35 protein-coding genes, 2 tRNA genes and 1 pseudogene (1 of these 38 only partly in view) are annotated in these 45,749 nt (G+C 65.5%); 14 read left to right on the top strand and 24 right to left on the bottom strand.

Annotation, left to right across the window (positions count from 1 at the left end):
- Nucleotides 1–282: 282 nt before the first annotated feature.
- The 11 genes from AC3FNH_RS21985 to AC3FNH_RS21935 all read right to left on the bottom strand — a co-directional run bounded on the left by AC3FNH_RS21985 (nt 283) and on the right by AC3FNH_RS21935 (nt 12,533).
- A complete protein-coding gene (locus AC3FNH_RS21985; RefSeq protein WP_488721550.1) occupies nt 283–1,221 on the bottom strand; it encodes an alpha/beta fold hydrolase in 939 nt (312 codons plus the stop codon).
- Nucleotides 1,222–1,252: 31 nt separating this feature from the next.
- Nucleotides 1,253–2,155, bottom strand: a complete 903-nt coding sequence (locus tag AC3FNH_RS21980) for an SDR family oxidoreductase (RefSeq protein ID WP_488721549.1) — start codon at nt 2,153–2,155, stop codon at nt 1,253–1,255.
- Nucleotides 2,156–2,214: 59 nt separating this feature from the next.
- On the bottom strand, nt 2,215–3,027 hold the full coding sequence (locus AC3FNH_RS21975; protein WP_276097533.1) for an SDR family oxidoreductase: 813 nt from the start codon (nt 3,025–3,027) through the stop codon (nt 2,215–2,217).
- Between the two features lie 4 nt (nt 3,028–3,031).
- Nucleotides 3,032–3,877 carry a class II aldolase/adducin family protein gene (locus AC3FNH_RS21970; protein WP_488721548.1) on the bottom strand — a complete coding sequence of 282 codons (846 nt, stop codon included), beginning with the start codon at nt 3,875–3,877 and terminating at the stop codon, nt 3,032–3,034.
- A gap of 69 nt (nt 3,878–3,946) precedes the next feature.
- Nucleotides 3,947–4,957 (bottom strand): NADP-dependent oxidoreductase, encoded by a 1,011-nt coding sequence (locus tag AC3FNH_RS21965; RefSeq protein ID WP_488721547.1) that lies wholly within the window; start codon nt 4,955–4,957, stop codon nt 3,947–3,949.
- Between the two features lie 100 nt (nt 4,958–5,057).
- Nucleotides 5,058–5,495, bottom strand: a complete 438-nt coding sequence (locus AC3FNH_RS21960; RefSeq protein WP_276097536.1) for a PaaI family thioesterase — start codon at nt 5,493–5,495, stop codon at nt 5,058–5,060.
- Nucleotides 5,496–5,613: 118 nt separating this feature from the next.
- The gene (locus AC3FNH_RS21955; RefSeq protein ID WP_488721546.1) at nt 5,614–6,396 is read right to left on the bottom strand and encodes an SDR family oxidoreductase; all 783 of its coding nucleotides are present in this window, start codon (nt 6,394–6,396) and stop codon (nt 5,614–5,616) included.
- A 49-nt stretch (nt 6,397–6,445) separates the two neighbouring features.
- On the bottom strand, nt 6,446–8,308 hold the full coding sequence (locus tag AC3FNH_RS21950; RefSeq protein ID WP_488721545.1) for an acyl-CoA dehydrogenase: 1,863 nt from the start codon (nt 8,306–8,308) through the stop codon (nt 6,446–6,448).
- Between the two features lie 244 nt (nt 8,309–8,552).
- The gene (locus AC3FNH_RS21945; RefSeq protein WP_276097539.1) at nt 8,553–9,731 is read right to left on the bottom strand and encodes an acetyl-CoA C-acyltransferase; all 1,179 of its coding nucleotides are present in this window, start codon (nt 9,729–9,731) and stop codon (nt 8,553–8,555) included.
- Nucleotides 9,732–9,778: 47 nt separating this feature from the next.
- Nucleotides 9,779–10,417: a bifunctional nicotinamidase/pyrazinamidase gene (pncA, locus tag AC3FNH_RS21940; RefSeq protein WP_276097540.1), complete on the bottom strand. Its 639-nt coding sequence runs from the start codon at nt 10,415–10,417 to the stop codon at nt 9,779–9,781.
- A 34-nt stretch (nt 10,418–10,451) separates the two neighbouring features.
- A complete protein-coding gene (locus AC3FNH_RS21935; RefSeq protein WP_488721544.1) occupies nt 10,452–12,533 on the bottom strand; it encodes a 3-hydroxyacyl-CoA dehydrogenase NAD-binding domain-containing protein in 2,082 nt (693 codons plus the stop codon).
- A gap of 501 nt (nt 12,534–13,034) precedes the next feature.
- Between AC3FNH_RS21935 and AC3FNH_RS21930 the strand changes: the two genes are divergently transcribed.
- Nucleotides 13,035–14,555, top strand: coding sequence for an amino acid permease (locus tag AC3FNH_RS21930; protein ID WP_488721543.1), 1,521 nt, complete (start codon nt 13,035–13,037; stop codon nt 14,553–14,555).
- Nucleotides 14,556–14,592: 37 nt separating this feature from the next.
- On the opposite strand, the gene AC3FNH_RS21925 is transcribed toward AC3FNH_RS21930, so the two are convergent.
- From AC3FNH_RS21925 to AC3FNH_RS21900, 6 genes are all read right to left on the bottom strand, one after another.
- Complete coding sequence (locus AC3FNH_RS21925; RefSeq protein ID WP_488721542.1) at nt 14,593–15,306, bottom strand: ABC transporter ATP-binding protein; 714 nt, start codon at nt 15,304–15,306, stop codon at nt 14,593–14,595.
- Complete coding sequence (locus AC3FNH_RS21920; protein ID WP_276097544.1) at nt 15,306–16,091, bottom strand: ABC transporter ATP-binding protein; 786 nt, start codon at nt 16,089–16,091, stop codon at nt 15,306–15,308. The genes AC3FNH_RS21925 and AC3FNH_RS21920 overlap by 1 nt, the downstream gene beginning before the upstream one ends.
- Nucleotides 16,088–17,407 carry a branched-chain amino acid ABC transporter permease gene (locus AC3FNH_RS21915; RefSeq protein WP_488721541.1) on the bottom strand — a complete coding sequence of 440 codons (1,320 nt, stop codon included), beginning with the start codon at nt 17,405–17,407 and terminating at the stop codon, nt 16,088–16,090. The genes AC3FNH_RS21920 and AC3FNH_RS21915 overlap by 4 nt, the downstream gene beginning before the upstream one ends.
- A 3-nt stretch (nt 17,408–17,410) precedes the next feature.
- Entirely contained in the window at nt 17,411–18,358 is a 948-nt protein-coding gene (locus AC3FNH_RS21910) for a branched-chain amino acid ABC transporter permease (protein WP_276097546.1), read from the bottom strand.
- A gap of 170 nt (nt 18,359–18,528) precedes the next feature.
- On the bottom strand, nt 18,529–19,779 hold the full coding sequence (locus AC3FNH_RS21905; RefSeq protein WP_276097547.1) for a branched-chain amino acid ABC transporter substrate-binding protein: 1,251 nt from the start codon (nt 19,777–19,779) through the stop codon (nt 18,529–18,531).
- Nucleotides 19,780–19,924: 145 nt separating this feature from the next.
- Nucleotides 19,925–21,550, bottom strand: a complete 1,626-nt coding sequence (locus AC3FNH_RS21900; RefSeq protein ID WP_488721540.1) for a 3-(methylthio)propionyl-CoA ligase — start codon at nt 21,548–21,550, stop codon at nt 19,925–19,927.
- Nucleotides 21,551–21,906: 356 nt separating this feature from the next.
- Here AC3FNH_RS21900 and AC3FNH_RS21895 point away from each other — a divergent pair, with 356 nt between their 5' ends.
- From AC3FNH_RS21895 to AC3FNH_RS21875, 5 genes are all read left to right on the top strand, one after another.
- Nucleotides 21,907–23,469, top strand: a complete 1,563-nt coding sequence (locus AC3FNH_RS21895) for a protein adenylyltransferase SelO (protein ID WP_488721539.1) — start codon at nt 21,907–21,909, stop codon at nt 23,467–23,469.
- 116 nt (nt 23,470–23,585) lie between these two features.
- Nucleotides 23,586–23,996 (top strand): peptide-methionine (R)-S-oxide reductase MsrB, encoded by a 411-nt coding sequence (gene msrB / locus AC3FNH_RS21890; RefSeq protein WP_488721538.1) that lies wholly within the window; start codon nt 23,586–23,588, stop codon nt 23,994–23,996.
- 74 nt (nt 23,997–24,070) lie between these two features.
- Entirely contained in the window at nt 24,071–24,610 is a 540-nt protein-coding gene (locus AC3FNH_RS21885) for a septation protein A (RefSeq protein WP_276097551.1), read from the top strand.
- A gap of 67 nt (nt 24,611–24,677) precedes the next feature.
- Complete coding sequence (locus AC3FNH_RS21880; RefSeq protein WP_276097552.1) at nt 24,678–24,992, top strand: BolA family protein; 315 nt, start codon at nt 24,678–24,680, stop codon at nt 24,990–24,992.
- Nucleotides 24,993–24,996: 4 nt separating this feature from the next.
- Nucleotides 24,997–25,791, top strand: a complete 795-nt coding sequence (locus tag AC3FNH_RS21875) for a peptidylprolyl isomerase (RefSeq protein WP_276097553.1) — start codon at nt 24,997–24,999, stop codon at nt 25,789–25,791.
- A 427-nt stretch (nt 25,792–26,218) separates the two neighbouring features.
- On the opposite strand, the gene AC3FNH_RS21870 is transcribed toward AC3FNH_RS21875, so the two are convergent.
- Nucleotides 26,219–26,650: an ACT domain-containing protein gene (locus tag AC3FNH_RS21870; RefSeq protein WP_488721537.1), complete on the bottom strand. Its 432-nt coding sequence runs from the start codon at nt 26,648–26,650 to the stop codon at nt 26,219–26,221.
- Between the two features lie 284 nt (nt 26,651–26,934).
- On the opposite strand from AC3FNH_RS21870, the gene acs reads away from it, so the two are divergent.
- A complete protein-coding gene (gene acs, locus AC3FNH_RS21865; protein ID WP_488721536.1) occupies nt 26,935–29,001 on the top strand; it encodes an acetate--CoA ligase in 2,067 nt (688 codons plus the stop codon).
- A 66-nt stretch (nt 29,002–29,067) separates the two neighbouring features.
- On the opposite strand, the gene purL is transcribed toward acs, so the two are convergent.
- Both purL and AC3FNH_RS21855 read right to left on the bottom strand, forming a co-directional pair.
- The gene (gene purL / locus AC3FNH_RS21860; protein ID WP_488721535.1) at nt 29,068–33,114 is read right to left on the bottom strand and encodes a phosphoribosylformylglycinamidine synthase; all 4,047 of its coding nucleotides are present in this window, start codon (nt 33,112–33,114) and stop codon (nt 29,068–29,070) included.
- A gap of 200 nt (nt 33,115–33,314) precedes the next feature.
- Complete coding sequence (locus AC3FNH_RS21855; RefSeq protein WP_488721534.1) at nt 33,315–33,920, bottom strand: winged helix DNA-binding protein; 606 nt, start codon at nt 33,918–33,920, stop codon at nt 33,315–33,317.
- Between the two features lie 215 nt (nt 33,921–34,135).
- Between AC3FNH_RS21855 and AC3FNH_RS21850 the strand changes: the two genes are divergently transcribed.
- The 6 genes and pseudogenes from AC3FNH_RS21850 (at nt 34,136) to pgi (ending at nt 42,039) form a co-directional block, all read left to right on the top strand.
- Nucleotides 34,136–35,491 (top strand): amidase, encoded by a 1,356-nt coding sequence (locus tag AC3FNH_RS21850; protein WP_488721554.1) that lies wholly within the window; start codon nt 34,136–34,138, stop codon nt 35,489–35,491.
- Between the two features lie 139 nt (nt 35,492–35,630).
- A complete protein-coding gene (locus AC3FNH_RS21845; RefSeq protein ID WP_488721533.1) occupies nt 35,631–36,596 on the top strand; it encodes a TRAP transporter substrate-binding protein in 966 nt (321 codons plus the stop codon).
- A 69-nt stretch (nt 36,597–36,665) separates the two neighbouring features.
- On the top strand, nt 36,666–37,217 hold the full coding sequence (locus tag AC3FNH_RS21840) for a TRAP transporter small permease subunit (RefSeq protein WP_488721532.1): 552 nt from the start codon (nt 36,666–36,668) through the stop codon (nt 37,215–37,217).
- Nucleotides 37,217–38,528, top strand: a pseudogene (locus AC3FNH_RS21835) (TRAP transporter large permease). Before AC3FNH_RS21840 ends, AC3FNH_RS21835 begins: the two are co-directional and overlap by 1 nt.
- A gap of 81 nt (nt 38,529–38,609) precedes the next feature.
- Nucleotides 38,610–40,190 carry an NAD(P)H-hydrate dehydratase gene (locus AC3FNH_RS21830; RefSeq protein WP_488721531.1) on the top strand — a complete coding sequence of 527 codons (1,581 nt, stop codon included), beginning with the start codon at nt 38,610–38,612 and terminating at the stop codon, nt 40,188–40,190.
- 214 nt (nt 40,191–40,404) lie between these two features.
- Complete coding sequence (gene pgi, locus AC3FNH_RS21825) at nt 40,405–42,039, top strand: glucose-6-phosphate isomerase (RefSeq protein WP_488721530.1); 1,635 nt, start codon at nt 40,405–40,407, stop codon at nt 42,037–42,039.
- On the opposite strand, the gene AC3FNH_RS21820 is transcribed toward pgi, so the two are convergent.
- On the bottom strand, nt 42,036–42,734 hold the full coding sequence (locus AC3FNH_RS21820; protein ID WP_276097565.1) for an ABC transporter ATP-binding protein: 699 nt from the start codon (nt 42,732–42,734) through the stop codon (nt 42,036–42,038). The two genes, pgi and AC3FNH_RS21820, sit on opposite strands and share 4 nt — an antisense overlap.
- Here AC3FNH_RS21820 and AC3FNH_RS21815 point away from each other — a divergent pair.
- The gene (locus AC3FNH_RS21815) at nt 42,733–43,389 is read left to right on the top strand and encodes an arylesterase (protein WP_488721529.1); all 657 of its coding nucleotides are present in this window, start codon (nt 42,733–42,735) and stop codon (nt 43,387–43,389) included. The two genes, AC3FNH_RS21820 and AC3FNH_RS21815, sit on opposite strands and share 2 nt — an antisense overlap.
- A 71-nt stretch (nt 43,390–43,460) precedes the next feature.
- Here AC3FNH_RS21815 and AC3FNH_RS21810 read toward each other — a convergent pair whose 3' ends face one another.
- The 3 genes from AC3FNH_RS21810 to AC3FNH_RS21800 all read right to left on the bottom strand — a co-directional run.
- Nucleotides 43,461–45,410: a SurA N-terminal domain-containing protein gene (locus AC3FNH_RS21810; protein ID WP_488721528.1), complete on the bottom strand. Its 1,950-nt coding sequence runs from the start codon at nt 45,408–45,410 to the stop codon at nt 43,461–43,463.
- Between the two features lie 195 nt (nt 45,411–45,605).
- Nucleotides 45,606–45,682 (bottom strand) — tRNA-Asp (locus tag AC3FNH_RS21805).
- Between the two features lie 45 nt (nt 45,683–45,727).
- Nucleotides 45,728–45,749 (bottom strand) — tRNA-Val (locus AC3FNH_RS21800) (it continues 54 nt past the right edge of the window).

The following is a 45,749-nucleotide window of genomic DNA, read 5'->3' as shown; positions in this document are numbered from 1 at the left end:
ATGGGGATCGTACAAGAGCCGGTTATCGCAGGCACTGGTTCTGAATCACTATGCGTAGCAGGTGGTTCGCACGGGCAACCACGTCTCACGAAACCAAAGCCGCTTGAAAACAAGGAGCGCATCGTTGATGGCCAGCCGCCAGGCGACGCGCTTCTTGCCTACTTCTTGTCGCCCGGACAAAAAGTGACTCGCCGGCTACGCCGGCGAAACAGCAGCGCCTGCCAAGCACGACGAGCCAGCCACAGCCACACCCCCCAATCGGCCACGCCGTTGCCAGACGTCTTAAATAACCGACAGCGCGCTCCGGATCAACCCATTAACCCGCTCCGGCTGTTCATGAATCACCCAATGACTGCCCTCCGGAATCCGCTCCACGCGCAAGTCCCGCACGAACTCGCCCAGCCCGTCAAGCAATGAGACCAGCAGCGCGCGGTCGCTCTCGCCCCAGATCACCAGCGTGGGCACGTCGATGACGAAGGTGGCAGGGTCCAGCCGCGCAATGTCGGGCGGCGGCTCGCCCTCGCCTGGCGGATGCATCGGCGAGGCGCGATAGAAATTGACGCTGCCGGCAAGCGGATGGGCGCCGTCCTCACCAGGCTGGGACCATGCAGCGTGATACCTCGCCCGCGTCTCGTCGGTGAACCACGCGGCAGGTTTGCCGTTGGCATCGCCCAGCATCCGGTCCAGCAGCGCGAAGTCGTTGGCCGCCAGCGCCTTTTCCGCGCCCGGCTTGCGCAGCCAGTTCATGTAGGCCGAAGCGGCCTGCTGTTCCGGATCGGTGGCCAGCGCCTTGGCGAACAGGTACGGATGCGGCGAATTGATGATGACAAGCTGCCGTACCAGTTGCGGGAACTGGATCGCCAGGTTCCAGCAGATCGCGCCGCCCCAGTCGTGCGCCACCACCACTGCCTGGTCATAGCCTAGCGCGCTGACGAACTGCACCAGGTCTTCGACGATATGGCGCGGCTTGTAGGCCTCGACCGCGGCAGGCTTGCTGGACTGGTTATAGCCGCGCAAGTCAGGGGCCACGGCAAAATGCGTGCGCCCGAATTCGGCGAGCTGGGCTTCCCATTCGAACCAGAACTCCGGGAATCCATGCACGAACAGCATCAGCGGTTTGCCGCGCTCCCCGGCGCTGGCATAGTGCAGGCGCGTGCCGTTGGGCAGGCTGGCAAACTGCAGATGGCGGATCACGGCGGGGGCAGTCATGGCGTTCTCCATGCGCGGGCCTCGTCTGGATTGTTGCGTTGCGTCAGCCGCGCAGCGCGGCAACCAGGCCGGCGCGCACCTCGGGCTTGTCCGCGAACGGATCGCCCGGATTGCGCTGGCCGATGATGTCCTCAAAGCGTTGCTGCACGGGTGCGAGGGCCTGCGGGTGCGAATAAATATAGAAGCTTTCCTCGCGGATGGCATCGAAGGTTTTTCGCGCCACGTCTTCGGCCGTGACCTTGCCGGAACTGACCGCCTTGTCCGTCAGCGCCTGCGACACCATCTGCGAACGCGTCGGCGGCGCATCGTTGGCGAGGTCTGCGGGACGGTTGCGCTGCGACTGGTTGATCCCCGTCGGCACGAAGTACGGACACAGCACCGAGCAGCGCACCTGTTCCGTGACCAGCCCGAGGTCCTGGTAAAGCGTTTCGGTCAGCGTCACCACGGCGTGCTTGGAAACGTTGTACACGCCCATGGCCGGCGGGCTGAGCAGGCCAGCCATCGACGCGGTATTGACGATGTGCGCCTGGTAGTCCGGACCCTTTTCGGCAGCGGCCAGCATCAGCGGCGTGAAGATGCGCACGCCATGGATCACGCCGTACAGGTTCACGCCAAGCACCCACTCCCAGTCCTTCAGCGAGTTCTCCCACAACAGGCCGCCCGCGCCGACGCCCGCGTTGTTGAACAGCACGTTGACCTGCCCGAAGCGTTCCATCGCCGCATCGGCGAGCGCCTGCACCTGCTCGCCGCGCGATACGTCGGTGCGCACGCCGATCACATCGGCACCCTGCGCCCTGAGTTCCGCCACGACGGCGTCCAGCGCATCCTGCTGCACATCCGCAAGCACCAGCTTCATGCCGAGCGCCGCGCCTGTGCGCGCAAATTCCTTGCCAAAACCCGAAGCGCCACCCGTGATGACAGCTACCCTGCCTTCGAATTGCTTCATGTCCTTGTCCCCTCTCGTTGTGTACTGCTTACTGTTCTGGTCGGCCGCTGCCGAACGGCTCAGCGGCCTGCCTGCTTCAACGCCTTCAGCGCCATGCGATCCACCATCGCAGGGGCCAGCAGCTTCATCCACTGCCCCAGCTTGCCCTTCGCCGTCATCACCAGTTCGCGCTTGCGCGCAGTCATGGCGGACAGCATCTGGCGCGCGCACTCCTGTGCGGTCATGGCACCGTCCTCGCGCAAACGGCTTTCGCCAAGCGCCCGGCCGTCGGGACCGAAGCCGTTGATGCGCGTATCCGTCGCCACCACACCGGGAAATACCACGCAAACATCCACGCCGCTGCCGTACAGCTCGCAACGCAGCGCCTCGCAGAAGCCCGCCAGCGCAAACTTGCTGGCCGAATAGGCCGTGCGCCCGGGCACGCCAACCTTGCCGGCGAGGCTCGACACCGCCACCATCAGGCCGCGGCGCGCGCGCAGGTGCGGCAGCGCCGCGCGCGTGCACCACATTGCGCCGAAGTAGTTCACGCGCATGACGGTCTCGTAGTAGCCGTAGTCGGACACCTGCTCAAAATAGCCGTGCGCGGAGACGCCGGCGTTATTGACCAGTGCGTCCAGCCCGCCGTAATGCGCGACCACGTCCGCGATCAGCCGTGTGCAGGCCGACTCGTCGGACACATCGGTACGCCACACCGCGACCTCGGCGTGCGGGTGCATGGCCTTGATGCGGCCCGCCAGCGCATGCAGCAACTCCAGCCGGCGCGCTGCCAGCGCGAGCCTGGCGCCCTGCTGTGCCAGCAGCATTGCCAGCTCTGCGCCGATGCCGTCCGATGCACCCGTGATCAGCACTACCCTGCCGGTATACGGGGTCATGGTGTCAGTCCAGCAGGTCAGGCTGTTCTTTGACGATGCGGGCATACAGCGGCTGGAACTGGAACCAGCCTGCCTGCGCGGTGCCAACGATCGAATAGGCCTGGCGCGCGGCCGACTCGGAGATGACCTTGAGCGGCGCACTGGTGCGCGCGGCGGCGGCCTCGGCCAGCAGTTGCACCTGGCACGAACGCTCCATCGTGATGAACCACCATGCGGCCTCGTCGACGGTCTTGCCCACCGTCAGCAGCCCGTGGTTCTGCAGGATGGCTGCCTTGTTCGGCCCCAGCGCGTTGGCGATGCGCTGGCCCTCGTCCAACTCCACCACCACGCCGCCGAAGTCGTCATAGACCGCGTGATCGTCGTAGAACGCGCAGACGTCCTGCGTGAGCGGATCGAGCGGACGGCCCAGCGTGGACCAGGCGCGGCCATAGGTACTGTGCGAATGCGCCGCGGCCACGGCGTCGGGCCTAGTCTGGTGCACGCGCGAATGAATCGCGAACGCCGCCGCGTTGACCGGGTAGTCGCCTTCGACCACATTGCCGTGATGGTCGCAACGGATCAGGTTGGATACCTTCACCTGGCTGAAATGCACGCCGAACGGGTTGACCCAGAAGGTGTCAGTGAACTCCGGGTCGCGCGCGGTGATGTGTCCCGCCACGCCCTCGTCGAAACCGAATTTGGAAAACAGCCGGAACGCCGCGGCCAGGCGCTGCTTGCGGTGCAGGCGCTCCTGCGCGGGCGTGTCGAACTGCGGCGGCCGCGGCAGGTTGCGGTAGCGGGCCTTGACCTCTTCGGACAGGCCGGCGCCGATCTCATCGTCGGGCGCAGGCCGGGCTTGCGGTGCGTTCATGGCTGTCTCCTGTGGTTGTCATTCCCTGCAGTCCCGCCGGCCGCGCAGGGCCGGCAGCACCTTTGCCGCTTACACCAGCTTCACCAGCTGCTTGCCAAAGTTCTTGCCCTTGAGCAGGCCCATAAAGGCTTCCGGCGCGCTTTCCAGGCCCTGCGCGACGGACTCGCGGAACTTGATCTTGCCCTGCGCGACAGCGGTGCCCAGTTCCTTCAGCGCCTGCGGCCACACATCCATATGCTCGGACACGATGAAGCCTTCGATGGTCAGGCGCGACACCAGGATCAGTTGCGGGTTCTTCAGCGGCAGCGGCTGGCCGTCGTAGCCCGCGATCATGCCGCACATGGCAATGCGGCCGAACGCATTCATGCGCATCAGCACAGCGTCGAGGATATCGCCGCCCACGTTCTCGAAGTAGCCATCAATGCCATCGGGCGTGGCAGCCTTGAGCATGGTGTAGAGCTCCTTGGCATCCTTGGCCGCCTTGTAGTCGATGCACGCGTCGAAGCCGAGTTCGTTGACCACGTAGTCGCACTTGTCCTGGCCGCCCGCAAAGCCGACCGCACGGCAGCCAGCCAGCTTGGCCAGCTGCCCGACCACGCTGCCGACCGCGCCCGACGCGGCGCTGACCACCACGGTCTTGCCCGCCTTGGGCTGGATGATCTTGTTCAGCCCGTACCACGCCGTCACGCCCGGCATGCCGACCGAACCGAGGTAGGCCGACAGCGGAATATGCGTGGTGTCCACCGGCTGCAGGCCGGTGCCGTCGCTTACCCCCATTTCCTGCCAGCCGAACATGCCGACGACCTTGTCGCCAACCTTGTACTTTGCGTTCTTGCTGGCCACGACTTCGCCAACCGTGCCGCCGATCATCACCTCGTTGAGCGGCTGCGGCACGGCGTAGGACTTGCTGTCGTTCATGCGGCCGCGCATATACGGGTCCAGCGACAGGTAGTGGTTGCGCACCAGCACCTGGCCGTCGGCAATCTGCGGCACGGGCACTTCTTCCAGCCGGAAGTTGGCAGGTGTGACCGCGCCTTCGGGACGCGAGGCCAGGACGATGCGCTTGAATGTGTTGGACATGATCGGTTCCTTCCAATGGAAGTTGGAAAACTGCAGGAAACTGCGTGAATACTAAGCTGCGGTACGGCCATGCCGCCCCGTGTGCCTGTGGCGCCGGCGCTCAGCCGTCGGCGCCGGTATCGGCGGCGCCCGGACGCTGGGGCGGCATGCGCCGGATGTACTTGAACGTGCCCGAGCTGCGTGCCACGGTCTTGCCGTCGGCGTCGACGATCTCGGCCTCGCAGAACACCATGGTGGTGGTGCGATGCACAGTGGTGCCGCGCGCGGTCAGGCGGCCGCGCCCCGGCGCCATGAAGCTGCTCTTCATCTCGATGGTGACCACGCCGCGGCCGTCGGCATCGCTGCTGCGGCCGGCCACCGCCATGGCCACGTCGAGCAGCGTCATGATCACGCCGCCGTGGGCCATGTCCCAGCTGTTCTGGTGGCGCGTCTCGATCGGCAGCGAGATCTCGCTGCGTCCGCCTTCCGCCAGGCTGCAAGTCACGCCGAGATCGGCAAGGAAAGGGATATGGCTCAGCGAGCCCGTGTGCTGGTTCATGGCAATGCGATTCGGTGTGGGGGATGGTGCGGTGCCGAGGGCAGGCTGTGCCGCCGGCACCGGTTCCGCATTATTGCCGCAAACTCCGACTATCGCTCGGACCGTGCGCGGATCGCCGTCAGACCGCGCTGACGCCGCCGTCCACCGCCAGGATCTGGCCGGTGATGTGCTTGCCGGCATCGCTGGCGAACAGCAGGGCCGCGCCCTTCAGGTCCTCGTCATCGCCAAGGCGGTGCAGCGGCACGCCCGCGCACATGGCATCGACGCCCATGCGCTCGAGCGAGCCCTTGGTCATCTTCGACGGGAAAAAGCCCGGCGCGAGCGCGTTCACGGTGATGTTATGCTCGCCCCACTCGCCCGCCAGCGTGCGCGTGAAGTTGACCACCGCGCCCTTCGAGGTATTGTAGGCAATGGTCTCCATCGACCCCGGCGGGTTGCCCGCCAGGCCGGCAATCGACGCGACGTTGATGATGCGGCCATAGCGGCGCGGAATCATCGACAGCTTGCCGATGCGCTGGGTCAGCAGGAACAGGCCGCGGATATTCAGGTTCATCACCTTGTCCCATGCCTCGACCGGGTGGTCTTCCGCGGGTGCGCCCCAGGTAGCGCCGGCGTTATTGACGAGGATGTCGACGTGGCCCAGCTTTGCCAGGGCCTCGTCGGCCAAGCGGGCGATATCGGCTTCCTGCGCGCCGTCGGCGGCGATCCAGTCGGCTTCGATGCCGCGCGACTTCAGGTGCGCCTGCGCGGCCTGCAGTTCGTCGGCCTTACGCGCGGACAGCACCACGCGCGCGCCCTGCTCGCCGAGCGCTTCGGCGATCTGCAGGCCAAGCCCGCGCGAACCGCCGGTGATCAGCGCGGTACGGCCCTTCAGGTCAAACAGTTGCTGGATGGTACGCATGGTTCGGTTCCTTGATGATGCTCGATGTTCGGGAAATAAGCGGCGCTGGTCAGAACCAGGCGTCCTGCATGTCCAGCGTGGTGCGGTCCAGCGTGGCCAGCAGGTCGAGCTGCGGACCGACTTTCGGCAGTTCCCAGCGCGAGAAGTACGCCGCCGCGGCCAGCTTGCCGCGATAGAAGGCCTCGTCCTCGCCGCTGGCGCCGCGCGCCAGCGCGGCTTGCGCCACCAGCGCCTGCTCCAGCCAGATCCAGGCCACCACAACGTGGCCGAAGGCCTCGAGGTAGATGCTGGCGTTGGCCAGCGTCACGTTGGCGTCGCCGGCGCTCCAGAGCACCTTGGTGACCTCCGCAAGGCGCGTTGCGGCGGCGCCGAGGGCACGGGCCTCGCTGGCCAGCGCCGCGTCGCCGCTGGACAAGGCGCGCTCGCACGTCGCCTGCACACGCTCGCCCAGCAGGCGGAATGCGGCCCCCTCCTTCATCACCACCTTGCGGCCCAGCAGGTCCAGGCCCTGGATGCCGTGCGTGCCTTCGTGGATCGGGTTCAGGCGGTTGTCGCGGTAGAACTGCTCGACGTTGTATTCGCGGGTATAGCCGTAGCCGCCATGCACCTGGATGGCCAGGCTGTTCGCTTCCAGGCACCACTGCGACGGCCAGCTCTTGGCGATCGGGGTCAGGATGTCCAGCAGCAGCGACAGCCGCTCGTGCGTGGCCGTATCCCCGGCAGTCTGCGCGGCACGCTCTTCGTCGACCAGCTTCGCGCAGTACAGGTTCAGCGCCAGGCCGCCCTCCACGTAGCTCTTCTGTGCCAGCAGCATGCGGCGAATATCCGCGTGCTCGACCAGCTTGACCTGCGGGCTGGCGGGATCCTTGCCGCCGGGGCCGACCGGGCGGCCCTGCGGACGGTTGCGCGCATAGTCGAGCGCGTGCAGGTAGCCGGTGTAGCCGAGCGTCACCGCGCCCAGGCCCACGCCGATGCGGGCCTCGTTCATCATGTGGAACATGCAGGCCAGGCCCTTGCCGGCCTCGCCGACCAGGTAGCCGATCGCGCCGGCCTTGCCGCCGGGCTGGTACTTCATGCCCTCGCCGAAGTTCAGCAGGCAGTTGGTGGTGCCGCGATAGCCCATCTTGTGGTTCAGGCCCGCCAGCACCACGTCGTTGTGCTCGCCGAGCGAGCCATCGGCATTGACCAGGTACTTGGGCACGATGAACAGCGAGATGCCCTTCACGCCCGGCACGAGCTTGCCATCCGGTCCCGGAATCTTGGCCAGCACCAGGTGGACGATGTTCTCCGACAACTCATGCTCGCCGGCCGAGATCCACATCTTGTTGCCGCGCAGCCGGTATTGCGCGCCCAGCGTCGATTCGCCTTCATACTCGGCGCGCGTGGTCACGTCGGACAGCGACGAACCTGCCTGCGGCTCCGACAGGCACATGGTGCCGAAGAAACGGCCTTCCATCTCCGGCTTGACGAAGGTCTCGATCTGCGCGGGCGTGCCGTGCGTCAGCAGCAGATTGGCATTGCCGATGGTCAGGAACGGGTAGGAACTCGTGCCGACGTTGGCGGCCTTGAAATAGGCGAAGCCGGCCTTCTCGACCAGCACCGGCAGCTGCATGCCGCCCAGTTCGTAGTCCTGCCCGGCGGCCATCAGGCCGGCCTCGCAGAAGGCCTTCAGCGCCGTACTGACCTCGGGGATGATGGTAACGGTCTCGCCGTCGAACTCCGGTTCGTGCTGGTCGTTCTTCTTGTTGTGCGGCGCGAACAGGTCGGTGGCGATCTTCTCGCAGGTGTCCAGCGCCGCGTCGAAGGTCTCGCGCGAGTGGTCGGCGTAGCGAGGAATATGGCTCAGCTCTTCGGCCTTGAGCCATTCGTACAGGACGAAATTCAGGTCACGGCGGGAAAGGATCAGCGACATGGTGTCTCCATGCGGCGCGCTGCGTGGCGTACCGCAAATTCTTTACCTTCTTGTGCAAACCGACCGGGTATTGAAGCACCGTATGGGTGCTCCCTCTCCCACTTGCGGGAGAGGGTTGGGGTGAGGGCCGGGCGGTACTACGAAGTACAGGATGGTGGTATGCCACCGCCTGCCCTCACCCCTTGCCCCTCTCCCGCAAGCGGGAGAGGGGAGCAAACCGGCAGCGTGCCGGTTTTGTCGGCAGTTACAGCACTTCGAACAGACCTGCCGCGCCCTGGCCGCCGCCGATGCACATGGTAACCACCACGTACTTCACGCCACGGCGCTTGCCTTCAATCAGCGCATGCCCGACCAGGCGGGCGCCCGACACGCCGTACGGGTGGCCCACGGCGATCGCGCCACCGTTCACGTTCAGGCGATCCATCGGGATGCCCAGCTTGTCGGCGCAATACAGCACCTGCACGGCGAAGGCTTCGTTCAGTTCCCACAGGCCGATGTCATCGACCTTCAGGCCGGCCTTCTTCAGCAGCTTGGGCACCGCGAACACCGGGCCGATGCCCATTTCATCGGGCTCGCAACCGGCCACGGCAAAGCCGCGGAACACGCCCAGCGGCTGCAGGCCCTTGGCGGCGGCGACGCGCGCATTCATCACCACGGCTGCCGAGGCGCCGTCCGAGAATTGCGATGCATTGCCGGCGGTGACCACGCCACCCGGCACTGCGGTGCGGATCTTCGACACGGCTTCCAGCGTGGTGTCACCGCGGATGCCTTCGTCGCGGTCCAGGGTCACTTCCTTCGTGACCAGCTGGCCCGTGGACTTGTCGGCCACGCCCGCGAGCACGGTGATCGGCACGATCTCGTCCTTGAACTTGCCGGCTTCCTGGGCGGCGGCGGCGCGTTGCTGGCTGCGCACGCCGTATTCGTCCTGGCGATCCTTCGAGATGTTGTAGCGCTTGGCCACGTTCTCGGCGGTCTGAAGCATGTTCCAGTAGATTTCCGGCTTGTTCTTGACCAGCCACGGATCTGCGATCATGTGGCGGTTCATTTCCTGCTGCACGCAGGAGATGCTCTCCACGCCGCCGGCCACGAAGATGTCGCCTTCATCGGCGATCACGCGCTGCGCGGCCATGGCGATGGTCTGCAGGCCGGACGAGCAGAAGCGGTTCACGGTCGCACCCGGCACGGTGACCGGGCAGCCGGCGCGCAGTGCGATCTGGCGCGCGATGTTGGAGCCGGTGGCGCCTTCGGGGTTGGCGCAGCCCATCAGCACGTCTTCCACTTCGCCGGCTTCGATCCTGGCGCGCGCGATGGCGTGCTCGACGGCATGGCCGCCCAGCGTCGCGCCATGGGTCATGTTGAACGCGCCCTTCCAGCTCTTGGCCAGCCCGGTGCGGGCGGTGGATACGATGACTGCCTCGTTCATGTCTTGCTCCTCGGAATCTTGGTGTCTTTCAGTTCGGTTGGTTCGGTTCAGCCTCTGGCTTGCAGCAGTTCGGCCGACTGGATGCGCTTCACGCCGGCAGCGGCGAGGTCCTTCCACGCTTGCGCCAGCGACCCGTTCAGGTCGATAGCGCGGCAGGCATCCTCGATCAGCACGGCTTCGAAACCCGCGGCGCGCGCGTCGAGCGCGCTCCACGCCACGCAGTAGTCGGTCGCCAGCCCGGCCAGGAACACGCGCTTCACGCCGTGCTCGCGCAGGTAGCCCGCCAGTCCGGTGCGCGTGCTGCGGTCCGCCTCCAGGAAGGCGGAGTAGCTGTCCACGCCGGTGTGGTGGCCCTTGCGGATCACCAGCCTGGCATGGGGCACGTCGAGCCCGGCATGGAAGGCCGCACCCGGCGTGTCCTGCACGCAGTGGACCGGCCACAGCACCTGCTGGCCGTACGGCAGCGCGAGCATCTGGAACGGCTCGGCGCCGGCATGGTTGGCGGCGAACGAGACATGGTCCGCCGGGTGCCAGTCCTGCGTCAGCACCACGTGCGCAAACTCACGCGCCAGCCGGTTGATCACAGGCACGACCTCGTCGCCATGCGGCACGGCAAGCGCGCCGCCGGGCATGAAGTCGTTCTGCACATCGATCACCAGCAGGCAATCATCCGGACCGGGTCTCATGTTCGCCTCCGTCAGCCTTGCTGCGGCCCGGGCCTCAGTCGTTGAAGCCCTTGCCTTCGTCCGCCAGCTTCTGCAGCAGCGGTGCCACTTGCCAGGCCTCGCCGTGGTAGCCCTTGGCGTACTTCTTCATGGCCAGTGCCACGTTGTAGAGGCCAACCTGGTCGGCGTACAGCATCGGGCCGCCGCGGAACAGCGGGAAGCCGTAGCCGGTCAGATACACCATGTCGATATCCGAGGCCTTCGACGCGATGCCTTCTTCCAGGATCTTCGCGCCTTCGTTGACCAGCGCGAACACCAGGCGCTCGACGATTTCCTCGTCGGAAATCTTGCGGCGCGTGATGCCCAGGTCCTTCGAATGCTGCACGATCATGTCGTTGACCTGCGGGTTCGGGTACGGCTTGCGGTCGCCCGCCTTGTAGTCGTACCAGCCGGCGCCGGTCTTCTGGCCATAGCGGCCCATTTCGCACAGCAGGTCGGCGGTCTTCGAGTACTGGATGTCCGGCTTGTCCACAGCGCGGCGCTTGCGGATGGCCCAGCCGATGTCGTTGCCGGCCAGGTCGCCCATGCGGAACGGGCCCATGGCGAAACCGAACTTCTCGATGGCCTTGTCCACCTGTTCCGGCAGCGCGCCTTCGTCGAGCAGGTAGCCGGCCTGGCGGCTGTACTGCTCGATCATACGGTTGCCGATGAAGCCGTCGCACACGCCCGACACCACGGCGGTCTTCTTGATCTTCTTGCCGATCGCCATCACGGTGGCCAGCACGTCCTTGCCGGTCTTGGCGCCGCGCACGACTTCGAGCAGCTTCATCACGTTGGCCGGGCTGAAGAAGTGCATGCCGACCACGTCCTGCGGACGCGTGGTGAACGAGGCGATCTTGTCCACGTCGAGCGTCGAGGTGTTCGACGCCAGGATCGCGCCCTGCTTCATCACTTCGTCCAGCTTCTTGAAGACGATTTCCTTGACGCCCATCTCTTCGAACACGGCCTCGATGACGAGGTCGGCGTCCTTGATGTCGTCATAGGACAGCGTGGTCGACAGCAGGCCCATGCGCTGCTCGACCTTCTCCTGCGTCAGCTTGCCCTTCTTGGCGCTGTTCTCGTAGTTCTTGCGGATGATGCCCACGCCGCGGTCCAGCGCTTCCTGCTTGGTTTCCAGGATCGTGACCGGAATGCCGGCGTTCAGGAAGTTCATGCTGATGCCGCCACCCATGGTGCCGGCGCCGATCACGGCGATCTTTTCGATCTTGCGGACCGGCGTGTCCGACGGCACGTCGGGGATCTTGCTGGCGGCGCGCTCGCCGAAGAACGCATGGCGCAGTGCGCGCGATTCCGGCGTCGTCACCAGGTACAGGAAGCCATCGCGCTCTTCCTTCAGGCCCTGCTCGAACGGCTTGAGCGAACCGGCCACGGCTTCCAGGCACTTCAGGGGCGCCGGGAAGTTCTTGGCCATGGCGGCCACGGTGTTCCTGGCGAAGCCGAGGAAGCCTTCCGGGTTCTCGTGGCGGACCTTCAGGTCGCGCACCTTCGGATACGGGCCGGGCGCCGCGGCAACGCTCTGGGCGAACTTGACCGCTGCGGGCAGCACGTCGCCATCGACGATCTCGTCGAACAGCTTGGTGCCGGCAAACTTCTCGGACGGCACGGCGGTGCCCGAGACGATCATGTTCGCGGCCGCTTCCAGGCCGATCACGCGCGGCAGGCGCTGCGTGCCGCCGGCGCCGGGCAGCAGGCCCAGCTTCACTTCCGGCAGCGCGATCTGCGCACCCTTCGCGGCCACACGGTAGTTGCAGCCCAGGGCCAGTTCCAGGCCGCCGCCCATTGCCACCGAATGGACCGCGGCCACCACCGGCTTGGACGAACCCTCGATCACGCGGATCACCGAATGCAGCGTCGGTTCCTGCGTGGCCTTGGGCGTGTTGAATTCACGGATATCGGCACCGCCCGAGAATGCCTTGCCGGCGCCGGTAATGACGATGGCCTTGACGGCCGCATCGTCCAGCGCACGGGTCATGCCATCGACGATGCCAAGCCGGGTGCTGTGACCCAGGCCGTTGACAGGAGGATTGTCGAGCGTGATGACGGCTACGCCGTCCTGAACCTGATACTGCGCTGTCATGCTGGTTCCTTTGGTGTCTTGGGTTGTCTCGGGATTCGAATTCTCGAATATGGTTCTTTGCTGCATTGCCGGCCTGTTTCGACCGTTCCACGATCCGCGGCCGAAACCGCGATGAAAGGGTAAACCCTCCGCATTCCCTCGCCTGACAAGCATTTCAGCCGACGGGCGAAACACAGCATACACAAAATAGCACGGTCGTTCAATTTTAATTTTTCGGCTATTTGGCCATCATGCGCGCCCTTTATTCCCGCCCTTCGCCGCATGCATGGGTCCACCGTCCCATACCCGGAGAAAACCCTTGTCCAGCCAAGCATTTGCGGAATAACCCATGGCGGCCACCGCACTTTCGCGAAGTCAACGCTGCGGATCAAGGCCAGTATGCGACTTAATTTGAGCTCGGCGGGCGATTCTCCAAAAAAGACAGGTTAGACTCCCGGCTTTTCATTTTTCGGCCCCGGATCTCCAGAAGAGGCCCGGGCAGGCGAAGTTCCAGCGACCCTGATGTCTTCCCACTCCCACCCTCATCCGCACCAGCATCCGGTCGTCGAACATGACGACCTCCAGCGCAAGCTCAAGGCGCGCCATCTCACCATGATCGCCATCGGCGGCGCCGTCGGCACGGGGCTGTTCGTCGCCTCGGGCGCATCGATCGCGCAGGCCGGTCCTGGCGGCGCCCTGCTGATGTATGCGCTGCTCGGTTTCATGGTGTACTGCCTGATGACCAGCCTGGGCGAACTGGCCGTCCACATGCCCGTGGCCGGCTCCTTCGTTACCTACAGTGCGCTCTATGTCGACGAAGGCTTCGGCTTTGCGCTTGGCTGGAACTACTGGTTCAGCCTGGCCGTGACCATTGCCGTCGAACTCACGGCGGCGCAGCTCGTGATGCAGTACTGGTTTCCCGGCATGCCTGGCGTGGCGTGGAGCGCGGGTTTCCTGCTGCTGATGTTCGCGCTCAACGCGTTTTCGGTGCGCGGCTTCGGCGAGGCCGAGTACTGGTTCGCGCTGATCAAGGTGATCACGGTCATCGTGTTCCTGGGCGTGGGCCTGCTGATGATCTTCGGCATCATGAAAGACGGGCCGCAATCCGGCTGGCACAACTTCACCATCGGCGACGCGCCGTTCGTAGGCGGCATACCGGCCATGATCGGCGTGGCGATGATCGCGGGCTTCTCGTTCCAGGGCACCGAAACCGTCGGTGTGGCAGCAGGCGAGGCAGAGAATCCCGCCCAGACCATCCCGCGCGCGATCCGCCAGACCTTCTGGCGCATCCTGCTGTTCTATGTGATCGCCATCCTGATCATCGGCGTGCTGATTCCCTATACGGACCCGAACCTGCTGCGCAATGATGTCACCGACGTCGGCGTGAGCCCGTTCGCGCTGGTGTTCCGCCACGCCGGGCTGGCCTTTGCCGCGGGCCTGATGAATGCGGTGGTGCTGACCGCCCTGCTGTCGGCCGGCACGTCGAGCATGTATGTCTCCACGCGCATTCTCTATGGCCTTGCCGTCAGCGGCCGCGCGCCGCGCTGGCTCGGCAAGCTGACCGTGAGCGGCGTGCCGTTCAATGCGCTGCTGGTCACCACCGCCATCGGCGCGCTGTGCTTCTTCAGCTCGCTGTTTGGCGACAAGGCCGTGTATCTGTGGCTGCTGAACACCTCCGCAATGACCGGCTTCTTCGCCTGGTTCGGCATCGCCGTCAGCCACTATCGCTTCCGCCGCGGGCTGGTCTACCAGGGCTATGACGTCAACGCGCTGGCCTACCGTTCGCCGCTGTATCCGTTCGGGCCCGTCTTCGCCGGGGTGCTTTGCCTCGTCATCGTGGCCGGACAGAACTATCAGGCCTTTGCGGATATTCCGAACCGCTGGCCCGAGATCATCGCCACCTATATCGGCGTGCCGGTGTTCCTGGCGCTGTGGCTCGGTTACCGCATCGTCAGGAAGACGCGCCTGATCGACTATGAGGATATGCCGTTCGAATTGCCAAAGCGCGCAGTGCACGCCGACAAGCAGACGGTGCATGCGTGAAACCTGGCGCGGCCGCTCCCGGCCGCGGCCAGCATCGCTACACCTCCAGCCACTCCTTGCGCACCTGCGCATTCGCCTTCAACTCGGTCGGCGTGCCCTCGAACACGATGTGCCCGTGGCCCATCACGTACACCCGCTGCGAGATATCCAGGGCAATGGCCAGCTTCTGCTCGATCAGCAGCACCGATACGCCGCGCTCCTTCAGCGTCTTGAGGTAGTCGCCCACCAGCGTCACGATCATCGGCGCGAGGCCCTCGGTCGGCTCGTCGATCAGGATCAGGTCGGGGTCGCCCATCAGCGTGCGGCACAGCGTCAGCATCTGCTGCTCGCCGCCTGACAATACGCCCGCCGCGGTGTTCTCGCGCTCCTTCAGGCGCGGGAACATCTTGAACATGTCGTTGATGGACCAGCGTGGCGTCGCTTGGCGCGGATTGCGCTTCTCGCCGAGCAACAGGTTCTGGCGCACCGTCAGCGTCGGGAAGATATCGCGGTTCTCCGGCACATAGCCGATGCCGAGGTGGGCGATCTCGAAAGTGCGGCGCCCCAGGATCTCCTCGTCGCGAAAGCGCACCGATCCCTCCGCCTTGACCATGCCGAGGATGGCCTTGGCCATGGTCGAGCGCCCCACGCCGTTGCGCCCGAGCAGCGCGACGATCTCGCCTTCGTCGATATGCGCGTCCACGCCGTGGAGGATGTGGCTCTTGCCGTAGTAGGCGTGCAGCCCGGTTACGTCCAGCATGCGCTTTGCCATCAGTGCGCTCCTTCGGTGGCGCCTTCCGTGGCACCTTCGTCCAGCGTGGTACCCAGGTAAGCCTCCTTGACCTTGCGGTTGTTGCGGATGGCCTGCGGCGTATCGGTGGCGATCACCTCGCCGTAGACCAGCACCGAGATGCGGTCGGCCAGCCCGAACACCACGCTCATGTCGTGCTCGACCATCACCAGCGTCTTGCCCGCGGTGACCTTGCGGATCAGCTCGACCGCGTGGTCCGATTCCGAGCGGCTCATGCCAGCCGTGGGCTCGTCGAGCAGGATCACGTCGGCGCCGCCGGCGATGGTGATGCCGATTTCCAGCGCACGCTGCTCCGCGTACGTCAGCAGCCCGGCCTGCGAGTCGCGCCGATGCTGCATGCCGATCAGTTCCAGCACCTCCTCGGCGCGCTCGCGCGCGTCGCGCAGCGCCGACAGGCGGTGCCAGAACGAGTACTTGTACCCGAGCGACCACAGCACCGCGCAGCGCAGGTTCTCGAATACCGACAGGCGGTGGAAGATATTGGTGATCTGGAAGCTGCGCGACAGCCCCATGCGGTTGATGGCAAACGGCTGCAGCCCGCCGATTTCCTGTCCGTTCAGGCGCACCGAGCCGGTGGTCGGCGCAAACCGTCCCGAGATCAGGTTGAACGTTGTCGACTTGCCCGCGCCGTTGGGCCCGATCAGCGCGTGGCGCTCGCCCTTGCCAATGGTCAGGTTCACGCCGCGGATGATTTCCGTCTGGCCGAACTTCTTGCGTACATCGGTCAGTTCCAGTGCCGCTGTCATGCCCTGCCTCCCGCGATTTCCCCTTGCACCTTGTCCCATGCGGCGCGCACGCGCGCTGCCGCCATGCGCCAGGCCAGCAGCCCCGCCACCCACAGCACGGCCGCGACTGCCCACGGCACCGGCGTGCCCGCATCGAAGCCGATGCCGAACAGCGACATGTCGGTACCGTTGGCGCTGTCCACCTGGACCTTGTAGACCAGTTCCACGGTCAGGATCATGGCCGCCAGCAGCACTACGCCCGCCGCCGCCGCACGCCCGTAGGACGGCAGCATCTGCCTGAACTTGCCTTTCACCACCAGCGGCATCTGCATCAGCAGCAGGCTGGCAATGCCGCCCGGCACGAACATCACCATCAGCACGAAGAACAGGCCCAGGTACAGCAGCCACGCCTTGGTCAGGTCCGACAGTGCCACGGCAAACAGCATGAAAACCACCGCGCCAATGACAGGCCCGAAGAACACACCCGCACCGCCGATGAACGCCGCCAGCAACACGCCGCCGGAGCGCACCGCGCTGACGTTCTCGGCCGAGACGATCTCGAAATTGATCGCCGACAGCGCACCGGAGATGCCTGCGAAGAATGCCGACAGGATCAGCACCAGATAACGCACGCGCTGCGTGTTGTAGCCGATGAACTCGACGCGCTCCGGGTTGTCGCGCACCGCATTGGCGATGCGGCCGAGCGGCGTCTGCGTCCATGCGTACATGGCCACCATCGACACCAGGCACCATGCGGCGATCAGGTAGTACACCTGGCGCCCCGGACCGAAGGTGATGCCGAGGAACGGGTCGCCCACCACGCGGTTGGTCGAGATGCCGCCTTCGCCGCCGAAGAACTCCGGGAACATCAGCGAGCTGGCGAACACCATCTCGCCGATGCCCATGGTGATCATGGCGAAGGTGGTGCCCGACTTCTTGGTGGTCACATAGCCGAACAGCACGCCGAAGAAGGCGCCGGCCATGCCGCCCACCAGCGGCAGCATCGACACCGGCAGCCAGACCTTGCCCGCGCCCGCCATATTGAGTACATGCACGGCAATGAAGGCACCCAGCCCCGAGTACACCGCATGACCGAACGACAGCATGCCAGTCTGCCCGAGCAGCATGTTGTACGACAGCGCGAAGATGATCATGATGCCCATCTGCGACATCAGCGTGATCGCGAACCCGCCACTGAAGATCAGCGGCAGCACCAGCATCACCAGCACGGTCAGGCTCCAGATCAGCCAGCGCGCGAGGTTCAGCGGCTTGTAGTGCACGGTACGGCCGGTTACGACCGCTTCACGGCGTGGTTCCATCGTCGATTCGATTCTCATGGCTCAGCTCTCCCGGGTTCCCATCAGGCCGCGCGGCCGGAAGATCAGCATCAGCACCAGCAGCAGGTACGGCAGCACCGGCGCCACCTGGGCCACGGTGAGCTTCCACAGCGAATAGAACGGCGTGGTGTCGCTCACGGCCAGGCCAATGCTGTTGAACAGGCCGGCCAGCGAGGCATCGATGGTCACCGCGAAGGTTTGCAGCACGCCGATCAGGATGGACGCGATAAACGCTCCCACCAGCGAGCCCATGCCGCCCACCACCGCCACCACGAAGACGATCGAGCCGACCGCCGCCGCCATCGACGGCTCGGTGACAAAGGCGTTGCCGCCGATGACGCCCGCCAAGCCCGCCAGCGCGGCGCCGCCGCCGAACACCATCATGAACACGCGCGGCACGTTGTGGCCGAGCGCCTCGACCATCTCCGGGTGCGTCAGCGCGGCCTGGATCACCAGGCCGATGCGCGTGCGCGTCAGCACGAGATAGATCGCCACCAGCATGCCCAGCGAGACCAGCATCATGAAGGCGCGGTACTTGGGGAACGACGACGTGAACACCGTAAACAGCGGCCCGTCGAGTTCGGCCGGGATGCGGTATGGCACGGCGGCCAGGCCCCACACGAGCTTGACGCCTTCCTCGATCAGGTAGGCCAGCCCGAACGTGAACAGCAGCTCGGCCACGTGTCCGTACTTGTGCACGGTGCGCAGGCCGAAGCGTTCCACCAGCGCGCCGGCACATGCCACCAGCAGCGGCGCCAGGATCAGCGCGGGCCAGAACCCGATCTTGCTGGCGACGGTATAGGCGAAGTAGGCCCCGAGCATGTAGAAGCTGGCGTGCGCGAAATTGAGCACGCCCATCATGCTGAAGATCAGGGTGAGGCCTGAAGAGAGCATGAACAACAGCAGCCCGTAGCTGATGCCGTTCAACAGGGAGATGACGAAGAATTCCACAACTTATCCTTCAATCCGGCTGCGCGGCGGCGCAGCCATCCGGTTTGACAAGGGTGAGCGCCATCCTGCCGCGCCCATGCGGTGCGCGGACGCTCCCCGGTTTCGACCGAAAGTATGCAGGATCGGGCGGCCGGCTTTTTATGCTGCCGGCCGGCCCGCCGTGGGCAGGATCAGCCCGGCCGCTTCATCTGGCAGGAAGTCGGCTGCGCCGCGACGTACTGGTCCATCAGCGCATTGGTCTTCCAGCCGTAGCCGGTGTTCTCCTGGTCGTACTTGACGTCCTTGCCGTTGACCTTGGTCCAGGTGGCCACCACCAGCGACTGCTGGGCCTGGTGGTCGGTGTTGCGCATCTCGACCGGGCCGTTCATGCTGTCCACCTTGATGCCCTCCATGGCCTTGGCGACCTTGACCGGATCGGTGGAGTTGGTGGTCTTGACGGCCTTGGCCAGCATGGCCACGCCGGTGTAGGCGGCCATCACGTAGAAGTCGTCGTTGTACTTCTTCTTGTAGCCCTCGATGATGTCGGCGCCCTTGAAGCCCTCGTTGTTCGGGTTGTAGTAGCCGACGTACTTGACGTGCTCGGCGCCGGCGGAGCCCATGGCCGTCGGCACGCCGGTGGTGCCGGCGTAGTACGTGTAGTAGTTGGTGGTCAGGCCGGCATCCTTGCCCGCCTTGATCAGCAGCGCGAGATCGCTGCCCCAGTTGCCCGTGATCACGGTATCGGCGCCGGAGGCCTTGATCTTGGCCGCGTACGGCGCGAAGTCCTTCACCTGGGCGAGCGGGTGCAGGTCCTCGCCGACGATCTGGATGTCGGGACGCTTGCGCTTCAGGTAGTCCTTGGCTGCGCGCGCCACCTGGTGGCCGAACGAGTAGTTCTGGTTGATCAGGTAGACCTTCTTGACGTTGGGGTCCTTGGCCAGGTACGTGGTCAGGGCCTCCATCTTCATGTCGGAATTGGCGTCGAGCCGGAAATGCCAGTAGTTGCACTTGCTGTTGGTCATGTCCGGGTCCACCGCGGCGTAGTTCAGGTAGACGATTTCCTTGCCCGGATTGCGCTCATTGTGCTTGGCCACTGCGTCTTCCAGCGCCATGCCCACCGACGAGCCGTTGCCCTGCACGATGTAGCGGATGCCCTGGTCGGCCACTTGCTTCAGGATGGTCAGGCTTTCCTGCGGCGACAGCTTGTTGTCGAAGCCCACCACCTCGAACTTGTGGGCACCGCCCCACCCCTTCTGGTTGGCCACCTCGGCCACATACTGCCAGCTCTTGAGCTGGTTCTGTCCAACGGGGGCCATGAGCCCCGAGAGCGGATCGATGAAGGCGATCTTCACCGTATCCGCGAGTGCCGTGCCCGAAACCAGCGCAGAACCCAGTGCCGCGAACGCGGCCACGCCGGCCACCAGCGGACGCATTTTGGTCATACCTGTCTCCTTCACTCTTGTCGTTGGCTTGTCATCGATTGCGGCTTGCCGGGAGAATCCTCGAGCGCTCTGCACGCATCCCGCCGGCCGCCCCGCCGTCGCCGTGCCGCAAGCTGGCACGGCGTGGCGGATGCCCATTCCCGCCTCAGGCTGTCGGCAGGCGGTAGTCCTTGAACTGCTCGCGCAGCTTGAGCTTCTGCATCTTGCCGGTGGCGGTCAGCGGGATTTCGCTGACGAAGGCCACGTCGTCCGGAATCCACCACTTGGCGACCTTGCCTTCGAAGAACTTCAGCAGTTCCTCCTTGCTGACTTCGGCATTGGGCTTCTTCACCACCACGAGCAGCGGACGCTCGTCCCACTTCGGGTGGTACACGGAAATGCAGGCAGCCATGTGCACGGCCGGATGGGCCGCGGCCACGTTCTCGATATCGATCGACGAAATCCACTCGCCGCCGGACTTGATCACGTCCTTGCTGCGGTCGGTGATCTGCATGTAGCCGTCGGGATCGATCGTGGCCACGTCGCCGGTCGGGAACCAGCCGTCGACGAGCGGGTTGGCGTCATTGCGGAAATAGCGCTCGATGATCCAGGGACCGCGCACCAACAGGTCGCCGAAGGCCTTGCCGTCCCAGGGCAGCTCCTGGCCGTCGCCATCGACAATCTTCATATCCACGCCAAACAGCACGCGGCCCTGCTTCTCAAGGACCTTCTGGCACGCCTCCTCGGAGAGCGCCTCGTGCTTGGCCAGCAGCTTGCAGGTGGTGCCCAGCGGCGACATCTCGGTCATGCCCCAGCCGTGGATGACCTCGACATCCAGGGCCCGCAGCGCGCGGATCATTGCCGGTGGCACCGCCGACCCGCCGATCACGGTACGGCGGAAGGTGGAGAACTTCAGGTTGTTGGCCTGCACATGCTGCAGCAGGCCCAGCCATACCGTCGGCACGCCGGCGGAGAAGGTCACCTTTTCCTGTTCGAACAACTCGTACAGGGAAGCGCCATCCAGCTTGGGGCCCGGCAACACGAGCTTCGCACCGACCAGCGGCACCGAATATGGCAGGCCCCAGGCGTTGACGTGGAACATCGGGACCACTGGCAGGATCACGTCACGCGCCGAGCAGCCCAGTGCATCCGGCAACGCCGAAGCATAGGAATGCAGAACGGTGGAGCGATGCGAGTACAAGGCGCCCTTCGGGTTGCCCGTCGTGCCGGACGTGTAGCACAGGCTCGACGCGATGCCCTCGTCGAACTGCGGCCATTCGTAGTTGCCGTCCTGGGCGTCGATCAGTTCTTCGTAGCAAAGAAGCGGCACCTTGAATTCGGCCGGCATGTGGGCGCGGTCGCTCATCAGTACCCAGCCCTTCACGTTCGGGCAATGCGGCGCGATACCTTCCACCAGCGGCAGGAAGGTCAGGTCGAAGAAGACGTACCCGTCTTCGGCGTGGTTGACGATATAGGCGATCTGCTCCGGAAACAGGCGCGGATTGATCGTGTGGCAGACCGCGCCCATGCCGGACACGCCGTAGTAGATCTCGAGGTGGCGATAGCCATTCCAGGCCAGGGTGCCGACGCGGTCGCCCTGCTTCACGCCGAGCGCGCCGAGCGCCTGGGCCAGCTTGCGGGCGCGCAGCTCGCAGTCGCGATAGGTATAGCGGTGAAGGTCGCCTTCGGTGCGTCGCGAGACGATTTCGGTGCCGCCGTAGTAGCGGGCAGCGTGCTTGATGATCGAGGAAATGAGCAGCGGCGCGCTCATCATTTGACCCATCAATGCCATGAAACAGTCTCCTGAATTTTAGGGATTTCCGTCTGAAAACGAACAATCGTTCTATTTTTTGGCGATTGTTCCCACACCTTGGATCAACGTCAACGGGATTCCGTTGTGCACTGCCCTTCATGCACCGGATTCATCGACGCAATCAATGGGAAGAACATTGCGTGTGATAAGGCAGCCTGGAGGGCCCGGTCCGGATGTGGAAGTACAATACTGCGAGCCATGTTGCGCCTCAACATGTCGTTTTCCCTAGCACGCAAGCGCACTTCCGGGAGATTCGGCATGCCGGCGCTGCACTGCCCACACGCGGCGTTTACCCTATCCGTGCCTGAATCCGTCGCCGCGCGGCACCCCAGACAATGTCCGATACCGTCAATCAACCTTCCGTCCAACGCGATGTCTCCGGCAACGGTGCGACGTTCCGCGCGCCATTCCAGACCGAACCCGGATTTGCCGGCCTCGGCGAGCGCTTCTTCACGAAGCTGCGCCCCACGCCGCTGCCCTCGCCCTACCTGGTCAGCATCGCGCCGGCCGCCGCTGCCCTGCTGGGCATGCCGGCCGAGGCCCCGGCGCAGCCGGACTTCATTGAAGCGTTTGTCGGCAACAGCATTCCCGAATGGGCCGACCCGCTGGCCACTGTCTACTCGGGACATCAGTTCGGCGTGTGGGCGGGACAGCTTGGCGATGGCCGGGCAATCCGCCTCGCGCAGGCGCAGACCGATACCGGCCCGTGGGAGATCCAGCTCAAGGGTGCCGGACTCACGCCCTATTCGCGCATGGCCGACGGCCGCGCGGTGCTGCGCTCATCGATCCGCGAGTACCTGTGTTCCGAAGCCATGGCGGCACTTGGCGTGCCGACCACGCGCGCACTGAGCATCGTCGGCTCCGACGCGCCGGTGCGGCGCGAAACCATCGAGACCGCCGCGGTGGTGACGCGGCTTGCGCCCACGTTCATCCGCTTCGGGCACTTCGAACACTTTGCCGCACACGAGGACGTTGCCGCGCTGCGCCAGCTGGCCGATTTCGTCATCGACAACTTCATGCCGGCCTGCCGCGAGTCCGCCCAGCCCTACCAGGCCCTGCTGCGAGAGGTCTCGCTGCGCACGGCCGACATGGTGGCGCACTGGCAGGCGATCGGCTTTTGCCACGGCGTGATGAATACCGACAATATGTCGATCCTCGGCCTGACCATCGATTACGGCCCGTTCGGCTTCCTCGACGCGTTCGACGCCAACCACATCTGCAACCATTCGGACACGCAGGGCCGCTATGCGTACAGCCAGCAGCCGCAGGTCGCGTTCTGGAACCTGCATTGCCTGGCGCAGGCGCTGCTGCCCTTGTGGCTGGAGCCGGGCGCCGATGACACCGCGCGCGAAGACGCCGTGACGCAGGCGCGCGCAGCGCTGGACCCGTTTCGCGACCGCTACGCGATCGAATTCTTCCGCCACTACCGGGCCAAGCTCGGCCTGCGCATGCCGGCCGGTGGCGACAAGGAAGACGAGCCGCTGATGACCAGCCTGTTCCAGCTGCTGCATGCGCAGCGTGTGGACTACACCTTGTTCTGGCGCAACCTCGCCCACATCTCCTCTTTGGATGGCGCCAGCGACGCCCCGGTGCGCGACCTGTTCCTCGACCGTGCCGCCTGGGACGCCTGGGCGCAGGGTTACCGGGCCCGGCTGCAGGCGGAGCAATCCGACGACAGCGCCCGGCGCGCCGCCATGCTGGCAGTCAACCCCAAGTATGTGCTGCGCAACCATCTTGCCGAAACCGCCATCCGCCGCGCGCGGGAAAAGGACTTCAGCGAAGTGGACCGGCTGCTCGCCGTGCTGTCGCGTCCCTTCGACGAACAGCCGGAGTCGGAAGCCTACGCGGCGCTGCCGCCCGACTGGGCGTCCGGAATCGAGGTGAGCTGTTCGTCGTGATGTCGCCCGGACGCCGCCCGGCACGCCTTCCCGCACTGGTGTAAGGTTCGAACCACGGCCGCGACCAATGCGTGAGGCCGGCATGACACGCCAGCCCCCTACCGAAAGGATCCAGCATGACCACAAGCAAGACCGACGCCGAGTGGCGCCAGCAGCTTTCCGACATCGAATACCGCGTCACGCGCGAGGCCGCGACCGAACGCCCGTTCACGGGCCGCTACTGGGACCACTGGGACAGCGGCATCTACAAGTGCGTAGGCTGCGGCACTCCGCTGTTCGAATCGGCCACCAAGTTCGACGCCGGCTGCGGCTGGCCCAGCTACTTCCGGCCGATCAACGGCGAGGTGATCTCGGAGCACACCGACCACACGCACGGCATGGTACGCGTCGAGGTCCGCTGCAAGGAATGCGGCAGCCATCTCGGCCACGTATTCGAAGATGGCCCCGCACCGACCGGGCTTCGCTATTGCATCAACTCGGCTGCGTTAAAATTCGACGATCGCGACCCGGCTGAGCGCGACGGCTGACGCACACGCGCCCGGCCGCGCTGCCGGCCCGCGGGCCGGGCGCGGAGCCGGGCCCGCCAACCCTAGTTATTCCCATGAAATTCCTGTTCGACCTGTTTCCGGTCATCCTTTTCTTTGCCGCCTTCAAGCTGGCCGGCATCTACACCGCCACGGCAGTGGCCATCGGCGCCACGATCCTGCAGATCGGCTGGGTGTGGCTGCGCCACCGCAAGGTCGAACCGATGCAGTGGGTGAGCCTGCTGATCATCGGCGTGTTCGGCGGCGCCACCCTGGTGCTGCACAACGAGACCTTCATCAAGTGGAAGCCGACCGTGCTGTATTGGCTCTTCGCCGCGGCGCTGATCGGCTCGGTGATCGGCTGGCGCAAGAACCTGATCCGCGCCATGATGGAAAAGCAGGTCACGCTGCCCGATGCGGTATGGGGACGCCTGAACGCGGCATGGGCCGGCTTCTTCGCGGCCATGGGGCTGCTGAACCTGTATGTGGCCTTCCAGTTCTCCACGGACACCTGGGTGAACTTCAAGCTGTTCGGCAGCATGGGGCTGATGCTTGTCTTCATCATCGCGCAGAGCGTCTGGCTGTCGCGCCATATGCAGGAAAACACGCAGGACTGAGGCCTGCGCGAACATTGTCGGGGCCTGGGCCTCCGGGCCTCGCTCCAAGAATCCCTGAGGAACACAAATGGCAGCTGATCCCGCCACTATCGAGGCGATTCTGCGTGAAGCGCTTGCTCCAAGCCACCTGGTCGTGCGTGATGACAGCGCGTTGCATGCCGGCCATGCCGGCGCGGCATCTGGCGGTGGCCACTATGACGTGACCATCGTCAGCGAGCGCTTTACGGGCCACACCCGCGTTGCGCGGCACCGCATGGTGTATGATGCGCTGCGCGGTCTGTTCCCCACGCAGATCCACGCTTTGGCCGTGACCGCGTTCACCGATCAAGAATTTCAATCCCGCGAAACCTCACGCGGTTCTTCCAGCAACTCTCAGACCTGATTCCATGAAGACCACCGTCCTCTCGTTCAGCCTGGCGGCTGTGCTCGCTGCCGGCAGCCTGCCCGCAGCCGCCCAGAATGCCGCTGTCGTGAATGGCAAGGCCATTCCCTCGGCCAAGCTGGACAAGCTGATCGCCGGCACCGGCCAGCCCGACAACCCGGAGTTGCGGGATCGTGCGCGCAGCATGCTGATCGACCGCGAACTGCTGGTGCAGGAAGCCAACAAGCGAGGCCTGACGCAGCGTGACGACGTGCAGGAGCAGCTGGAGCAAGCGCGCCTGAACGTGCTGGCCGGCGCGGTGTTCGAGGACTATGTGAAGACCCACGGCGCCAGCGACGCCGAACTGCGCAAGCAGTACGACAAGATCAAGTCCCAGTTCGGCAATGGCAAGGAATACCACGTGCGCCACATCCTCGTGGCGAACGAAGCCGATGCCAAGGCCATCATCGCCAAGATCAAGGGCGGCGCCAAGTTCGAGGACCTGGCCAAGGCCTCATCCAAGGATCCGGGCTCCGCGGCCAACGGCGGCGACCTGGACTGGGCCAACAGCGGCAGCTACGTGCCGGAATTCTCGGCGGCCATGACCGGCCTGAAGAAGGGCCAGATGACCGATACGCCGGTCAAGACCCAGTTCGGCTGGCACATCATCGAACTCGTCGATGTTCGCGACGCCAAGATCCCGAGCTACGAAGAGGTCAAGCCCCAGCTGATGCAGATGATGATGGGCGACCAGAACTGGCAGCGCGAGCAGTTCCAGGCCATGATGAAGAACCTCAAGGACAAGGCTAAGATCCAGTAACGTTGCAGGCCGGTCCCCCCGCCGGGCTGCAGACTAGAAGGAAGCAGCAGCGTGGAGCCTCAGACCGGCTACTGGCAACTCTGGCATCTCACTTCGCGGGGCATGTGCTATTGCGCGCTTGCCTCGGCCTCGCTTGACGGCGCCGCCCCCGGGTGGCGCACCCTGCATCCCCATCTTCCGTTGCGGGACCGTTATGCCCCCGAGAAGACTCTGCGCGCCGTGGTAGCGTACCGGGAAGCACGCGGAGAAATCATTCCACCCGAAGGCATTGACAGCAGACGACTGCTGCATTTCGCCTATGCATCGTGGAGTTCGCGGCTGAAGGCGCCGCTGCAAGAGTAGCAACGCGCCCCCAGCCCGATCGTCGCCCCCCCCCCGGAACGCCACCTCCGCCACCTGCATCCTTGCGGCTGGATGCACCTGCCCTTCAGTTGTCGCGGTTCAGGATCTCCAGGGCAGCATTCGCATCGTCCAGCGAATCCAGAGCGAGGTAGGCGACGAACCGCGTACCGATCACGGAAGCCGAAAAGCCACGCAAATTGATGCCTCCCGTAGCGAGCTTCCGCGTCAGCTCGGCGGCAACACCGGGCTCGTTCGGTCCCATGATGTGCAGTGAATGCAAGCTGTTCGTGACATTGAAACCGACTTGCGCAGCCGTACGAATTTCCCTGTCAGACTGCAGCGGTGTCACGAACACCACGCCCTTTCCGGGTGCCTCCGGACTCCGGCGGGCAACGACGAACTGCAGGTCCGCGCCCGCGTCGCGCAGCGCCTCCAGCACCTCGGCCAGTCCGCCCGGCCGGTCTGGAATGGAGGCAGCCCACACATCCATCCGCTCGACGAGAAGATCCTTTGCCATCTCGCGTCCTCCAATGACATTGCCATTGAAATCTAGCTCATGGGCTGGCGAGGACAAGGCGAGGCGGAAGGCGCGGCGCCGGTCTGGCAACCGAGCTGTCGCAGACTTAATATGGATTTATCGTTTCCCGGGCCGCCGCCATGCCGCGGCAAGGCAGCCCGACGCCTTGAAGGGCCGGAAGTGGTACTGGCCGGATCAATGCCGTGGAAGGCCAGGAGATTGTGTTCAGGACCCACGCGTGCCGCGTCACGTGGAGTCCCCGCACCATCTGAAGGGGAACCGTCATGTCAGAAGACAAGTCACCACGCCATGCCGCGGAGCGGCGAGCGGCAGAAGTCTCCGAGGCGCAGATTGCGGTGCATTGGCCGGAAGAGGACTATTTCCCGCCACCGGCGCAGTTCATTGCCCAGGCCAATCTGACCGATCCACGCATCTTCGAACGATTCTCGCTCGAGCATTTTCCCGAGTGCTACAAGGAATTTGCCGACCTGCTGGACTGGTACAAGTACTGGGAGACCACGCTCGATGCCAGCAACCCGCCATTCTGGCGCTGGTTCGTCGGCGGCAGGATCAACGCCTGCCATAACTGCGTGGACCGCCATCTCGCCAGGAACAGGAACAAGACCGCCATCCACTTCGTGCCGGAGCCTGAGAACGAGACGGTGCATCACCTGACCTACCAGGAACTGTTTGTACGCGTCAATGAGCTTGCCGCCTGCCTGCGCGACGCCTTCGGCCTGAACGCAGGCGACCGCGTCACCCTCCATATGCCCATGGTGGCTGAACTGCCAATTACGATGCTGGCCTGCGCGCGGCTCGGGGTCATACACTCGCAGGTCTTCAGCGGGTTCAGCGGCAAGGCGTGCGCGGACCGCATCGTCGATTCCGAAAGCCGCCTGCTGATCACCATGGACGCCTACTGGCGCGGCGGCGAGTTGCTCGACCATAAGGAAAAAGCGGACATTGCGGCGACTGAGGCGGCCAGCGCCGGCCACCCGGTCGAGAGAGTCCTGATCTGGCAACGCTACCCGGGCAAGTACTCGAGCGGTGCCGCGCTCGCCAGGGGGCGCGACGTCATCGTCAACGAGGTGCTTGCAGATTTCCGCGGCAAGCGCGTAGAGCCCGCCCCGATGCCCGCCGAGGCGCCGCTGTTCCTGATGTACACCAGCGGTACCACCGGCCGCCCCAAGGGCTGCCAGCACTCCACCGGCGGCTACCTTTCCTACGTCGCGTGGACGTCAAAGTACATCCAGGACATCCACCCCGAGGACGTCTACTGGTGCATGGCCGATATCGGCTGGATCACGGGCCATTCCTATATCGTCTACGGCCCGCTCGCCCTCGCCGCCTCGTCGGTGGTCTACGAAGGCCTGCCCACCTGGCCCGATGCCGGCCGGCCATGGCGCATCGCGGAGTCCCTCGGCGTCAACATCTTCCACACCTCGCCCACCGCAATCCGCGCGCTGCGGCGCAACGGCCCCGACGAGCCCGCAAAGTACAACTACCATTTCAAACACATGACGACTGTGGGCGAGCCGATCGAGCCCGAGGTCTGGAAGTGGTACTACAGCACTGTGGGCAAGGGCGAGGCTGTCATCGTGGACACCTGGTGGCAGACCGAAAACGGCGGGTTCCTGTGCAGCACTGTGCCAGGCATCCATGCCATGAAGCCCGGCAGCGCGGGCCCCGGCATTCCGGGCATTCATCCGGTCATCTACGACGACGACAACAAGGAAGTGCCGATGGGCTCCGGCAAGGCCGGCAATATCTGCATCCGCAACCCCTGGCCTGGCGTGCTGCAGACGGTCTGGAAGGACCCTGACCGCTACGTGCAACAGTACTATGCGCGCTACTGCAAGAACTCCGACAGCAAGGATTGGCGCGACTGGCCCTATATGGCCGGGGACGGCGCCATGCAGGCCGCGGACGGCTACTTCCGCATCCTCGGCCGTATCGACGACGTGATCAACGTCGCCGGCCACCGCCTCGGCACCAAGGAAATCGAATCGGCTGCGCTGCTGGTGCCCGACGTCGCCGAAGCGGCGGTGGTGCCGGTTGCCGACCAGGTCAAGGGCAAGGTGCCCGACCTCTATGTCTCGCTGAAACCGGGCGTGGAGGCGTCCCCCAAGATCGCCAGCAAGGTCGCCGCCTCGGTGGTCTCGCAGATCGGCGCCATTGCACGGCCGCACCGTGTCGTGATCGTGCCCGACATGCCCAAGACCCGCTCTGGCAAGATCATGCGGCGCGTGCTGGCGGCCATCTCGAACAAGCAGGAACCGGGGGACGTATCCACGCTGGCCAATCCAGAAGTTGTCGAGAAGATCAAGAAACAGGCCGGCGGGCAGGACTGACGCCACAAAGGAACAAGCCCGCGCAAGGCGGGCTTGTTCAATGCACGAACGGCAAGCTGTGCAGCCTTACCCCACCCACTTGCGCGCGTTGCGGAACATCCGCATCCACGGGCTTGCCCCATCCGCCACCTGCTTCCAGGCATCCGGCGCCCAGCTCATGGTCGCGGCACGGAACACACGTTCCGGGTGCGGCATCAGCACGGTGAAGCGGCCATCGGTTGTCGTCACCGAGGTGATGCCGTCCGGCGAGCCGTTCGGGTTCAGCGGATAGGTCTGCGTGACCGCACCGTGGTTGTCCACAAACCGCAGCGCCACATTGGCCTGCCCGATATCGCCCTGCTGCGAGAAGTCGGCAAACCCTTCGCCGTGCGCGACGACGATCGGAATGCGGCTGCCTTCCATGCCGGCGAAGAAGACCGACGGCGACTGCTGCACTTCCACCGTGACGTAGCGCGCCTCGTACTGCTCCGACTGGTTGCGCGTGAACTTCGGCCACGCACCGGCGCCCGGGATGATCGGGGCCAAATTGCTCATCATCTGGCAGCCGTTGCACACGCCCAGCGCAAACGTGTCCTGGCGGTTGAAGAAGGCCGCGAACTGCTCGGCCATCTGCGCGTTGAACAGGATGGTCTTGGCCCAGCCCTCGCCGGCGCCCAGCACATCGCCGTAGCTGAAGCCGCCGCAGGCCACGAAGCCCTTGAAGTCTGCCAGGTTCGCGCGACCCGCGATCAGGTCGCTCATGTGGACATCGTGCGTGTCGAAACCCGCACGGTCCATGCTGTATGCCATCTCGATCTGCGAGTTGACGCCCTGCTCGCGCAGGATCGCCACGCGCGGACGCGCGCCGGTAGAAATGAACGGGGCTGCGATGTCCTCGGCCGGATCAAAAGTCAGCACCGGGCTGATGCCGGGGTCCGCCGCGTCCAGCAGGCGGTCGTATTCGCTGTCGGCACAGACCGGGTTGTCGCGCAGGCGCGCGATGCGCCAGCTGACCTCGCTCCAGTTGCGCTGCAGGTCCGTGCGCGAGGCGCCGAACACCTTCTTGGCGTCGCGATAGATCTCGATCTGGTCGGTCGCGTTGGGCTTGCCGATCACATGGCTGCATGCCGACAGGCCAGCTTCGCGCAGCACGGCGAACACCGTGTCGCGGTCCTGCAGGCGCACCTGCACCACCGCGCCCAGTTCTTCCGAGAACAGCGCGCGCAGGGTCTGGTCATTGCGGCGCTCGGCGATCTGCTGGGCCCAGTTCTTGGCATCGCCATAGTCCTGTTCCTGCTGCGGATCCAGCGCCAGCATGTCGACATTCAGCGAGATACCGCAGTGGCCGGCAAACGCCATTTCCGCCAGCGTGGCGACAAAGCCTCCATCGGAGCGGTCGTGGTACGCAAGCAGCTTGCCCTCGGCATTCAGGCGCTGGATCACATTGAAGAAGTTCTTCAGATCTTCCGCGCTGTCCACGTCCGGTGCGCTGTCGCCAACCTGCTGCGTGACCTGCGCCAGGATGCTGCCGCCCATGCGGTTCTTGCCGCGGCTGAGGTCGATGCCGATCAGCACCGTGTCGCCCGCGTCGGTACGCAGCTGCGGCGTCAGCGTGCGGTTCACGTCGTCCACCGCGGCGAACGCGGAGATGATCAGCGACACCGGCGCCACCACTTCCTTGGCCACGCCGTCGTCCTGCCACTTGGTGCGCATCGACAGCGAATCCTTGCCGACCGGGATGCTGATGCCGAGGGCCGGGCACAGTTCCATGCCGACCGCATGCACGGTGTCGTACAGCTTGGCGTCCTCGCCTTCCACGCCGCAGGCGGCCATCCAGTTGGCGGACAGCTTGACCTTGCCCAGGTCCTTGACCGGCGCCGCTGCCAGGTTGGTCAGCGCTTCACCGATCGCCATGCGGCCCGAGGCCGGGGCGTTGATGACGGCCAGCGGCGTGCGCTCGCCCATGGTCATCGCCTCGCCGGCATTGCCCTTGTAATCGAGCGTGGTCACGGCCACGTCGGCCACCGGCACCTGCCACGGGCCGACCATCTGGTCGCGCGCGTTCATGCCGCCCACGGTACGGTCGCCGATGCTGATCAGGAACGACTTGTTGGCCACGGTGGGGTGGCGCAGCACGTCGCGCACGGCCTGTTCCAGCGAGATGCCGGTGACGTCCACCGCCGGCAGTGCCTGCTCGACGCGCTTCACGTCGCGGTGCATGCGCGGCGGCTTGCCCAGCAGCACTTCCATCGGCATGTCGACCGTGTAGTGCTCCTTGAGCGCGGCGTCGACATGCGAATCGACCAGCTGCAGCTGCTTTTCCTCGGTGGCCACGCCCACTACGGCGAACGGCGAACGCTCGCGCTCGCACATGGCCTGGAACCTGGCGAAATTGTCCGGCGCGATGGCCAGCACGTAGCGCTCCTGCGATTCGTTGCACCAGATCTCGGCCGGCGACAGGCCCGACTCCTCCAGGTGCACCTTGCGCAGGTCGAAGCGCGCGCCGCGGCCGGCGCCGTCAACCACTTCGGGGAACGCGTTGGAAATGCCGCCCGCGCCAACGTCGTGGATCGACAGGATCGGGTTCTCGTCACCGAGCTGCCAGCACGCGTTGATCACTTCCTGCGCACGGCGCTCCATCTCGGGGTTGCCGCGCTGGACCGAATCGAAATCCAGGTCAGCGGTGTTGGTGCCGGTCGCCATCGAGCTGGCGGCGCCGCCGCCCATGCCGATGCGCATGCCCGGGCCACCGAGCTGAATCAGCAGCGTGCCGGCCGGCAGGTCGTTCTTGTGCGTGTGGCTGGCGTCGATATTGCCGATGCCGCCCGCGATCATGATGGGCTTGTGGTAACCACGCACGGTACCGCCCACGTTCTGCTCGTAGACGCGGAAGTAGCCGCCCAGGTTCGCGCGGCCGAATTCGTTGTTGAACGCGGCGCCGCCGAGCGGGCCTTCGATCATGATCTGCAGCGGCGAGGCGATGCGGTCCGGCTTGCCGGTCACGCCGGCCTTGTCGTCGGGGTTGCGGTGCGCCACCGGCTGGGCGGCGTCGCGATCGTTTTCCCACGACTCGACGGCCTCGGGCAGCATCAGGTTCGACACCGTGAAGCCAGTCAGGCCGGCCTTGGGCTTGGCGCCGCGGCCGGTCGCGCCCTCGTCGCGGATTTCACCGCCGGCGCCCGTGGAGGCACCCGGGAACGGCGAGATCGCGGTCGGGTGGTTGTGCGTCTCGACCTTCATCAGCGTATGGGTCAGCGCCTCGTGGCGGCCATACTTGTGGGCATCGCCGCGCGGGAACCAGCGTTCGGCCACGCCGCCTTCCATCACGGCAGAGTTATCCGAATAGGCCACGATCGAGCCCTGCGGATTGAGCTGGTGCGTGTTGCGGATCATCGCGAACAGCGACTTGTCCTGCTGCACGCCGTCGATGGTCCAGGTGGCGTTGAAGATCTTGTGGCGGCAGTGCTCGCTGTTGGCCTGCGCGAACATCATCAGCTCGACGTCGGTCGGGTTGCGCTCGAGCTTGGCGTAGGCGTCGATCAGGTAGTCGATCTCGTCTTCCGACAGCGCCAGGCCCATGGCCACATTGGCCTCGGCCAGCGCGCCGCGGCCGGCGGAAATGTCGACGAAGCGCAGCGGCTTGGCCGGCAGCTCCTGGAACAGTCCGGCGGCTTCCTCGCGCGTGGCGATCACCGTTTCAGTCATGCGGTCGAACAGGTGCGCGGCCACCGCGGCACGCGTGTCGGCATCCAGCGCCTTGCGCCCGCGCAGCAGGCCCTTCTTGCAGATCACGGTGATCTCGATGCCGCGCTCGATGCGGTGCACGTGCGTCAGGCCGCAGTTATGGGCGATGTCGGTGGCCTTGCTGGCCCACGGCGAAATCGTGCCGAAACGCGGGATCACGACAAAGCGGTCGCCTTCCGGCTGCTCGGCGAACGGCGCGCCGTAGGTCAGCAGCGCGGCAATGCGGCTCTGGTCTTCGGTGGACAGCGGGGTGTCCGAATCGACGAAATGGAGGAACTGGCCGTGCACCGATTCGATATCGGTGTCGATCTGCCGCAGGGCGGTGAGCAGGCGTTGCTGGCGGAAGGCGGAAAGCGCCAAAGCGCCGGGGAAGCACGAAAAATGCGCCATGATCGTAGCGGTCGGGAGGCGAAGGAGGTAGGGGCTGCTGCTTGCCGGCACCGCTGCATGGGGCGCCGGCCGGCGGGAAACCAGTATTGTACCTTGCCGGCACCCGGATTTTGCACTGCGCCATCACGGCGCATCTGTGTTAGGCCTGGCCGTGATAATGCTTATGCATCACTTTCCCCGATGCAACCCGCGTCCTGCGCTCAAAGTGACGTAGCCGAGCGCGCCGCCTGCTCATAGAGTCCGGTCAGCACACGCATCAAGCGCGCGAGTTCGCCGATCTCTGCATTCTCCTCGCTGCCCTCGGTGAAATTGCTGGTCAGGCACTGCTCGCGGATTTCACGGTAACGCGCACAGGCCTCGGCACCGGCCGGCGTGGTCGAATACGTGGACTCCTTGCCGATGCGCTCGCCCGTCACCAGGCCCAGGCCCTGCAGCTTCTTCAGCGCATAGGTCACCAGGTGGGTGTCCTCCACGTTCAGCACAAAGCAGATATCGGCGAGGCGCTTGGCGCGGCCGCGGTGGTTGACATGGTGCAGCACCAGCACGTCCAGGAAGGTCAGGTCGCGAACGCCGGCGGCTCCCATGCAGCGCACCACCCAGCGGCTGTAGGCGTTGTAAGCGGTGTTCAGGCCGAACTCGAACTCGGACAGCTGCGGGCTGCGCGCCGACACCAGGTGCGACGACGACACGATATTGGTGCCCGCCGCGCGCGACAGCGGGGCAGCGGGCTTGACGGGCGCGGTGTCCGGCGCGGAAATAAGGTCGGCTTCGGCGGCCGGACCGGGCGCGGCGGGCTTGCGTGCCATGGGGAATGCTCCTTGCAACCTTGGACGGGAGCCGCCGGAGCCCTGCCCGCGGCGCCGCCCCCGTCAATTTTGGCTTGACAGTTTATCGACAAATTATGGAGCATGAGGTGCTCGACAAGAACAATGAACAGGCAGGGCTCGAGGGGCTGCGCGCCTGGAGCCTGCGCGCCGGCCATTTCGGGAGCGATTGCACCCTGCCCGCCTCCACGCCCACGATGCTTCCAGACCTCAATACCCTGAACGCCCGCCTGCGCGAAGGCACCACCAGCCGCGCCGAACTGGTCGAGACAGCCGCCAATGCGGCGACCGACGTGCGCGCGCAGGCGGTGTTCCTGCACAGCACCTTCGATACCGCCCTCCAGACCGCCCGCGCCGCGGATGCCGCATGCCGTGCCGGCAAGCCCCTGCATCCGCTTGCCGGCCTGCCGGTCTCGGTCAAGGATCTCTTCGATGTGGCCGGCGAGGTCACGCGCGCCGCATCGGCGGTACGCCACGACGCTGCGCCAGCCAGCGCCGATGCCGCCGTGGTCGCGCGCCTGCGCCAGGCTGGCGCAGCCATTGTCGGCCGCACCAACATGACCGAGTTCGCGTTCTCGGGCGTGGGCATCAATCCCCATTTCGGTACGCCGGTGAACCCGGCCAGCGCGGATGGCGTCGCCCGCATCCCCGGCGGATCGTCTTCCGGCGCGGCGGTCTCAGTGGCCCTCGGCCTGGCCGTGGCAGCGCTCGGCAGCGATACCGGCGGATCGATCCGCATTCCGGCGGCCCTGTGCGGCCTGACCGGTTTCAAGCCGACCACGCGACGCGTGCCGCTCACCGGCGCCTTTCCGCTGTCCTACACGCTGGACACCGCGTGCGCCATGGCCCGCACGGTCAATGACTGCCTGATGGTCGACAGCGTGATCGCCGACAGCGCGCTGGTGCCGAGCGCCCCGGCGCCGGCGGCAATCCGCCTGGCCATTCCGCGCCAGGTACTGCTGGATGACCTCGACCCGGTGGTCGCGCGGGCCTTCGACCGCGCGCTGGGACGGCTGTCCGCTGCTGGCGTGCAGCTGGAACACACCGATCTGCCCGAGCTGGCCGAACTTCCGGACCTGAACGCCATGGGCGGCTTCAGCGCGGCCGAGGCCTACTCGATCCATCGCCAGATGCTTGCCGCGCGGCGCGAGCTCTACGATCCGCGTGTGGCGATGCGCATCGATCGCGGCGCGGCCATGGGCGCGGCCGACTATGTCGACCTCGCCCGCGCGCGGATCGACTGGATCGCCCGGGTCGAGGCCCGCCTGGCGCGCTTCGACGCGGTGGTCTGCCCGACCGTACCGATGGTCGCCCCGGCCATCGCGCCGCTCTGCAGCGACGATGACCTGTTCTTCCGCACCAACGCGCTGCTGCTGCGCAATACCTCGGCCTTCAATTCCCTTGATGGCTGCTCGGTTTCGCTGCCCTGCCACGCGCCCGACGAACTCCCGGTCGGGCTGATGCTGTCCCACGGTCCGATGCACGATACGCAACTGCTCGGCACGGCGCTTGCATTGGAAGGCATCGTGCAACCCGGCCCGCGCGACGAATAAGCCCGCCGCCGCAACGCTGATCTTGCGCCTGGCGTGGCCGCCTTTGTATGGCGGTCACGGCCAGCACCAGGTAGTACGCCAGCTGTACCCAGCTGTACCACACGCGCCTTCCGCGGCGCGCACACCAGGAGAGATCGAGATGCGAGTCAAGGCATTCGTTGCGGCCAGCCTGGCGCTGATCGTCATGTCAGCAAAGGCAGACACCAGGTGGGACCTGCCCACCGGCTATCCCGCGGGCAACATGCACACCGAAAACCTGCAGCAGATGGCCAGCGAGGTGGACAAGGCCACCGGCGGCAAGCTGAAGATCGTGCTGCATCCGAACGGGTCGCTGCTCAAGGCCAACGAGATCAAGCGCGGCGTGCAGACCGGCCAGGTCCAGATGGGCGAGGTGCTCATGTCCACCCTGGCCAATGAGAACCCTGTCTATGGCGTGGACGCCGTGCCGTTCCTGGCCACCAGTTACACCGACGCCTACCGGCTGTGGCAGGCGTCGCGCCCGGTCACGGAAAAGCTGCTGGACAGGCAGGGCATGAAGCTGCTCTACGCCGTGGCCTGGCCGCCGCAGGGCATCTATGCCAACAAGCCGCTGAACGCGGCCGCGGACATGAAGGGCCTGAAGTGGCGCGCCTACAATCCAGCCACCTCGCGCATTGCAGAACTGGTCGGCGCCCAACCGGTCACGATCCAGGCGGCCGACCTGGCCCAGGCGCTGGCGACCGGCACGGTCAACTCCTTCATCTCGTCGGGTGCGACGGGTGTCGACACCAAGGTGTGGGAAAGCGTGAAGTACTTCTACACCGTGGATGCCTGGCTGCCCAAGAACATGCTGGTGGTCAGCAAGAAGGCGTTCGCCGCGCTGGACAAGCCGACCCAGGACGCCCTGCTCAAGGCCGTGGCGGAAGCCGAAAAGCGCGGCTGGCAAGTGTCGGAGCAGAAGACCCGGGACTATCTCGCCACGCTGTCGCGCAACGGCATGACGGTGCAGCCGCCCTCGCCGCAGTTGAAGACCGACATGCAGAAGGTCGGCCAGGCCATGGTGGAAGACTGGGCAAAGAGCGCGGGCGAGGACGGCAAGGCCATCCTGGAAGCCTACCGCAAGTAGCCCGCTGCACCCACGGCGAAGGCGCGCGCCTTCGCCTTCCTTCTACCGCTGGCCACCACACCGTCCGCCATGGCATCCCCCACGCCCCGCAAGCGCTGGCTCGACCGGCTGCTTGACCTGTGCGCCGTCCTGGGCGCGCTCTGCATCCTTGCTGTCTGCGCCATCATGATCCTGATGTCGCTGTCGCGCGAAACCGCCTTTATCTTCAAGGGCGGCGACGACATCGTGGCCTGGCTGTGCGCGGCCTCGGCGTTCCTGGTCCTCGGCCAGACCTTCCAGCACGGCGGCATCGTGCGCGTGGAAATACTGCTCGAAGCGGCGGGACCGCGCCGGCGCCGCGCACTGGAACTGCTGTCGCTGACCCTCTGCCTCATCTTCGCCATCTATGCTGCCTGGGCGCTCGGCACCTTCGCGTGGCAAAGCTGGGAGATCGGCGATGTCTCGCAAGGCCAGATCGTGATCCCCCTGTGGATTCCGCAGAGCTTTGCCGTGATCGGCTGCATCGGCTTCATACTGGCCGTCGCCGACGAATGGCTGCGCGTGCTGCGCCGGCAAAAGCCGCGCTACCAGCTGGCACAGGAAGCAAAGCTGGCCGCCGGCGATTTCGGGGAGTCGGTCTGATGAGCACGGTCCTTGTCGCGCTCGTCCTGCTGCTGGTGATGATCGTCTTTCTGGCCATCGGCGCCTGGATACCCGTCGCCATCGCCGTGACCTCCTGGGTCGGCCTGGTGGTCTTCTCCGACCGCGAGGCGCTGGTCAACCTCGCCAATGCGTGGTGGTCGTCGAGCGCCTCCTATACGCTGGCCTCGTTGCCGCTGTTCGTGTGGATGGGCGAGATCCTGTTCCGCACGAAGCTGTCCGAGCAGATGTTCAACGGCCTCTCGCCATGGCTGAACTGGCTGCCGGGCCGGCTCATGCACGTCAATATCCTCGGCTGCGGGATTTTCGGCTCGGTGTCCGGCTCGTCGGCAGCCACCTGCGCGACGATCGCCAAATCGGCGCTGCCCGAACTCACGCGGCGCGGCTACGACGAGCGCGTCACGCTTGGCTCGCTGTCGACGGCCGGCACGCTCGGCATCCTGATTCCGCCGTCGATCACCATGGTCGTCTACGCGGTATCGGCCGATGTCTCGATCATCCGCGTGTTCCTCGCCGGCTTCCTGCCCGGCCTGCTGCTGATGCTGCTGTTCTCGGGCTATATCGTGGTCTGGGCCCTGCTGCACCCGGACCGGACGCCGCCAGCGGAACAGTTCGGCTGGAAGGCGCGCGTGGCCTCGATCCGCCGGTTGATGCCGTGCATCATCCTGATCGGCTTCATCACATGGATCATGATGGCGGGATACTCCACGGCCACCGAGGCCGCGGCCTACGGCGTGGTCGCCTCGCTGGCGCTGGCATGGGCCGGTGGCTCGCTGACACGCGCGGCGTTCTGGGAGACCCTGATGTCGGCCACCCGGCTTACCGCGATGATCATGTTCGTGCTCGGTGCGACCTCGTTCCTGTCGGTCACCATGAGCTTCACCGGCATACCGCGCGCCCTGGCCGAGTGGGTGGCCGCGCTGCACCTGTCGCCCTGGGCGCTGATCGCGGTGCTGACGGTGATCTACATCCTGCTCGGCACGGCCCTTGACGGCATCTCGATGATCGCGCTGACCACGGCCACCGTATTGCCCATGGTGCATGGCGGCTGGCTTCGACCTGGTATGGTTCGGCATCTTCATCGTGCTGCTCGTGGAGATCGCTGAAGTCACGCCGCCGGTGGGCTTCAACCTGTTCGTGCTGCAGAGCATGACAGGCAAGGACAGCAACTATATTGCCCGGGTATCGTTGCCCTTCTTCATGATGATGGTCGTGGCGATCGGCATCATCACGATCTGGCCGGCCCTGGTGACTTGGCTGCCGGACGCTGTCATGCAGAAGGAACTCAGATAGGGAGGACTGGGCAATGGCATGCGGTTCCGGCAAGATTGGCACTGACCAGATGGCATCGGCCCCGGCTGAACCCGTACCCGTATGAACCCGACGCAACCTTGTTCCCCGATCCCGGCTGAAGGCTGGACGGCGCTGGCCGCCGATTCGGCGCAGGCCATTCCGCTCTACGATGTCGACACCATCCGCCGCATCGAGAACGCCGCGTTTGCGCGCCTGCCGTCGTTCGAACTAATGTCTCGCGCCGGCGGCGCGGCCGCCGGCTGGCTGGCGCAGCATGTGCCCGAGGGATTGCTGCTGTTCCTGGCCGGGCCCGGCAACAACGGCGGCGACGCGCTGGTCGCCGCGACACGCCTGCACCAGGCCGGGCGCGATGTGCGGGTCTGGCTCACTGCGGACCCCTCGCGCGTGCCGGCCGACGCAACGCGCGCATGGCAGGAAGCCAGCGCCGCGGGCGTGCCCATGGCGGCAATGGCAGCTACAGCCGCCTGGCCGGCAGGGATGGCGGCAGTGGTCGACGGCCTGCTCGGCATCGGCCTGAACCGCGCCGCAAGCGGCACCATCGCCGCGTGGATCGAGCGCCTTGCCCAGGCGCCGGCACCCGTATTCGCGCTCGATATTCCAAGCGGCCTGTTTGCGGATACCGGTGCCGGCGAGCCCGCCGTGCGCGCCTGCCGCACGCTCACGTTCCTCGGTGCCAAGCCTGGCCTGCTCACGCTGGATGGACGCGACTGCGCTGGCATTGTCGATATCGCACCGCTGGGCCTGGACCTTCCGCCCACACAGACGCCGCGGGCCTGGGTGAACGGCCCGGCGCTGTTCCGGGACGCGCTGCCGGTGCGCCGCCATGCCGCCAACAAGGGCACGTTCGGGTCGCTCGCGATCATCGGCGGCAATACCGGCATGACCGGCGCCCCGCTGCTTGGCGCACGCGCGGCGCAGTGCCTCGGCGCCGGGAAAGTCCATGTCGGCTTTCTGGCGCCGTCAGCGCCCGCCATCGATCCTGTCCACCCCGAGCTGATGCTGCATTCGCTGACCGACCTTGCTCCCGGGGCGATGTCGGCCCTGGTCATCGGGCCGGGCATGGGCACCGATCCCGGCGCACGCCAGGCCCTTGCGCAATGGCTGGAAGACGCCGGCCGCTGCAACGATCCGCCTGCGCTGGTCCTGGATGCGGACGCCCTCAACCTCCTGGCCGCCGATGCCGGGCTGGCTGCCACGCTGTCAGCGTCGGGACTGTCGCGCATCATGACGCCGCACCCGCTCGAAGCCGCACGCCTGCTGGGCTGCCATGTGGCCGCGGTGCAGCGCGACCGCCTGGCAGCAGCCAGTACGCTGGCGGAACAGTGGCAAGCCGTCGTCGTGCTCAAGGGCTCCGGATCCGTGATTGCCGCGCCCGGCACACCGGCCAGCGCGATCAACCCGACCGGCAACGCGGCGCTGGCAAGCGCGGGCACAGGCGATGTGCTGGCCGGCATGGCCGGCGCGCTACTGGCCCAGGACATGCCGCCGCTGCAGGCGGCGCAGGCGGCCGTATGGATACATGGCCGCGCCGCCGACATGCTGGTGGCAAACGGCACAGGGCCGGCGGGGCTCGCGGCGAGCGAACTCGGCATTCCGGCGCGTACGATCTTCAATGCGCTGTTGCGCGGGGAGGCGGGTTAGCGCAATGCGGCCGGTGCATCAACGGACACAATTGCACCGGATCATTGCCACAATCGGACAAAGGCCGACAGGCTCCCGGATACGACTGCGCTACCGTTTCATCTCGTAACGATAACTGCACCGAATTAGCGTGATCGAGGCAAGACACGCTTTATACTTGCAGCTACCCGGCAGTTCGCCGGCACCGAGCTCCTGCAACGAATCTGTACCCTGCATGCCTACCAACCTTCACGCCTGGAACGCCCTGCTGCAGCATCACGACGCCATTCGCGACGACCAGATGCGGGATTGGTTTGCCGATGGCGGCGAGGATCGTGTCAGGCAGTTTTCGCTGGAAGCGGCTGGCCTGTACCTGGATTACTCAAAGAACCGGATCACGCCGCAGACCATGCAGCTGCTGTTGCAGCTGGCCGACGAGGCCGGTGTCCCGGCGCGTCGGGATGCCATGTTTGCCGGCGAGCATATCAACGCCACCGAGGACCGCGCTGCCCTGCACGTTGCGCTTCGCGCCACCGCCGGTGCCGGCTTCAGGGTTGATGGTTTGCCTGTGATGCCGTGCATCCAGAACGTCCTGGTTCGCATGCGAGCGTTCGCTGAAGCCGTCCGCAGCGGTGCGTGGACCGGCGCAGCCGGCGAACGCATCACCGATGTCGTGAACATCGGCATCGGCGGCTCCGACCTTGGCCCGAAGATGGTGTGCCGTGCGCTGTCGCACCTCGCACATGATGACGGCCATTCCGGGCCGCGCATGCACTTCGTATCGAACGTCGACGGCACCGAACTGGCTGAAGCCCTTGAGCGCCTTGATCCGCGGCGGACGCTCATGATCGTCTGCTCGAAGACCTTCACCACGCTGGAGACCATGGCCAATGCGCACAGCGCGCGGCAATGGTTCCTGGCCAATGGCGTGGCCGAGGACCAGTTGGCCCGGCACTTCGTCGCGGTGTCGACGAACGTGGAGGCCGTACGCGCATTCGGGATCGACCCGGCCAATATGTTCGAGTTCTGGGACTGGATCGGCGGCCGCTTCTCGCTGTGGTCCTCGGTGGGCCTGTCGATTGCGCTGGCGGTTGGCTTCAATGCCTTTGCCGACCTGCTGGCCGGCGGCCGTGCCATGGACGAGCACTTCCGCACCGCGCCGCTCGAACGCAACATGCCTGTCGTGCTGGGCATGCTCGGCATCTGGTACCGCAACTTCTTCAACCTGCCGACCAGTTGCATGGCACCCTACTCCACGTCGCTGGAGCTGTTCCCGGCGTTCCTGCAGCAGCTGGAGATGGAAAGCAACGGCAAGTCCGTGCAGCTCAACGGGCGGCGCGTGCGCACGCATACCTGCCCGGTCGTGTGGGGTTCCGCGGGCACCAATGGCCAGCATGCGTACTTCCAGAAGATCCACCAGGGATCGCAGATCGTACCGGTGGATTTCGTTGCGCCACTGGTGCCGCCGCGCGAACTGCCCGGCCACCATGCCAAACTGCTGGCCAACTGCTTTGCCCAGGCCGAGGCGCTGATGCGCGGCCGTTCCGCCGAGGAACTGCGAGCGGCCGGCATGACCGACGAGCTGCGCATCGCCCATATGGTTTTCGAGGGCAACCGCCCCAGCAATACGCTGCTGATGGAAGACCTGACGCCGCACGTGCTGGGTGCCCTGATCGCGCTCTATGAGCACCGGACCTTCGTGCAAGGTGTGGTCTGGAATATCAATTCCTTCGACCAGTGGGGTGTGGAGCTTGGCAAGATCCTGGCTCGCCCGATCGAAGCCGAACTGAACGGCGCCGAAGCCAGTCAGCACGATGCGTCCACGGCAGCGCTGATTGCCAGGGCCCGCGGCGTGCTGGCGCGAGGCTAGACTTCGGTTGCCATCCACTCATCGCTGGCCACGCGGCCAGCGTCGATCGTCAGTATGCGGCTGCAGCGTGCCGCCACCGAACGGTCGTGGGTAACCAGCACCAGCGTGGACCCGGCATCGCGGTTGAGCTCGAACATCAGCGCGATCACGGCCTCGCCAGTGGACGTATCGAGGCTACCCGTAGGCTCGTCGGCAAACAGGATGTCAGGACGCGTGACAAAGGCGCGGGCCAGCGCCACGCGCTGTTGTTCGCCACCCGAAAGCGTGCGCGGATAGTGATTGAGCCGCGCGCCCAGGCCGACGCGCTCGAGCATATCTGCCGCCCGCTCCCTGATCCGATCCGTTTCCCCGCGCAACTCGAGCGGCAACATGACGTTCTCCAGCGCGGTCAGGTGCCCCACGAGCTGGAACGACTGGAACACGAAACCGACATGCCGTCCCCGCAGCGCGGCGCGCTGATCCTCGTCCAATGCGAAGAGATCCTGGCCCATGAGCCGCACCATGCCGCTCGTCGGCAGGTCCAGCCCGGCCAGCAAGCCGAGCAGCGTCGACTTGCCCGAGCCCGATGCCCCCACGATGGCGAGCGTTTCGCCGCCCGTGACGGAAAACGTGACGTCGTGCAGAATCGTCAGCGAACCAGTCGTGTCGGCAACGGTCTTTCCCAATGACTCGACGTCGAGGATGGAAGAGGACATGAAGAGTTGGATCCGAAGCAGTTGGCACAAGGCGGCACTGGCCGCCTGCATGGCATTCATGGTGTCGGCGGGAACCGCCGCCGCGCAGGCGGCGCCTGCCGTACTGGTGCTTGGCGACAGCCTCTCGGCCGAATATGGCATTGCGCGCGGCTCTGGCTGGGTCAGCCTGTTGCAGCAGCGCTTGCAGAAAGAGCGCCTTGATTATAGCGTCGTCAACGCAAGCATCAGCGGCGAGACTACGATCGGCGGCAAGACGCGCCTGCCTGACCTGCTGGCACGGCATCGCCCTGCTGTGGTCATCGTGGAGCTTGGCGCCAATGACGCCTTGCGCGGCCTTGCGCTGCAGTTCACCGAGTCCAACCTGCGTACGATCGTTGGCGGCGCACAGAAGGCCGGCGCCCGGGTGCTGCTGATCGGCATGCGCATCCCGCCGAACTACGGCCAGGACTACACTGAGAAATTCTTCGCGCTCTATCCGCGGCTGGCTCAGGAATTCAAGGCGCCGCTCGTGCCCTTCTTCCTCGATAAAGTCATCTCGCGCCAGGACTGGTTCCAGCCGGACCGCATCCATCCGACTGCGGATGCCCAGCCGGCCCTGCTGGACACCGTGTGGCCTCAGCTCAGGCCCCTGCTAAGACCCGCCGGAAAAGGCTGACGACACAGCACGCACACTGCAAAAAAAGACCCCTGCGAGATTTGCAGGGGTCTTTGTCGCTGGCGCGGGACTTATTGCGCCGCCGCTTCGCTGCCAGCCGCCGTATCGGCCGCCGCGACTGGCTTGAGGATCTTGACCTTGGAGCGTGCCTTCAGGCTCTCATAGTAGGCCCCAAGCTCCGTCTGGCCAGCCAGTTGCGCAAGCTGCTGCGCCTCGGCCTGGCGCTGGCCGCTGTTGGCCTGTTGCGGCTGGGTGATCTTGGTGATGCGGTAGACCGCATAGCCGTTCGCGCCCAGGTCCACGCCGACCATCGCGGGCAGCTTCGTGGCATCCGCCCGCATGATGGCTTCCACGGCCTTGGGCTCCACACCTTCCGCCTTGGCGCGCGACACCATGGTTACGCTGCCGAAGCCCTGCGCGCTGTCGCTCTTCTTCAGCGCTTCCAGTCGTGCCTCGCCATCCTTGCGGGCCAGTTCCGCCGCTTGCTGGGCGATGTAGCCTTCGCGGACCTTGGCTTCGACCTCCTCGAACTTGCGCACCGTCGCCGGGCGGTAATCCGCGATGCGGGCCGCAACCAGCGTGGTCGGGCCGACCTGGACGGCCTCGGTGTTGCGCTTGTTCTTGATTGCGTCATCGCTGAACAGCGCCTTGAGCAGTTTCTCATTGTTGAGCGGGCTGTTCTGCCCCAGCGCCGGGTTCGGCTGGCGGGTCACGCCATCCGCGGTCTGGATCGTCAGCTTGAACTTGTCGGCGGCCGGCTTCAGGCTGTCGGACTGTTCGTACACCATATTGCCAAACGCGTCGGCATCCTCCGCGTACTTCTTGGCGGCAAACTGCTTGCGCAGCTCGGCCTCCAGCTCGGGCCGCACGGCATCGAGCGGCCTGGTTTCGGCCGGCTTGATGCCGGTCAGCTTGATGATGTGATAGCCATAGTCCGTTTCCACCACGTCGCTGATCTGGCCGTCCTTGAGCGCGTACATGGCATCCTCGAACGGCTTGACCAGCGCGCCATGACCCATGAAGCCGAGGTCGCCGCCCTTTTCCGCCGAACCCGGATCCTGCGACTGCTTGCGCGCCACATCGGCAAACGTGTCGGGGTGCTTGCGCAGGTCTTCCAGCAGCTTGCCTGCCCTCTCCTTGGCCGCCTGCCGATCCGCTGCCGGCGCATCCTTGGGCGCGGCAATCAGGATATGGCTCGCGCGGCGCTGCTCATCCGTGCGAAAGCGCGCGATATTGCTGTCGTAGTAAGACTTCAGCTGCTCCGGCGTAACAGCCTGCGCCGCCGCCAGTGCATCGCCAGAGAGCACGACGTATTCCACCTTGGCCTGCTCGGGCACCGAGAACGCAGACTGATGGCTCTCGTAATACGCCTTCAGTGCGGCGGCATCCGGCTGCACCTTCGCCGTGTAGTCGGCCGGCTTGAACAGCAGCGCCTGCACATCGCGTTGCTGGTCACGCACGGCGATCAGGCGATCGAGCAGCGACTTGGGCACGAACGCCGTGCCGGCGATCGAGGTGCCCAGCTGCTGCGTGGCCAGGTCAAAGCGCATGCGCGCATCGAACTGCTCCGGCGTCATGCCTTGCGCGGCCAGCAGCTGCAGATAGGCCTTGTCGTCGATCGAACCGTCCTGCTTGCGCGGCAGTTGCGCAATGGCCGGAATGCTGTTGATCGCCTCGAACAAGCGCGCGTTCGATACCGTCAGGTGCTCGCGTGCCACCTCGTTGGCCACCACGCGCTGCAGGATCAGCTGGTCCATCACGCTCTTGCGCAGCGCCGGGCCTTCGAACTGGCGCGGATCGTAGCTGGCGCCAAGCATCTGGCGCATGCGTTCGCTTTGTTCACGCACCACATTGTCCAGTTCCTGCACCGTGATCGCGCGGCCGTCGACCTTCGCGACATCGTGCGAGCTGTCCATGAAGCGCGAATAGCTCTCCACGCCGAAGAACACGAACGAAGGAAAGACAAGCAGCAGCAGCAGCAAAAGCATCAGGCGCCGGTTGTTGCGTACGAAATCAAGCATGCGGACTCGGGTAAGAGGGTTGGCACGAGGGTCAAACCCCGCGATTCTAGCAGGAGCCGGGCGCTGCACCGCCATTTGCCGGCCAGCGGCGGGATACGGATGTCTGCGTGCGATTGCAGCCATGCCACGGTCGGCAGCACCGGCGCCGAAAAACAAAAATGCCCGCTTAAGCGGGCATTTTTGCGTTGCATGATCTGGCGGAGTGGACGGGACTCGAACCCGCGACCCCCGGCGTGACAGGCCGGTATTCTAACCGACTGAACTACCACTCCTTTGTCGGTCCCTGCAATCGATCCGGCACATGCGCAATGGTGAAGTGGTGGGTGCTGAGGGGCTCGA

The sequence above is a fragment of the Cupriavidus sp. 22TCCZM01-5 genome (genome assembly GCF_057798915.1).
Note: the sequence above shows the minus strand (reverse complement) of the source record. Positions and strands in the feature narration are given on the sequence as shown.

Coding starts and splice junctions, on each gene's coding strand:
- AC3FNH_RS21985 (WP_488721550.1), bottom strand. CDS start 1,221: ATGGAGAACGCCATGACTGCCCCCGCCGTGATCCGCCATCTGCAGTTT.
- AC3FNH_RS21980 (WP_488721549.1), bottom strand. CDS start 2,155: ATGAAGCAATTCGAAGGCAGGGTAGCTGTCATCACGGGTGGCGCTTCG.
- AC3FNH_RS21975 (WP_276097533.1), bottom strand. CDS start 3,027: ATGACCCCGTATACCGGCAGGGTAGTGCTGATCACGGGTGCATCGGAC.
- AC3FNH_RS21970 (WP_488721548.1), bottom strand. CDS start 3,877: ATGAACGCACCGCAAGCCCGGCCTGCGCCCGACGATGAGATCGGCGCC.
- AC3FNH_RS21965 (WP_488721547.1), bottom strand. CDS start 4,957: ATGTCCAACACATTCAAGCGCATCGTCCTGGCCTCGCGTCCCGAAGGC.
- AC3FNH_RS21960 (WP_276097536.1), bottom strand. CDS start 5,495: ATGAACCAGCACACGGGCTCGCTGAGCCATATCCCTTTCCTTGCCGAT.
- AC3FNH_RS21955 (WP_488721546.1), bottom strand. CDS start 6,396: ATGCGTACCATCCAGCAACTGTTTGACCTGAAGGGCCGTACCGCGCTG.
- AC3FNH_RS21950 (WP_488721545.1), bottom strand. CDS start 8,308: ATGTCGCTGATCCTTTCCCGCCGTGACCTGAATTTCGTCCTGTACGAA.
- AC3FNH_RS21945 (WP_276097539.1), bottom strand. CDS start 9,731: ATGAACGAGGCAGTCATCGTATCCACCGCCCGCACCGGGCTGGCCAAG.
- pncA (WP_276097540.1), bottom strand. CDS start 10,417: ATGAGACCCGGTCCGGATGATTGCCTGCTGGTGATCGATGTGCAGAAC.
- AC3FNH_RS21935 (WP_488721544.1), bottom strand. CDS start 12,533: ATGACAGCGCAGTATCAGGTTCAGGACGGCGTAGCCGTCATCACGCTC.
- AC3FNH_RS21930 (WP_488721543.1), top strand. CDS start 13,035: ATGTCTTCCCACTCCCACCCTCATCCGCACCAGCATCCGGTCGTCGAA.
- AC3FNH_RS21925 (WP_488721542.1), bottom strand. CDS start 15,306: ATGGCAAAGCGCATGCTGGACGTAACCGGGCTGCACGCCTACTACGGC.
- AC3FNH_RS21920 (WP_276097544.1), bottom strand. CDS start 16,091: ATGACAGCGGCACTGGAACTGACCGATGTACGCAAGAAGTTCGGCCAG.
- AC3FNH_RS21915 (WP_488721541.1), bottom strand. CDS start 17,407: ATGAGAATCGAATCGACGATGGAACCACGCCGTGAAGCGGTCGTAACC.
- AC3FNH_RS21905 (WP_276097547.1), bottom strand. CDS start 19,779: ATGACCAAAATGCGTCCGCTGGTGGCCGGCGTGGCCGCGTTCGCGGCA.
- AC3FNH_RS21900 (WP_488721540.1), bottom strand. CDS start 21,550: ATGGCATTGATGGGTCAAATGATGAGCGCGCCGCTGCTCATTTCCTCG.
- AC3FNH_RS21895 (WP_488721539.1), top strand. CDS start 21,907: ATGTCCGATACCGTCAATCAACCTTCCGTCCAACGCGATGTCTCCGGC.
- msrB (WP_488721538.1), top strand. CDS start 23,586: ATGACCACAAGCAAGACCGACGCCGAGTGGCGCCAGCAGCTTTCCGAC.
- AC3FNH_RS21885 (WP_276097551.1), top strand. CDS start 24,071: ATGAAATTCCTGTTCGACCTGTTTCCGGTCATCCTTTTCTTTGCCGCC.
- AC3FNH_RS21880 (WP_276097552.1), top strand. CDS start 24,678: ATGGCAGCTGATCCCGCCACTATCGAGGCGATTCTGCGTGAAGCGCTT.
- AC3FNH_RS21875 (WP_276097553.1), top strand. CDS start 24,997: ATGAAGACCACCGTCCTCTCGTTCAGCCTGGCGGCTGTGCTCGCTGCC.
- AC3FNH_RS21870 (WP_488721537.1), bottom strand. CDS start 26,650: ATGGCAAAGGATCTTCTCGTCGAGCGGATGGATGTGTGGGCTGCCTCC.
- acs (WP_488721536.1), top strand. CDS start 26,935: ATGTCAGAAGACAAGTCACCACGCCATGCCGCGGAGCGGCGAGCGGCA.
- purL (WP_488721535.1), bottom strand. CDS start 33,114: ATGGCGCATTTTTCGTGCTTCCCCGGCGCTTTGGCGCTTTCCGCCTTC.
- AC3FNH_RS21855 (WP_488721534.1), bottom strand. CDS start 33,920: ATGGCACGCAAGCCCGCCGCGCCCGGTCCGGCCGCCGAAGCCGACCTT.
- AC3FNH_RS21850 (WP_488721554.1), top strand. CDS start 34,136: ATGCTTCCAGACCTCAATACCCTGAACGCCCGCCTGCGCGAAGGCACC.
- AC3FNH_RS21845 (WP_488721533.1), top strand. CDS start 35,631: ATGCGAGTCAAGGCATTCGTTGCGGCCAGCCTGGCGCTGATCGTCATG.
- AC3FNH_RS21840 (WP_488721532.1), top strand. CDS start 36,666: ATGGCATCCCCCACGCCCCGCAAGCGCTGGCTCGACCGGCTGCTTGAC.
- AC3FNH_RS21830 (WP_488721531.1), top strand. CDS start 38,610: ATGAACCCGACGCAACCTTGTTCCCCGATCCCGGCTGAAGGCTGGACG.
- pgi (WP_488721530.1), top strand. CDS start 40,405: ATGCCTACCAACCTTCACGCCTGGAACGCCCTGCTGCAGCATCACGAC.
- AC3FNH_RS21815 (WP_488721529.1), top strand. CDS start 42,733: ATGAAGAGTTGGATCCGAAGCAGTTGGCACAAGGCGGCACTGGCCGCC.
- AC3FNH_RS21820 (WP_276097565.1), bottom strand. CDS start 42,734: ATGTCCTCTTCCATCCTCGACGTCGAGTCATTGGGAAAGACCGTTGCC.
- AC3FNH_RS21810 (WP_488721528.1), bottom strand. CDS start 45,410: ATGCTTGATTTCGTACGCAACAACCGGCGCCTGATGCTTTTGCTGCTG.